General features: G+C 42.6%; 54 protein-coding genes (2 of these 54 only partly in view). 31 read left to right on the forward strand and 23 right to left on the reverse strand.

Features of this window, described 5'->3' with window-relative positions; genetic code table 11:
- From I595_RS13635 to recA, 3 genes are all read right to left on the reverse strand, one after another.
- A protein-coding gene (locus tag I595_RS13635) for an RNA polymerase sigma factor (RefSeq protein ID WP_054559985.1) crosses the window boundary here: on the reverse strand, positions 1–463 show its 5' portion. The gene continues 68 nt to the left of window position 1, outside the view; the window shows 463 of its 531 coding nt (coding positions 1–463); its start codon is at positions 461–463; its stop codon lies beyond the left edge, outside the window.
- A 33-nt stretch (positions 464–496) separates the two neighbouring features.
- Positions 497–922: a hypothetical protein gene (locus tag I595_RS13640; protein WP_054559986.1), complete on the reverse strand. Its 426-nt coding sequence runs from the start codon at positions 920–922 to the stop codon at positions 497–499.
- A 71-nt stretch (positions 923–993) separates the two neighbouring features.
- Complete coding sequence (recA, locus tag I595_RS13645) at positions 994–2,001, reverse strand: recombinase RecA (RefSeq protein ID WP_054559987.1); 1,008 nt, start codon at positions 1,999–2,001, stop codon at positions 994–996.
- A gap of 260 nt (positions 2,002–2,261) precedes the next feature.
- Between recA and trhO the strand changes: the two genes are divergently transcribed.
- The 6 genes from trhO to I595_RS13675 all read left to right on the forward strand — a co-directional run bounded on the left by trhO (position 2,262) and on the right by I595_RS13675 (position 8,740).
- Positions 2,262–3,293, forward strand: coding sequence for an oxygen-dependent tRNA uridine(34) hydroxylase TrhO (trhO, locus tag I595_RS13650; RefSeq protein ID WP_054559988.1), 1,032 nt, complete (start codon positions 2,262–2,264; stop codon positions 3,291–3,293).
- Between the two features lie 101 nt (positions 3,294–3,394).
- Entirely contained in the window at positions 3,395–4,564 is a 1,170-nt protein-coding gene (locus tag I595_RS13655; RefSeq protein ID WP_054559989.1) for a PSP1 domain-containing protein, read from the forward strand.
- Complete coding sequence (locus I595_RS13660) at positions 4,557–5,045, forward strand: gliding motility lipoprotein GldH (protein ID WP_054559990.1); 489 nt, start codon at positions 4,557–4,559, stop codon at positions 5,043–5,045. Before I595_RS13655 ends, I595_RS13660 begins: the two co-directional genes overlap by 8 nt.
- Positions 5,045–7,375 (forward strand): penicillin-binding protein 1A, encoded by a 2,331-nt coding sequence (locus I595_RS13665; protein WP_054559991.1) that lies wholly within the window; start codon positions 5,045–5,047, stop codon positions 7,373–7,375. Before I595_RS13660 ends, I595_RS13665 begins: the two co-directional genes overlap by 1 nt.
- A gap of 11 nt (positions 7,376–7,386) precedes the next feature.
- A complete protein-coding gene (locus I595_RS13670) occupies positions 7,387–8,094 on the forward strand; it encodes a CoA transferase subunit A (RefSeq protein WP_054559992.1) in 708 nt (235 codons plus the stop codon).
- Entirely contained in the window at positions 8,087–8,740 is a 654-nt protein-coding gene (locus I595_RS13675) for a 3-oxoacid CoA-transferase subunit B (protein WP_054559993.1), read from the forward strand. Before I595_RS13670 ends, I595_RS13675 begins: the two co-directional genes overlap by 8 nt.
- On the opposite strand, the gene I595_RS13680 is transcribed toward I595_RS13675, so the two are convergent.
- Positions 8,733–10,490 (reverse strand): PAS domain-containing hybrid sensor histidine kinase/response regulator, encoded by a 1,758-nt coding sequence (locus tag I595_RS13680; RefSeq protein WP_172675950.1) that lies wholly within the window; start codon positions 10,488–10,490, stop codon positions 8,733–8,735. The genes I595_RS13675 and I595_RS13680 overlap by 8 nt on opposite strands.
- 395 nt (positions 10,491–10,885) lie before the next feature.
- Here I595_RS13680 and I595_RS13685 point away from each other — a divergent pair, with 395 nt between their 5' ends.
- Together I595_RS13685 and I595_RS13690 are read left to right on the forward strand one after the other, a co-directional pair.
- On the forward strand, positions 10,886–11,410 hold the full coding sequence (locus I595_RS13685; RefSeq protein ID WP_054559995.1) for a GNAT family N-acetyltransferase: 525 nt from the start codon (positions 10,886–10,888) through the stop codon (positions 11,408–11,410).
- Position 11,411: 1 nt separating this feature from the next.
- The gene (locus I595_RS13690; protein ID WP_054559996.1) at positions 11,412–12,566 is read left to right on the forward strand and encodes a serine hydrolase domain-containing protein; all 1,155 of its coding nucleotides are present in this window, start codon (positions 11,412–11,414) and stop codon (positions 12,564–12,566) included.
- A gap of 87 nt (positions 12,567–12,653) precedes the next feature.
- Here the strand turns inward: I595_RS13690 and I595_RS13695 are convergent, their stop codons facing one another.
- From I595_RS13695 to I595_RS13720, 6 genes are all read right to left on the reverse strand, one after another.
- Positions 12,654–13,802: a methionine aminotransferase gene (locus I595_RS13695; protein ID WP_054559997.1), complete on the reverse strand. Its 1,149-nt coding sequence runs from the start codon at positions 13,800–13,802 to the stop codon at positions 12,654–12,656.
- On the reverse strand, positions 13,786–14,265 hold the full coding sequence (locus I595_RS13700) for a very short patch repair endonuclease (RefSeq protein ID WP_054559998.1): 480 nt from the start codon (positions 14,263–14,265) through the stop codon (positions 13,786–13,788). Before I595_RS13700 ends, I595_RS13695 begins: the two co-directional genes overlap by 17 nt.
- On the reverse strand, positions 14,258–14,923 hold the full coding sequence (locus I595_RS13705) for a hypothetical protein (protein WP_054559999.1): 666 nt from the start codon (positions 14,921–14,923) through the stop codon (positions 14,258–14,260). Before I595_RS13705 ends, I595_RS13700 begins: the two co-directional genes overlap by 8 nt.
- Positions 14,924–14,994: 71 nt before the next feature.
- Positions 14,995–15,741, reverse strand: a complete 747-nt coding sequence (locus tag I595_RS13710) for a succinate dehydrogenase/fumarate reductase iron-sulfur subunit (RefSeq protein ID WP_054560000.1) — start codon at positions 15,739–15,741, stop codon at positions 14,995–14,997.
- A gap of 10 nt (positions 15,742–15,751) precedes the next feature.
- Entirely contained in the window at positions 15,752–17,755 is a 2,004-nt protein-coding gene (locus tag I595_RS13715; protein ID WP_054560001.1) for a fumarate reductase/succinate dehydrogenase flavoprotein subunit, read from the reverse strand.
- A 2-nt stretch (positions 17,756–17,757) separates the two neighbouring features.
- Complete coding sequence (locus I595_RS13720; protein WP_054560002.1) at positions 17,758–18,426, reverse strand: succinate dehydrogenase cytochrome b subunit; 669 nt, start codon at positions 18,424–18,426, stop codon at positions 17,758–17,760.
- Between the two features lie 255 nt (positions 18,427–18,681).
- Here I595_RS13720 and I595_RS13725 point away from each other — a divergent pair, with 255 nt between their 5' ends.
- Entirely contained in the window at positions 18,682–19,575 is an 894-nt protein-coding gene (locus I595_RS13725) for a RimK family alpha-L-glutamate ligase (protein WP_054560003.1), read from the forward strand.
- Positions 19,550–20,518, forward strand: a complete 969-nt coding sequence (locus I595_RS13730; protein ID WP_054560091.1) for a succinylglutamate desuccinylase/aspartoacylase family protein — start codon at positions 19,550–19,552, stop codon at positions 20,516–20,518. Before I595_RS13725 ends, I595_RS13730 begins: the two co-directional genes overlap by 26 nt.
- 9 nt (positions 20,519–20,527) lie before the next feature.
- Here the strand turns inward: I595_RS13730 and I595_RS13735 are convergent, their stop codons facing one another.
- From I595_RS13735 to I595_RS13760, 6 genes are all read right to left on the reverse strand, one after another.
- Positions 20,528–20,968 carry a hypothetical protein gene (locus I595_RS13735; RefSeq protein WP_054560004.1) on the reverse strand — a complete coding sequence of 147 codons (441 nt, stop codon included), beginning with the start codon at positions 20,966–20,968 and terminating at the stop codon, positions 20,528–20,530.
- Positions 20,969–21,138: 170 nt separating this feature from the next.
- On the reverse strand, positions 21,139–22,473 hold the full coding sequence (locus I595_RS13740; protein ID WP_245628292.1) for an ankyrin repeat domain-containing protein: 1,335 nt from the start codon (positions 22,471–22,473) through the stop codon (positions 21,139–21,141).
- A 12-nt stretch (positions 22,474–22,485) separates the two neighbouring features.
- Positions 22,486–23,634 carry an ankyrin repeat domain-containing protein gene (locus I595_RS13745; RefSeq protein ID WP_054560006.1) on the reverse strand — a complete coding sequence of 383 codons (1,149 nt, stop codon included), beginning with the start codon at positions 23,632–23,634 and terminating at the stop codon, positions 22,486–22,488.
- 124 nt (positions 23,635–23,758) lie between these two features.
- On the reverse strand, positions 23,759–24,175 hold the full coding sequence (locus I595_RS13750) for a DUF2721 domain-containing protein (protein ID WP_054560007.1): 417 nt from the start codon (positions 24,173–24,175) through the stop codon (positions 23,759–23,761).
- A gap of 6 nt (positions 24,176–24,181) precedes the next feature.
- Positions 24,182–24,424 (reverse strand): hypothetical protein, encoded by a 243-nt coding sequence (locus I595_RS13755; protein ID WP_172675951.1) that lies wholly within the window; start codon positions 24,422–24,424, stop codon positions 24,182–24,184.
- Between the two features lie 2 nt (positions 24,425–24,426).
- Positions 24,427–27,294 carry a beta propeller repeat protein gene (locus I595_RS13760; protein WP_245628293.1) on the reverse strand — a complete coding sequence of 956 codons (2,868 nt, stop codon included), beginning with the start codon at positions 27,292–27,294 and terminating at the stop codon, positions 24,427–24,429.
- Between the two features lie 158 nt (positions 27,295–27,452).
- On the opposite strand from I595_RS13760, the gene I595_RS13765 reads away from it, so the two are divergent.
- Positions 27,453–27,734: a hypothetical protein gene (locus I595_RS13765; RefSeq protein ID WP_054560010.1), complete on the forward strand. Its 282-nt coding sequence runs from the start codon at positions 27,453–27,455 to the stop codon at positions 27,732–27,734.
- Positions 27,735–28,176: 442 nt separating this feature from the next.
- A complete protein-coding gene (locus tag I595_RS13770) occupies positions 28,177–29,499 on the forward strand; it encodes a GAF domain-containing sensor histidine kinase (RefSeq protein WP_316934167.1) in 1,323 nt (440 codons plus the stop codon).
- 177 nt (positions 29,500–29,676) lie between these two features.
- On the opposite strand, the gene I595_RS13775 is transcribed toward I595_RS13770, so the two are convergent.
- Together I595_RS13775 and I595_RS13780 are read right to left on the reverse strand one after the other, a co-directional pair.
- The gene (locus I595_RS13775; RefSeq protein WP_054560011.1) at positions 29,677–30,168 is read right to left on the reverse strand and encodes a hypothetical protein; all 492 of its coding nucleotides are present in this window, start codon (positions 30,166–30,168) and stop codon (positions 29,677–29,679) included.
- 286 nt (positions 30,169–30,454) lie between these two features.
- The gene (locus I595_RS13780) at positions 30,455–33,607 is read right to left on the reverse strand and encodes a VPS10 domain-containing protein (protein WP_054560012.1); all 3,153 of its coding nucleotides are present in this window, start codon (positions 33,605–33,607) and stop codon (positions 30,455–30,457) included.
- A gap of 245 nt (positions 33,608–33,852) precedes the next feature.
- Here I595_RS13780 and I595_RS13785 point away from each other — a divergent pair, with 245 nt between their 5' ends.
- Positions 33,853–35,145 carry an aminopeptidase P family protein gene (locus tag I595_RS13785; protein ID WP_054560013.1) on the forward strand — a complete coding sequence of 431 codons (1,293 nt, stop codon included), beginning with the start codon at positions 33,853–33,855 and terminating at the stop codon, positions 35,143–35,145.
- Positions 35,146–35,212: 67 nt separating this feature from the next.
- Entirely contained in the window at positions 35,213–35,395 is a 183-nt protein-coding gene (locus tag I595_RS13790) for a hypothetical protein (RefSeq protein WP_054560014.1), read from the forward strand.
- Between the two features lie 1,219 nt (positions 35,396–36,614).
- Here I595_RS13790 and I595_RS13795 read toward each other — a convergent pair.
- From I595_RS13795 to brnQ, 3 genes are all read right to left on the reverse strand, one after another.
- Positions 36,615–36,929: a GIY-YIG nuclease family protein gene (locus I595_RS13795; RefSeq protein WP_054560015.1), complete on the reverse strand. Its 315-nt coding sequence runs from the start codon at positions 36,927–36,929 to the stop codon at positions 36,615–36,617.
- Between the two features lie 575 nt (positions 36,930–37,504).
- Positions 37,505–38,767 (reverse strand): AbiH family protein, encoded by a 1,263-nt coding sequence (locus I595_RS17200; RefSeq protein ID WP_083467606.1) that lies wholly within the window; start codon positions 38,765–38,767, stop codon positions 37,505–37,507.
- 47 nt (positions 38,768–38,814) lie between these two features.
- Positions 38,815–40,089: a branched-chain amino acid transport system II carrier protein gene (brnQ, locus tag I595_RS13805; RefSeq protein WP_054560016.1), complete on the reverse strand. Its 1,275-nt coding sequence runs from the start codon at positions 40,087–40,089 to the stop codon at positions 38,815–38,817.
- A 260-nt stretch (positions 40,090–40,349) separates the two neighbouring features.
- On the opposite strand from brnQ, the gene I595_RS13810 reads away from it, so the two are divergent.
- Positions 40,350–40,619, forward strand: coding sequence for a hypothetical protein (locus tag I595_RS13810; RefSeq protein WP_054560017.1), 270 nt, complete (start codon positions 40,350–40,352; stop codon positions 40,617–40,619).
- On the opposite strand, the gene thiL is transcribed toward I595_RS13810, so the two are convergent.
- Complete coding sequence (gene thiL / locus I595_RS13815; protein ID WP_054560018.1) at positions 40,616–41,656, reverse strand: thiamine-phosphate kinase; 1,041 nt, start codon at positions 41,654–41,656, stop codon at positions 40,616–40,618. The two genes, I595_RS13810 and thiL, sit on opposite strands and share 4 nt — an antisense overlap.
- Before the next feature lie 100 nt (positions 41,657–41,756).
- Here thiL and I595_RS17800 point away from each other — a divergent pair, with 100 nt between their 5' ends.
- The 14 genes from I595_RS17800 (at position 41,757) to I595_RS13885 (ending at position 55,073) form a co-directional block, all read left to right on the forward strand.
- A complete protein-coding gene (locus I595_RS17800; RefSeq protein ID WP_054560019.1) occupies positions 41,757–43,685 on the forward strand; it encodes a choice-of-anchor B family protein in 1,929 nt (642 codons plus the stop codon).
- A 96-nt stretch (positions 43,686–43,781) separates the two neighbouring features.
- A complete protein-coding gene (locus I595_RS13825) occupies positions 43,782–45,134 on the forward strand; it encodes a hypothetical protein (protein ID WP_054560094.1) in 1,353 nt (450 codons plus the stop codon).
- Between the two features lie 226 nt (positions 45,135–45,360).
- Positions 45,361–45,690, forward strand: coding sequence for a HesB/IscA family protein (locus I595_RS13830; protein WP_054560020.1), 330 nt, complete (start codon positions 45,361–45,363; stop codon positions 45,688–45,690).
- 136 nt (positions 45,691–45,826) lie between these two features.
- A complete protein-coding gene (sufB, locus tag I595_RS13835; RefSeq protein ID WP_054560021.1) occupies positions 45,827–47,272 on the forward strand; it encodes a Fe-S cluster assembly protein SufB in 1,446 nt (481 codons plus the stop codon).
- A 34-nt stretch (positions 47,273–47,306) separates the two neighbouring features.
- Complete coding sequence (locus tag I595_RS13840; protein WP_054560022.1) at positions 47,307–48,185, forward strand: N-acyl homoserine lactonase family protein; 879 nt, start codon at positions 47,307–47,309, stop codon at positions 48,183–48,185.
- Positions 48,186–48,189: 4 nt separating this feature from the next.
- Positions 48,190–48,942, forward strand: coding sequence for a Fe-S cluster assembly ATPase SufC (sufC, locus tag I595_RS13845; protein ID WP_054560023.1), 753 nt, complete (start codon positions 48,190–48,192; stop codon positions 48,940–48,942).
- Positions 48,943–49,011: 69 nt separating this feature from the next.
- Positions 49,012–50,328, forward strand: a complete 1,317-nt coding sequence (gene sufD / locus I595_RS13850; RefSeq protein ID WP_054560024.1) for a Fe-S cluster assembly protein SufD — start codon at positions 49,012–49,014, stop codon at positions 50,326–50,328.
- Between the two features lies 1 nt (position 50,329).
- Positions 50,330–51,001, forward strand: a complete 672-nt coding sequence (locus I595_RS13855; RefSeq protein WP_054560025.1) for a porin family protein — start codon at positions 50,330–50,332, stop codon at positions 50,999–51,001.
- Positions 51,002–51,237: 236 nt separating this feature from the next.
- Positions 51,238–52,452 carry an aminotransferase class V-fold PLP-dependent enzyme gene (locus I595_RS13860; RefSeq protein WP_054560026.1) on the forward strand — a complete coding sequence of 405 codons (1,215 nt, stop codon included), beginning with the start codon at positions 51,238–51,240 and terminating at the stop codon, positions 52,450–52,452.
- Positions 52,453–52,590: 138 nt separating this feature from the next.
- Positions 52,591–53,013 (forward strand): SufE family protein, encoded by a 423-nt coding sequence (locus I595_RS13865; RefSeq protein WP_054560027.1) that lies wholly within the window; start codon positions 52,591–52,593, stop codon positions 53,011–53,013.
- Between the two features lies 1 nt (position 53,014).
- On the forward strand, positions 53,015–53,344 hold the full coding sequence (locus I595_RS13870) for an SUF system Fe-S cluster assembly protein (RefSeq protein ID WP_054560028.1): 330 nt from the start codon (positions 53,015–53,017) through the stop codon (positions 53,342–53,344).
- Positions 53,345–53,351: 7 nt separating this feature from the next.
- Complete coding sequence (locus I595_RS13875; protein ID WP_054560029.1) at positions 53,352–53,567, forward strand: PspC domain-containing protein; 216 nt, start codon at positions 53,352–53,354, stop codon at positions 53,565–53,567.
- A gap of 24 nt (positions 53,568–53,591) precedes the next feature.
- Positions 53,592–54,098: a DUF2480 family protein gene (locus tag I595_RS13880; protein WP_054560030.1), complete on the forward strand. Its 507-nt coding sequence runs from the start codon at positions 53,592–53,594 to the stop codon at positions 54,096–54,098.
- A 69-nt stretch (positions 54,099–54,167) separates the two neighbouring features.
- Positions 54,168–55,073, forward strand: coding sequence for a DUF3078 domain-containing protein (locus tag I595_RS13885; RefSeq protein ID WP_054560031.1), 906 nt, complete (start codon positions 54,168–54,170; stop codon positions 55,071–55,073).
- 207 nt (positions 55,074–55,280) lie between these two features.
- Here the strand turns inward: I595_RS13885 and hflX are convergent, their stop codons facing one another.
- Positions 55,281–56,492, reverse strand: a complete 1,212-nt coding sequence (gene hflX / locus I595_RS13890; protein ID WP_054560032.1) for a GTPase HflX — start codon at positions 56,490–56,492, stop codon at positions 55,281–55,283.
- Positions 56,493–56,570: 78 nt separating this feature from the next.
- On the opposite strand from hflX, the gene I595_RS13895 reads away from it, so the two are divergent.
- On the forward strand, positions 56,571–57,350 hold the full coding sequence (locus I595_RS13895) for a TMEM175 family protein (RefSeq protein ID WP_054560033.1): 780 nt from the start codon (positions 56,571–56,573) through the stop codon (positions 57,348–57,350).
- On the forward strand, positions 57,351–57,671 hold the 5' end (the start) of the coding sequence (locus tag I595_RS13900) for an endonuclease/exonuclease/phosphatase family protein (protein ID WP_054560034.1). Its footprint extends 630 nt past the window's final position; 321 of the gene's 951 nt are visible here — the first part of the coding sequence; the start codon lies at positions 57,351–57,353; the stop codon falls past the right edge of the window. It begins immediately after the preceding gene.

A 57,671-nucleotide genomic window follows, 5' to 3' on the forward strand; every position in this document is an offset into this window, starting at 1 on the left:
ACTTTGAGGTTCCCGTTGAGGTCCCTAATAGTTCACTGATTTCCTTATGGGAATACCCATCCAATACATAAAGATTAAAGGTCATGCGGTATTTAGTGGGTAGTTCTTGCACATAGCCCAAAAGGGTATTTAAATGGATGTCAATGGTATCGGATTCAATATCTGCACTATCCTCAATATTTTCTGAGACCACATCTAGATGGCGTTCTTTCCGATACTTTTGGAGAACGGTATTCACGGTAATACGCTTCATCCAGCCTTCAAAAGAACCTTTAAATGTAAACTGATCTATTTTACTAAAAATGGTCATAAAACTGTCATGTAGGTTGTCCTCGGCCTCTGTTTTGTTGCGCGAGTATTTAAGGCAGGTACCGAAAAGAATACCGGAGTATCTCCGGTACAATTCGGCCTGTGCCTTTCTATCCTGTTTTTTACAGTTGTTTATGAGCTCATCTAAACCCAAAATGCTGGTTAGCTTATATTTACACTTATTGGCTTAATCCTCTCTGTCGACTACGGGAACCTCATACACAATATATTCAGGTGAGCCATCTTCTCCCGATCCTGCATAAAAGCGTAAGGTATAGGTTCCATTAAAAACGGCATTAACGGTTAATACCGCTTGTACGCTATCTATTTGCTGGTTACACTCCCGGTCTGTCAACGTAGAGCCTATAGCTGCAATATTGCGCAAGCCGTTCTCTCCCTGTACAATATCAAAACCTTCAAAAAAGGTACAGTCGTCGGGCCTTAGGTAGGTCACGTTGATAGGATGAAGGCCGTTGAGCGTAAAATTATCCGGAACTTCAGCCTCCACCACTTCTAGGGCTACAAAATGGAAATTTTCTTCAGTCTCCAGTTCACAACCAAGGAAAGTTAAACCAAAAATTAGAGATGCAATTAAAACGATACCCTTTTTCATAACAACTTTAATCGACTAAAAGATGTCGTTTTTTGCGTTAGGTTGCGTCAACAGGAGTTTTTATGAATAATTTATGCTTTAATAGCGGTAATGGCCTCTTTTATTTTTTCCTCCAATTCTTCTGCCAACTCTGGATTGTCTGCCAAAAGCCCCTTTACGGCATCCCTACCTTGTCCTAGTTTGGTATCCCCATAACTAAACCAGGACCCACTTTTCTTTACAATTTCATAGGCAACGCCCAAATCCAATATTTCCCCTACCTTGGATACGCCTTCACCGTACATGATATCAAATTCTGCCGTTTTAAATGGAGGAGCCACTTTGTTCTTGACCACTTTTACACGGGTTTTGTTCCCTAGAACCTCGCCATCCGTGCTTTTGATCTGCGTAGACCGCCTAATGTCCAGGCGTACAGAGGCGTAAAACTTTAAAGCGTTACCACCGGTGGTAGTTTCTGGGTTTCCAAACATGACCCCAATTTTTTCACGTAATTGGTTAATGAAGACCACGGTGCAATGGGTTTTACTAATGGAACCTGTCAATTTCCGCAAAGCTTGGGACATTAAGCGGGCATGTAATCCCATTTTGGAGTCCCCCATCTCTCCCTCAATTTCACTTTTTGGGGTCAATGCAGCCACGGAATCCACAATGACAATATCAATAGCACCAGAACGGATAAGGTTATCCGCAATTTCTAGGGCCTGTTCCCCATTATCTGGTTGTGAGATAATCAGGTTGTCAATGTCCACGCCCAGTTTTTGGGCATAGAAACGATCAAAGGCATGTTCCGCATCAATAAAGGCAGCAATGCCACCATTCTTTTGGGCCTCCGCAATGGCGTGCAAGGTAAGGGTGGTTTTACCAGAGGATTCCGGACCGTAGATTTCAATGACCCGTCCCCTTGGATATCCGCCAACGCCCAATGCCAAATCCAGACCCAAAGATCCAGAGGGGATTACCTCCACATCTTCAATAACGCTGTCCCCCATTTTCATGACAGCACCTTTTCCGTAGGTTTTGTCCAATTTATCTAGGGTAAGTTTTAATGCTTTTAATTTTGCCTCTTTTTCGTTGCTCATGGTTCCTTTTTATTAGAGAACGAAAATAGCATTTCTTTGTCATTTTTGGATACCAACGCAACCTTTTCAACCAATCACATCTATAAAATGATTGTTTGCCCCAATAGTTTGATAATTGCACACGACCACTAGAAAGAACTTTTATCTATGAAAAAGAAACATAGTGGTCAAAAGGCACCCTAAATAAAGGGTGCCTTTTCATGTAATCCTTATTTTTGCCCAAAAGAACATATTTCGTTAACTTATCTTATTGGTATAGCATGCAACTGTACAATACACTAAGTGCGAAGGAAAGGGAACTTCTGATTGAAGAGGCGGGTAAAGAACGCCTAACCATCTCTTTCTACAAATACGCGCACATTAAGAACCCCCAACTTTTTAGGGACTATCTTTTTATACACTGGAACGCTTTGGACGTTTTGGGCAGAATATATGTTGCCAAGGAAGGCATTAACGCTCAATTATCCGTCCCGGCAGATAATTTTGAGGCCTTTAAGCAACACTTGGACAGTATTTCTTTCCTTGAACACGTTCGTTTGAATATTGCCATAGAACAGGACAATAAATCCTTTCTAAAACTCAAGGTGAAAGTACGTCATAAAATAGTGGCCGATGGCCTGGACGATGGCTCCTTTGATGTGACCAACAAAGGAATACACGTGGATGCCCAAAAGTTTAATGAGCTCATTGAAGACCCCGATACCGTTTTGGTGGATATGCGCAACCATTACGAAAGTGAAATAGGTCATTTTAAAAATGCCATTACCCCGGATGTGGATACGTTTCGTGATTCTTTGGATGTAATAGAGGAGGACCTAAAAGACCACAAAGAGGATAAAAAATTGGTGATGTACTGCACGGGCGGGATTCGTTGCGAAAAGGCCAGTGCCTATTATAAGCACAAGGGTTTTAAACAGGTGTACCAACTAGAAGGTGGCATAATTGAATATACCAGACAAGTAAAAAAGAAGAACCTGGAAAATAAGTTCCTGGGAAAAAACTTTGTTTTTGACCACAGGCGGGGCGAACGTATTTCTGATCATATCATTTCCAATTGCCACCAATGTGGACAACCCTGTGACACCCACGTTAACTGCGCCAATGAGGCCTGCCATTTGCTGTTCATCCAATGTGAGGCATGTGCCAAAGCCATGAACGAGTGTTGCTCGGATGCTTGTAAAACCATACATGCACTGCCTTTTGAAGAACAGAAAAAACTTCGTAAAGGGAAGCATGCCAGCAACAAAATCTTTAAAAAAGGACGCTCCGAAGTATTGAAATTTAAGAAGTAAGATTTAGCAACTGTTTAAATTATGCTATCTTTACTTTTGAGTTTAATATGAACCTTTTTTAGCATCACCCTTGGTGCGGATGCTAAATCAAGATATAAAATATGGGTTGTAGCAGTTGTTCAACTGGCAAAGATGGACAACCGCGTGGATGCAAGAACAATGGTACTTGTGGCACGGATGGTTGTAACAAGCTTACAGTTTTCGATTGGCTTTCCAATATGTCGCTTCCAAATGGGCAAAAGCCTTTTGATTGCGTGGAAGTCCGTTTCAAAAACAGTAGAAAAGAATTCTTCAGAAATTCAGAAAACCTTAGTCTTTCCATAGGAGATGTGGTAGCCACACAAGCAAAATCCGGACATGATGTGGGTATTGTTACCCTTACCGGCGAGTTGGTAAAGGTGCAAATGAAGAAAAAAAAGGTGTCTGCGGAAGACAATGGCCTTCCCAAAATTTACCGAAAAGCTTCCCAGCGAGATATTGATATTTGGCAGAAATGCAGGGATAAGGAAGCAGAAATCCAAAAACGGGCAAGGGAGATAGCCATTTCCCTAAAGTTGGAAATGAAAATAAGCGACGTTGAATTTCAGGGCGACGGTTCTAAGGCCACGTTTTATTATACCGCGGAAGACCGTGTGGATTTTAGGCAGCTCATCAAGGATATGGCCAAGGCTTTTAGCATTAGGATAGAGATGAGACAGATTGGCTACCGGCAAGAAGCACAAAGGCTTGGTGGTATTGGGTCCTGCGGGCGGGAGCTCTGTTGTTCTACCTGGCTTTCAGATTTTAGGTCTGTAAGCACTGCATCTGCACGTTACCAGCAGCTGGCATTGAATCCACAAAAACTGGCAGGACAATGTGGAAAGCTAAAGTGCTGCTTAAATTACGAGTTGGACATGTACCTGGATGCCTTAAAGGACTTTCCTTCACCGGATACCAAACTACAGACGGAAAAAGGCGTCGCTTTTTGTCAGAAAACGGATATTTTTAAAGAAACCCTTTGGTTCTCCTACAAAAACGAACCTGCCAACTGGCACGCCCTCAACAAAAAACAAGTCCAGGAAATCATAGGTTTGAACAAGGCCAAAAAGAAAGTGGCCAGTCTGGAGGCCTATGTTGTAGATATTCCCTTGGAAGAGAAGTTGGTTTTTGAAAACGTGGTTGGCCAGGATAGCCTAAATCGTTTTGATAAACCCAAAAGGCGGAACAATAAAAAACGTAGAAACAAGAAAAGACGGCCTAATAAAAACAAAGCAGCTTCTAAAAATGGTTAAAAAATATTTGGTGGTACTCGTTTGTTTGATGGTTGGCGCTTGTTCTTCAAATACGATATACTCAGAATATACCAGCCTAAACAATGGTCGTTGGAAGGCCAGCGACACTTTGCAATTTCAGTTTAAAAGCACGGACAGTCTTTATCCCAATCATGTGTATATCAATGTAAGGAACAATAATGAATTTGAGTTCAGCAATTTGTTTTTAATCACAAAACTGGAAACCCCACTTGGAGACACCACATTGGATACCTTAGAGTTTGAAATGGCTGCACCGGATGGGAGTTGGTTAGGAAATGGCCGTGGCAGTATCAAGGAAAGTAGGCTTTGGTACCGGGAAAACATCGTTTTTAAGGAATCTGGCGTATATACCTTTAACATAGTGCACGCCATGCGAAAAAATGGCGAGGTCAGAGGTATGGAAAGCCTAAAAGGCATTACCGATGTTGGTTTAGAAATTGAAAAAAGTAAGACTCCCTAATGGCAACAGCTAAGAAGAAGCAAAAAAATCGGTTTTTTAAGTTTATCAAATGGTTTTGGATACTGTTCTTTACCGGCATATGTGCGGGAGGACTCATCTTTTTATTGGCATCATGGGGCGTTTTTGGACCCATGCCAGAGTATGAATATTTGGAAAATCCTGAAACCAACCTGGCAACAGAATTTATTTCGGCGGATGGGGAGACCTTGGGCAAGCTGTATTTGGATGATAACAGAACACCGGTAGATTTCAAGGATTTACCAAAAAACCTAGTGGACGCCTTGGTTGCTACGGAAGATGCCCGTTTTTATGAACATGCCGGTATTGATGCCAGAGGCTTCTTAAGAGCTTTGTTCTATTTGGGAAAAAAAGGTGGTGCCAGTACCATTTCCCAACAGTTGGCCAGACAACTCTTTGTTGGGGTAAGGTCCAGAAATAAAGTAGAAGCAATTACCCAAAAAATAAAGGAATGGGTATTGGCAACCCGCTTGGAACGCCAGTATACCAAAGAGGAAATTATTGCCATGTATTTCAATATTTATGATTTTGGAAATAATGCCGATGGTATCCGTTCTGCGTCCCGTATTTATTTCGGGAAGGAACCCAAAGAACTTCGCGTAGAGGAGTCTGCCATGTTAGTGGGTATGTTCAAGAATTCTTCTTTGTACAATCCACGGCCTAGCCGTAATCCGGTAGGCACAAAGAATAGGCGCAATGTAGTTTTGGCCCAAATGGCAAAATACGGGTATATACAAGAACAGCTTAAAGATTCGTTGCAGAAACTTCCTTTAAAACTGAACTATAATCCAGAATCCCACCGTGAAGGTTTGGCGACCTACTTTAGGATGTATATGCAGCGCTGGTTAAACAACTGGGTAAAGGACAACCCAAAGCCAGATGGTACCAAATACAACATCTATCAAGATGGGCTTAAAATCTATACGACCATAGATTCCAGAATGCAGCAAAATGCAGAAGATGCAGTGACCGCTCATATGAAAAAACTGCAGGCGGAGTTTTTTGTGCAAAATACGCCAGAACGGAATAAAACGACCCCATTTCTGGATTTGGAGCCTTTTGAGATTGATAATATCATGGAACGTGCCATGAAAACCTCCCAAAGATGGCGTGCTTTAAAACGTCAAGGGGTTTCTGAGAATAAAATAAGAGCCTCTTTTAAGGAAAAAACCCCGATGACCGTATTTGACTGGAACAGCGATTCCTACGAGAAAGATACCGTAATGACCCCCTTGGATTCCATCCGGTATTACAAGACTTTTTTGCGTACTGCCATGATGTCCATGGAGCCACAGACAGGCCATGTAAAAGCTTGGGTTGGTGGCGTAGACTACAAACATTTTCAATATGATAATGTCATACAGGGTTCTAGGCAAGCGGGTTCTACCTTTAAACCATTTGTATATGCGGCTGCCATAGACCAGTTACGATTATCTCCCTGCGATTCATTACCGGACACGCAGTATTGCATAGAGCCATTAAAACATGGCAACATGGAGCAGTGGTGCCCAAAGAATTCTGATGGCAAGTATTCCATGAAAAAGCGCACCTTAAAAAATGCGTTGGCAAATTCCGTGAATACCATTACAGCACAACTTATAGATCAGGTTGGGCCAGGATCCGTAGCTACGATTGCAAATAATATGGGTATTTCTAGAGAGATTTTGCCTGTTCCAGCAATAGCATTGGGCGTACCCGAAGTCAATGTTTATGAAATGGTAGGCGCATACGGAACTTTTGCAAATCAAGGGGTATATGTAAAACCAGTTATGGTCACTCGAATTGAAGATAAGAATGGTACGGTTTTATATGAGTACGTGCCCGAAACCAAAGATGTGTTAAGTAAGGATGTCGCCTATGCCATGGTTGATTTGATGAAGGGGGTGACCCAAGGAGGCTCAGGAACTAGGCTGAGGCACTCTTACAATAAGAACAATACGGTGTATAAGGAAATTATAACAGGTTATCCTTATGAATTAACCAACCCTATTGCCGGTAAAACAGGTACCACACAGAACCAAAGTGACGGCTGGTTTATGGGCATGGTACCCAATTTGGTCACCGGGGTCTGGGTAGGTGGTGAAGAGCGGGCCACGCATTTTAAGTCCATTCTCTATGGCCAGGGTGCTTCCATGGCATTGCCCATTTGGGGGCTATATATGAAGGCGAATTATGAAAATGAGGAACTGGGCATATCAAAATCGGATTTTGAGAAGCCAGAAAACTTGTCCATCAATGTGGATTGTACCAAAGTCATTGAGGAGATGAAAAAAGAGGAAGTTAAAGACGATTTAGAAGAACTGGATTTTTAGAAAAACAAGCCATGATAAATAAAAAGGTGTCAAATGTGGCCAACGCCCTTGAGGGGGTCAAAAATGGGATGACCTTTATGTTGGGTGGTTTTGGTCTTTGTGGCATCCCAGAGAACGCCATTGCTGAATTGGTACGTCTGGGCATAAAGGACATCACTTGTATATCAAACAATGCAGGCGTAGATGATTTTGGCCTTGGATTGCTCTTGCAAGGACGCCAAATAAAAAAAATGATTTCTTCCTACGTAGGGGAAAATGACGAGTTTGAACGGCAAATGTTGAGCGGGGAATTGGAGGTAGAGCTTACCCCACAAGGCACCTTGGCCGAAAAATGTAGGGCTGCCCAAGGCGGTTTTCCTGCATTTTATACCCCAGCGGGATACGGCACGGAGGTTGCCCATGGAAAGGAAACACGAGAGTTCAATGGTAAAATGTATGTTTTGGAACATGCCTACAAGGCAGATTTTTCCTTTGTTAAAGCTTGGAAGGGTGATGAGGCAGGTAACTTAATCTTTAAGGGTACGGCAAGAAACTTTAATCCCTGCATGTGTGGCGCTGCCACCATAACCGTGGCTGAGGTGGAAGAACTCCATCCGGCAGGTAGCTTGGACCCCAATGAGATTCATATTCCGGGCATTTTTGTACAGCGCATCTTCAAAGGAGAACATTATGAGAAACGCATTGAGCAAAGAACCGTAAGAACAAAAAATCATGCTTGATAAAAACGGTATAGCAAAAAGAATAGCCAAAGAAGTGCAAGATGGCTTTTACGTTAACCTAGGCATTGGTATTCCCACCTTAGTGGCCAATTTTGTTCGGGAAGATATCAACGTAGAGTTTCAGAGTGAAAATGGGGTTTTGGGCATGGGTCCCTTTCCTTTTGAAGGCGAAGAGGATGCGGATATCATCAATGCTGGCAAACAAACCATTACCACCTTGCCCGGGGCATCATTTTTTGATTCTGCCACCAGCTTTGCCATGATTCGTGGCAAACATGTGGATTTAACCATCTTGGGAGCTATGGAAGTTGCTGACAACGGGGATATCGCCAATTGGAAGATTCCCGGTAAAATGGTAAAAGGGATGGGTGGTGCCATGGATTTGGTGGCATCGGCAGAAAACATCATTGTTGCCATGATGCATACCAACCGTGCCGGTGAATCCAAACTGCTAAAACAATGTTCCCTACCCCTGACAGGCGTGGGCTGTGTAAAGAAAATTGTGACGAATTTAGCGGTACTGGAGGTAGGCCCTAAAGGGTTTGTGCTACTAGAGAGGGCTCCCGGGGTTAGTGTGGAAGAAATTCAAAAAGCGACCCAAGGGAGGTTGATTGTTAAGGGCACTGTTCCAGAAATGGTTATATAAACCCTAATTGGTAAGGTAGATTTTCATTCTTTGCTTCGTAAAGGCCCTTCATCAATTCATATAAACTGTTTGGATTAAATGGCTTTCCTAAATGCGCATCAAAGCCACCCTCTTTATATTCTTCTGCCAAATGTGCCGCGGCAGAGGCAGATAATGCTACTATGGCCACCTCTTTATCAAAAGCTCTAATGGCTTTTGTAGCTTCAAACCCGTTCATGACCGGCATTAAAATATCCATCAGCACAATATCGTAAGTTTCTTCCTTGCATTTTTCTACGGCAAGCTTGCCATTTTCAACGATATCCGCCTCAATTTGCCATTTGCTCAGGAATTTTTTCAGCATAAGGATGTTTACCTTGTTATCCTCTGCCACGAGCACTCGTATGTCGCTTAAAACATCCATTGTGCTATTTTTTGGTTTCTGGCATAACTCGGAATCCTGGTTTGGGGCAATATCAAAGCTAAGTTCAAAGCTAAAGACGGAGCCAACGCCCAACTCACTTTTTACCTTTATATCACCCCCCATGAGGGAAATGAGTTTTTTACAAATACTTAGTCCTAATCCGGATCCGCCAAATTTTCTATTGATTGAGATATCTGCCTGGGTAAACGCCTCGAATATTTTGGGTTGCTGATCGTTGGAGATGCCTATTCCCGTGTCCACAATTTCGAAGGTTACAGTGGCCTTCGTATTTGTGCGTTTGCTTTGTAAAATATTTAGGGCAACCTCGCCTTGCTGTGTGAATTTTATGGCATTGCCGACCAAATTGGTGAGCACTTGCATGAGCCTTGTGGGATCCCCCAATAGGTGTTTAGGTATGCGTTTGTCCTTGTTTAAGTTAAAACCAATGCCGTTTTCAGCTGCCATTTTACTATACGTGGCGTAAAGGGCGTTTAGCCTATTATCCAAACTAAAAGGGGTCTTCTCTAAGGCCACCTTGCCGGTATCTATCTTACCAAAATCCAGAATATCGTTCACCAGCGACAGTAAATGTTCCGAGGCATGCTTTAAAACGTTGAGGTTTTCTAGCTGTCGCTCTTCTGGATTTTCCATTAAAAGCAAGTGCGTTGTGCCGATAACGGCATTTAATGGAGTTCGTATTTCGTGGGAAATAGTTGATAAAAATTCATCTTTTGCTTTGTTTGACAGGGTTTCACGGTCCTTATCGCGCATTAGCGTTATTTCCTTATTTTTTTGTTCCGTTATGTCACTAATGGTACCGATAAGCACTGTGGGTTTACCGTTTGGGGAGAAGAGCTTTTTTACGTTGACTTCATACCAAAATTGTTGTTTGCTATGATTTAAGTTCAACACTTGGCAACAAGCCTTTGAATCGCTCTGAAAAAAATCATCAAAAACACCGCAATTGGCTATTTTAAAGTATTCCAAATGTGTACGGTAAGGCTTTCCCAAACAGTCTATGACCTTTAAACCAGTGAGTTGTTCCCAGGCCGGATTCAGGTAAATCCAATTCCCGTTAAGGTCAATTTCAAAAACAACCTCTGTGATATTATTTACAATTTTTTCTGCCCTTCTTATAAAGTTCTCAATTTTAAGATCTGCGTGTTTTTTTTGCTTTTGTTGAATATCCAATAGCTGCTGCAACTGCTGTTCGGAAGTTTCGAACTTGGTGAAGACTTGACTAATTTCCTTAAAGATGGCCGTTAGATCAGAAGGGTTTAGTGTAGTATGCTGAAGACGGTCCAGTTGCGCCTTCAACAGCGGATGTATATCGCTGTTAGACTTCATAAATAGGTTAATTTGGGAAAAACAAAGAAAAAGGGAAAAACAGGCACCACCATATTTCATCGGTCTAAAACATAAATAATCGGTCAGCCGTGGTATACGTAAACCATAGTTTTACAAACAAAACAATAGTGTTCACAACAAAACTTTTTACTCTGTCAGGAATATGGACATCTTTATATTCCATTAGTAAACCAAATTAATCCCAAATAAGATTTATAATATGACATCAGAATTTAACCAAGGGACAATACATCAAGAAGTGCAGGTCTATAGAAATGATTTTTACAGTGGCATGGCCAGGTTGGTAAGAAAATTATTTATGTTGTAGGAACAAGCCTCATTAAAAAATGATAAGGCCGTGATTAAATCGTGGCCTTTTTTTATTTTAGTGCTGCATGAAACCAGCGGCACTCACTTTTGAAGAAGTTCAAAAAGACCAACTACACTTATTGACCCAAGTTGCCAAAAACACCTTTATAGCGGCGTTTGAAACTCAAAACAATCCAGAAGATTTTCATTCTTATATCTCCGAGGCGTTTGCTCCGGAAAGACTGCAAAGGGAATGGTCCAATAAGCACTCCACCTTTTATTTTTGTAAATTACAGAAAACCCTAATAGGTTATTTTAAAACCAATATTGCTAATGCGCAGACAGAATTTAGGGAAAAGATGGGCATGGAACTAGAACGTATTTACGTACTTTCCGATTATCAAAACCAAGGTTTTGGCAAACAAATCCTAGATTATGTGGTGCAATTGGCAAATGGCATGGGTAAATCTTATCTGTGGTTGGGCGTTTGGCAAGAAAACCCCCGTGCCCTCAGCTTCTACGAAGCCTATGGTTTTCAGAAAATTGGAACCCATCCCTATGATATAGGCAAGGATAGACAAACAGATTGGTTGTTAAGAAAAAATATTTGATATGAAGCGCAGTTTACCTTTTATGCTCTGGATATTGTTGATAACGCAAATTGCCAATGGGCAAGGCTATTATTTTCCGGACCGTAATGCAAAGTGGGCCCAAGGGGTTGGTGTAAGCCAAACGTTTAAACCAAAAGAACTGCGGGAGGCCATAAGATTTGCAGAGCAGAACGAATATTCCGGTTCCAGGGATTTACGCATTGCTATTTTAAAAGGCTTTGAACGCGAACCTTTCCATGAAATTTTAGGCCCTACAAAAAAACGGGGAGGTCCGGCTGGGATGATTTTAAAGAGCGGTTATAAGGTTGCTGCTTGGGGCGACACTAAAAGGGTGGATATGACCTTTAGCGTAACCAAAAGTTTTCTGAGTACCATGGCAGGTTTGGCCGCTGATCAAAAGCTGATCGCATCCATCAATGATACGGTGGCACAGTATATTTGGGATGGGACTTTTGAAGGAAACCACAATAGCAAGATAACTTGGGAGCACCTCTTGCAACAAAACTCCGCCTGGTCCGGTGAGCTATGGGGAGGTAAAGATTGGGCCGATAGGCCGCCAAGGGAGGGCGGTATTGACGATTGGAAGTTTAAAAAACCAGTGGAACCCGGAACCGTTATGGAATATAATGACGTTAGGGTTAATGTGCTGGCCTATGCCCTAACCCATGTTTGGAGAAAACCATTGCCCATGGTCTTAAAAGAAGAGTTAATGGACAAGATCGGGGCATCTACCACATGGAGGTGGCACGGTTATGAACATGCTTGGACGGAGATAGACGGCGTAAAAATGAAATCCGTTACCGGTGGAGGACACTCTGGGGGCGGAATATTTATTTCTGCCGAGGATATGGCAAGGTTTGGCCTATTGTTTTTAAATGACGGAAAATGGAAGCAAGACCAACTAATTTCAAAAGATTGGATAGCACAGGCGGTCACGCCCTCCGCCCCCAACCCCAATTATGGGTATATGTGGTGGTTGAACAAAAAGGGCGGCAGGCATTGGGAGGGCCTTTCAGAAAACATCTTCTACGCAGCGGGTTTTGGTGGTAATTTTATTATCGTGGACCCGGACCATGATTTAGTGGTGGTAACCCGTTGGTTAGAACCTAATAAGGTTGGTGAGTTTATGCGTTTGGTGAATGCAGCGCTCAGGTAGGCTCATCATGTTTTATTGCGTTCTGTAGCGTGCTGTTAGGGCCTTGCTAAACGGTCACAAATTCCTTTGTAGTTTCCAAATATCTAGTTAAATCTTATTTAAGATTTCAGCAGCCTTATCCAGAGTCTCCTCTGTCTTGGCAAAGCAAAACCGCAGTTGTTTGTTATCCTCATTATTAAGGTTAAAGACTGAAATGGGGATACTGGCAAGGCGGTATTCCTTGATCAACCGTTCTGCAAACGCAACATCAGGCTCATTGGTGATGTCAGGATAATCCAGTATTTGAAAATAGGTCCCCGAGCAGGGCTTGAATTTAAAACGGGAATTTTGTATGGCTGATAGGAAATAGTCCCTTTTTTGTTGGTAAAACTGGTGAAGACCAAGGTAGTGTTCCGGTGTTTTTAAATATTGGGCAACGCCGTGCTGCATAGGGTGGTTTACACAGAACACCACGTATTGGTGTATTTTCCTGAACTCTGCCATCAAGTTCTGGGGTGCTGCACAATAGCCCATTTTCCAGCCGGTGACATGAAAGGTTTTTCCAAATGATGCACAAAGGATGCTTCTGGCCGCCAAATCCTGGTATTTGGCCACGCTTTCATGGGCTTGGCCATCATAAACAAGGTGCTCATAGACTTCATCGCTCACCACTACAATATTGGTGTCTCTTAATATGGCCTGTAGTTGCAGCATGTCCGCTCCCGAAAGGATGGTACCCGTAGGATTATGGGGGGTATTGATGATGAGCATTTTTGTTCTGGGGCCTATGGCATTTTTTAAAGCTTGCCAATCCATTTTAAATTCTGTTCCCTCTAATTGTATGGGAACAACAATCCCACCACAAAGTTCCACTGCAGGCTCATAGCAGTCATAGGCGGGTTTAAATAGGATTACCTCGTCACGAGGTTCTACGAAAGCGGAGATTGCCGTAAAGATTCCCTGCGTTGCACTTGCCGTTATGGTAATTTCGCTTTCTGGGTGATAGCTATGACCATATAAGCTTTGGATTTTTTCAGCAATAATTTCCCTAAGTGAATAGAGGCCCTGCATGGGCGCATATTGGTTATGCCCATCTGAAATAGCTTCTTGAACCAACGCCAGTAATGTAGGGTCTGCATTAAAATCCGGGAAACCTTGTGAAAGGTTTACGGCATTGTGCTCCTTTGCCATTTTGCCAATGGTGGTAAAGATAGTGGTGCCTACCTTGGGTAATTTTGAGTTAATCTTTTGTTTCATAGGCCTTGAGATGCGTTATCACTGAATTTAGGCATTCTTCAAGATTTTTATTGATTTGTTTTTCCCAAAAACGAAATACGGTATAGCCAAGTTCTCTTAAGGAGGTGTTCACTTCCTGATCACGCTGGATGTTGCGTTCTATTTTGGGAATCCAAAAATCTCGGTTGGTCTTTATTTTTTGTTTTCGGGTTTCCCAGTTATGTCCGTGCCAGAATTCTCCATCAATGAAAATAGCCGTACGGTATTTTTTAAGGACAATGTCTGGTTTGCCAATAAGCTTTTTATAGTCTATACGGTAACGGTAGCCCGCAGCCCAGAGGGCTTTTCTAAAAGCAAGTTCTGGCTTGGTGTTTTTTCCCTTGATGCTAGCCATGATTTTAGAGCGTTGGGGTGTGGTATAAAACCCCGATTCTTCATTGAATCTGGGCACTCTAATGCGTTCTTCTGGATAGCTTTTAGTCATAAGCGTGGTAAATGACAACTACATTATCGGCAAGGTTGTCAACGTTTATGGTAAAACCATCAACGTTAAATGAAGTAACGCTAGCGGTTGTAAGTCCCAATAAATCCCCATTTTGGTTGCCATAGCGTATCCCAATGCAATGGCTACTTGAGGCAAACCTAGAAATATCGTTGATAGAATTGCCCGAGGAGCCTATAAAAATAGACTGCTGAACTATTGTCCCACCATCATTTCTAGCAAAACCATTGGTGCTTCCAAATGAGTTGGGCAGACCGGTTTCGTTGTTGCGTGTACCATTGTCGGAGTTAAGGTTGAAGGTTTCAACATTGGCATGGCCTACAAAACTAATTTGGGTGGGCTGAAAAGGTAGGCCCGAAATGGTCTGGGTGCCCGTAGATGATATAATAAATGCACCAAGGTGTACACTAGGGTTATTGTTGTTCGCAATTTCTTCCCAGCTAGTTCCATTGAACTTGTAAACTTTATCTGTATCGCTCGCATAGGCCAAGGACCCTTCTTGCGCGGTGGTGATAGCCGTTATTTCCGCAAGGCTTGCAAATGGCAAGCCAAATACAGAGCCAGCATCAATTTGGGCCTGACCTACAAAAACAGTGAAGCAAACAACGCTTAAAACATAGAACAAACGATTCATAAACATAGAATTGCTTTTAAAAATAAAAAACCCATCGCTTATAAGGATGGGTTTTTTCAACTATTCCATACGTAGTTTTATCCCTTTACACTGGCCGCTAAATATTCACGGTTCATCCTTGCAATATTTTCCAAAGAAATTCCTTTTGGGCATTCTACCTCGCATGCACCGGTATTGGTGCAGTTGCCAAAGCCTTCCAAATCCATTTGCCGTACCATGTTCAATACACGGTCTGCAGCTTCAACCTGGCCTTGTGGCAATAAGGCAAACTGGGAAACCTTTGCTGAGGTAAACAGCATGGCGCTTGCATTTTTACAAGCGGCAACACAGGCACCACAACCAATGCAGGTAGCTGCATTAAAAGAAGCGTCAGCGGCGTCTTTTTCAATAGGAATGGCGTTCGCGTCCACAGGACGGCCAGAAGTGTTTACAGAGATGTATCCGCCAGCCTGTTGAATGCGGTCAAAAGCCGTTCTATCAACAATCAAATCTTTTATCACGGGAAAGGCTTTTGCCCTCCAAGGTTCAATAACAATGGTATCACCATCGTTAAAGCTCCGCATATGCAACTGGCATACGGTAATGCGGGAATCTGGTCCATGGGGCCTACCGTTGATCATTAAAGAGCAGGTGCCACAAATACCCTCACGGCAATCATGGTCAAATTCAACAGGCTCTTCGCCCCTAGCAATTAAATCTTCGTTTAAGACATCCAGCATTTCTAAAAAGGACATATCACTTTCAATACCCTCCAGGGTATATTCCATCATTTTGCCTTTGGTGCTGGCGTTTTTTTGTCTCCAAATCTTTAAAAATAATTTCATAGCAATTGTATTATTTGTAAGAACGAGTTTTTACTTCAATATTTTCATAGACCAGTTCCTCTTTGTGAAGTTTGGCCTTTCTGGGATCTCCTTTATATTCCCATGCAGAGACGAAAGTGAAATTTTTATCGTCACGCAGTGCTTCCCCCTCAGGAGTTTGGTATTCTTCCCTAAAGTGGCCACCACAGGATTCGTTTCGCTCAAGGGCATCCATGGCAAATAATTCTCCCAATTCAAGGAAATCTGCTACACGGCCCGCTTTTTCAAGCTCTTGGTTTTTACCATCTGCTACTCCGGTTACCTTTACGTTAGCCCAAAAATCCTTTCTAAGTTCCGCAATCTCATCCATGGCCTCCTGTAGTTCTTTGGCATTACGCGCCATCCCACATTTGTTCCACATGATCTTGCCCAGCTTTTTGTGGTAATAATCCACGGAATGTTCTCCTTTGGCAGACATTAATTTTTGGATTCTTTCCCTAACATTGTTTTCAGCCTCCTCAAATTCTGGAGTTTCCGTTGGGATAGGACCTGTTCTAATATCATCGGACAGATAGTCGCCAATGGTGTAAGGCAATACAAAATAGCCATCTGCCAAACCTTGCATAAGGGCAGAAGCACCCAAACGGTTGGCACCATGGTCACTAAAATTAGCTTCGCCCGCAGCATAACAACCAGGGATAGTGGTCATTAGGTTGTAATCTACCCAAAGACCGCCCATGGTGTAATGCACCGCCGGATAGATCATCATAGGGGTTTTGTACGGATTTTGGTCCACAATCTTTTCGTACATCTGAAAAAGGTTGCCATATTTTGCTTCCACTACTTCTTCACCCAGTTTACGAACGGTTTTGTCGTCTGGGTTTTTCATCCCGGAGGTCAACGCTTTTTCCCTACCATAGCGCATAATGGCCGCATCAAAATCCAGATAGACGGCTTCCCCGGTTTTATTGACACCGTAACCTGCGTCACAACGTTCTTTTGCCGCCCTGGAGGCAACGTCCCTGGGGACAAGGTTGCCAAAGGCGGGATACCTGCGTTCCAAGTAGTAGTCCCTATCCTCTTCGGCCAAATCGGTGGGTTTTAGTTTGCCTTCCCTTATGGCTTTTGCATCTTCTAATTTTTTGGGTACCCAAATACGCCCATCGTTCCGTAAGGATTCTGACATTAGCGTGAGTTTGGATTGATGGTCTCCAGATACGGGAATACAGGTTGGGTGAATTTGTGTAAAACAAGGGTTTGCAAAGAAAGCGCCCCTTTTGTGTGCTTTCCAAGCGGCCATAACATTGGCTCCCATGCAGTAGGTGGATAAAAAGAACAAATTGCCGTATCCCCCGCTTGCGATAACTACCGCGTGTGCGGAGTGTCTCTCAATTTCTCCGGTAACAAGGTTTCTTGCAATAATCCCCCTAGCCTTACCGTCTACCAAGACCAAATCCAACATTTCATGACGGGTGTATGATTTGATTTTTCCCCGTTGTATCTGTCGGTTCATAGCGGCGTAGGCACCAAGTAAAAGTTGCTGTCCGGTTTGGCCTTTTGCGTAAAACGTTCTTGAGACCAAAACCCCACCAAAAGAGCGGTTATCCAATAATCCGCCATATTCACGGGCAAAAGGAACTCCTTGCGCCACGCACTGGTCAATAATATTGGTGGAAACCTCTGCCAGGCGATGCACGTTGGCCTCCCTTGAACGGTAATCACCCCCTTTTACCGTATCGTAAAAAAGTCGGTAAACGCTATCACCATCACCCTGATAATTTTTAGCGGCGTTTACACCACCCTGGGCCGCAATGGAGTGGGCTCGCCGGGGTGAGTCTTGGTAACAAAATGTTTTTACATTATAGCCCAGTTCCGCCATGGTAGCGGCAGCGGAGCCGCCGGCCAATCCCGTGCCCACCACGATAACGTCTATGTTCCGTTTGTTGGCTGGGTTTACCAATTCAATTTCATTTTTATGTTTTGTCCATTTATCGGCCAATGGCCCGGATGGAACTTTAGAATCCAATACTCCCATAATTAGTGTGTTATTGGGTTAAGGTGATGGTAAACGGCGATAAATGCAAATGCCAATGGTACCAACACTGCAAATAATTTTGTAAACGTTTTTATTCCCGAAGTGTATTTGTTGTTTACGCCCATACTTTGAAAGGACGATTGAAAACCATGCCATAAATGAAGGCTTAGAAGAACAAAGGACACTACATAAAGAACGGTCCTCCAAAAAGGTGCAAATTTCTCCACGGTTTCTGCATAATATCGGGTTGGGTCCTCTGGTTTGGCCTCCACATATTTGTACACCATTTCATGTACCCAAAAATCATAAAAATGGAGTCCTAAGAAAGCAAGCACCACAAGTCCTGAATAAATCATGTTTCTTGAGACCCAAGGCGCATTTGCACTTCCTTGATACTTGGCATAGCTCACGCCCCTGGCGGCACGGTTTTGATACTCTAGCACAAATCCCATTACAAAGTGCACAATGACCCCGAGAATCAATATAGGCTGCATGGCATATTGTACTATAGGGTTATAGCCCATAAAATGCGAAGCCTCATTAAAAAACTCCGGGGAGATGACAGAGGCCAAGTTAATGGTAACATGTAAGACCAGAAAAATGACAAGAAAAAGACCGGATAGGGCCATTACAAATTTTCGGGCCAAAGAAGATGAAATAACTCCACTCATTACTAGTTGGTTTTATCTTCAAAGTTACGGCAGAACCTAGGTTTTAACAAACTTTCAATATTGCAATCAATCTTATTTAGAACCATTTTGATCAAGCTAAAAAAACGTTTCATAAACTGTGTTAAAAACCCGCTGTAAAACCCGTAAACACTCAACAAAAAAATGCTGTAGAGGTAATAAATTTAGTTTGGTTCTGCCTTAAAATCCTTTTTTTAAGCGATATTGAACCTTTAAAATCTGTTAGAAACCCAAATTATGGATATTGCCCTACTCTCTGTGAGTTTAAACGTGCATTCTACTCGAAGGATTGCGGAGGAAGCGGAAAAAGCAGGGCATTATGTGGAGTTGATAGACCATACCAAATGTTCCGTAAAACTGGGGGATGGCACGCCAAAAATATTTTTGGGAGAAGAAGATGTTACTAATGAGTTTGATGCCATCATCCCAAGAATTGGAACCAAAGTAACGCGGCATGGGGCGGCCATTGTTAAGCAATTTGAAATGAACGGCGTTTTCAGTACCGCACGGTCCTTGGGTATCACCCGCGCTAGAAACAAGGTGAGGACCTTGCAGATTATGGCCAGAAAGGGCATTGCCATCCCGCAGACCCTTTTTTCCATAAACCCAGATAATATTGGGGAGCAAATTAGGCTTTTGGGCGGTCCGCCGGTAATCATAAAAATTCAGGAAGGTACACAAGGCATCGGGGTTATCCTGGCCGAAAGCAAACAGTCTGCGAAATCTATTATAGATACGTTTTATAAGATGGACACCAGTATTCTCTTACAAGAATACGTGAAGGAGGCCAATGGGGAAGATATTAGGATAATCGTGGTAGGAAATAAAATAGTGGCCAGTATGAAACGCAGTAGTGAGTTGGGGGAATTCCGATCCAACGTGCACCGAGGAGGACGGACCTCTGCAATAGAAATTACCGCGAATGAGCGAAAAATGGCCTTGCACGCCACCAAGTACCTAGGCCTTGGTGTGGCCGGGGTAGACCTCATGCGTTCCAAAAAAGGCCCTGTGCTTTTGGAGGTAAACGCATCACCGGGACTCAAAGGAATTGAGGGAGCGACTGGCGTAAATGTTGCCAAACACATTGTAGCTTATGTTGAAAAAAATGTTGGAAAAAAACGAAGAAAATAAGATACTGCACATCGGTGGAAAGGAGATAGCTCCAGGGGAGCAAAAATTGGTGAGTATAGAAATATCCAGATTGCCCACTGGCACCTTAATTGATATTCCGGTTCATGTGTTTAATGGGAAAGCCGCAGGACCTACCGTTTTGGTCCAAGCAGGGCTTCATGGAGATGAGATAAATGGTGTGGAAACCTTGAGAAGGATGTTGGAACAACGGTTGTTCCAAATCAATAGTGGGGCCGTAATCGTGGTGCCCATTTTAAATGTTTTTGGATTTATCCATTTTTCTAGGGATGTCCCTGATGGTAAAGACGTGAACCGAAGTTTTCCAGGCAACAAAAATGGCTCTTTGGCCAGCAGGATGGCCTATCACTACCTGCATGAAATTTTACCCCAGATAGACGTTGGGATCGATTTGCACACCGGAGGTGGACAACGACATAATTACCCGCAGGTGCGCTTCACTGCGGAAGATGCCATGAGCAAAGAACTGGCCGAAGTTTTTGCGGCACCCTTATTTTTCGCTTCAACATTGATTAGGGGCTCCTTTAGGAAAGCCGCCTTTGATATGGGCAAGCCCATCATAGTGTATGAGGCCGGAGAGAGCATGCGTTTTGATGAATTTGCCATAGCCATTGCCATGGAAGGTGTCGGTAGGGTTTTACAATATTTAAACATGCTTCCGGAGACCAAGCCAGTAGCGCCCAAAAGCGCTATCTTATTGGAAAAAAGACGTTGGGTACGTGCGTCACGGGCCGGGATGTTTATTCCTAAAGTGGACAATGGCAGCGCAATTAAAAAAGGGCAACTAATGGGTTGGGTCACAGATACTTTTGCAAAACGAAGTAAAAAAATAAATGCTCCCATGGACGGTTATGTGTTTTGCGTAAACCATCAGGCCGTGGTCAATCAGGGCGATGCCCTATTTCATGTAGGACAGATTGTTTAGCACATTGGCTTAGTGTTTGGGGCCCTTTGTTTTTTCTCCGTGGTCCTTCAACTGCTCAAGACTCCAGCTTATCGCTTCTTCCAAGTCTGTAAATTGTTTGATGGATTTTTTAAAAAACATACGCTCCATTACTAGACTGGCAAAACTTCCTGTAGTATGGCCCACAACGGAGTAAAAATTTAGCTGATTACGATTGGCATAAAACTTGGCCCAGTCTGCAGGCACTACGTGATATTCATTAACACGGTTTGAAATGTAGGCAATGGGCATATCCTTTCCAAACACATCCTGCGCCGCCTCAATGGCCCTTTTCGCCATTTCCCAACCAAAGGTTGCCCCTGCATTGATTTCTGCAATCACTAGGCCATCAAAAAAATAAAAGGCACCAAATTGGTATTCCCGTATTTCTTTTATGTTTTTAAAGAAAGGGATATCCTTAACCCTTTTCATGATTGTGGTTCGTTAGTTTCATCTGGGAATATAAGCATAAATTCCTAGCAACCAAGGCTATTAAGCCCATAAGGTACGTCAACTAAAAACCGACCAACGTTCAACCTGTTAATCATACTTAAGACAATTTGGTTTTGTATAGGAACGCTATTTCCGTGCTATCTGGCCGGCTATCCCTTTAAAATCTTTGCTTTTTCAGTATTAAACTCCTCCTTGGTAAGGATATCGGCATCCAACAATTCCTTTAAATCCAATAATGCCTGTTTTTTGCTTAACGGAGCAGCCTTTTTTTCAACATCCTTAGTATGGGTTTTAGCCCGAGAAGTGGGAGGTTTTGCGCCTTTGGATTCTAGGATAAGTGCCGTTATTTCATTAAATCCTTTGATGTTGGAGTAGTCTATGGCCAATTGTTCCTTGGCATTGATCTGGTTGACATCCGCACCTTGTTTCAATAAATAGGCAACTACGTCTTTTTTGCCATTGGCAGCGGCATAGTGCAATGGTGTATTGCCGCTTTCGTCTTGTATGTCTATATTGGCGCCACGGTCCAACAGCAGTTGTACCATACTTAAATGCCCACTCTTGGTGGCTACATGTAATAGGCTTTCACCGCCAAGGGTATTGGATACGTTTAGACTATAACCAGCTGTCACGGAAATATCGTTGGCAGTTTCCACCCAATCCAAATAGGAACCCATGCTGCTTTCGTTGCCATTAGCTGGTTTGCCATAATTGACATCTACACCGTTGTCCAAGAACAAGGTGACAATGTTTTTTTGATTGGCACTACAGGCATACCAAATAGGGGATAATCCATTTTGTCCAGATATGAGCATGTCGGCACCGCGATCGGCCAATAATTTAATGAGCATACGGTGGCCGGCTTGGCAAGCCAATAACAAAGGGCTTTGCTCTGCATGGTTAACCCCATTGATATCGGCACCTTTATCCAATAATAAGGTGACAATGGGAATATTCTTAGTGTTTATGGCAAGTAATAACGGAGTGTTCCCATTTTTATCCGTAGCCGTAAGATTCGCACCATGCTCCAAAAGCAGCGCTACCAAGGTTTTGCTTCTACCAGCGGCTGCAAGTAAAAGCGGGGTTTGCGCCTCGTTATTTTCAATGTCCACGGGCATGCCCTTCTCCAATAAGGCCCTTGCTACCTCTGTCTGTCCGTTTCTCGCCAAAAGGTGTAACAAGCTGTTGCCCTTGTAGTCCTTAATGTCAAAATTTGCCCCATTTTCCAGTAAGAAAAGAGCCGTTTGCTTTTGCTTTTGTAAACAGGCAAAATAGAAAGGGGTTTCCCCGGAATGGTCTTCATAATCCAGTTCCGCACCTTGCTCCACAAGAATTTTGCAAAGGTCTAAGTAGCCACGGTGTGCCGCATAGTGTAGGGCAGTTCTTCCTTTTTCATCCGTATAACCAACCTCTACCTCATTATTTTTTAACAGGATTTCGGCTATTTTTCTCTTTCCACCTTCACAGGCAGTTATAAATGACATTGACATAGGTTTTTATTTTTTATGGGACAGTAGAAGCTCCACAGTCTTTGTTTTTAGATTATCCTTAGCGGCCAGCATCATGGCAGTTTCCTCATTATCATTGGTAATATCAACATCGGCCCCGGCTGCTATCAATAGCTTTACTATTTTATAGATTTCTTTTGCCCGTTTTTCTTCATTTATGGTTTGTCTGGCGCATACTTTATGCAAAAGGGTATTCCCATGGTCGTCCTGTCTATTGACCTCAAATTGATCACAAGCTATTGCAATTTCAACAAATTCAGGAGCGTTTGTAGCAAGTGTATCCAACTTGGATAAGGTTTTGCCATAAGTGTCTTTAGAGGTTTGGTACAAATCTGCACCATCTTCTAAAAGCAGCTTAAGATGGTTTAGGTCCGCGGCGTAAAAGAGGGTTTCTCCGCGCGTATTTACGTGGCTAAAATCTGGAGTATTAAACTGCCGCATCAACTCATATTTTTCCGTACCACCGCCTTGGCTGGTAGCTATGAAAATGGGAGATTCACCTTGTTTGTTTTGCAGGTTGGCGTTGGCTCCGTTTTCCATAAGCCATTGTATGTAGGGAATTCTATGCTCACGCACTGCAATGTGCAATGGCGTGTCCATTACCACATTGGGTTTATCCACATCCACACCTTCCTGATATAAAAATTGCAGGTAACGCAGCCCATTGTCAAACTTACGGGTGTATTTTTTTACAATTTGATGGATTAAGTTGTTATCCGAACGGTCAATGGTATGAGTATCGCAACCATGCTCCACAAGCACTTGGATAAGTTCCAAGGCAATCTCATTCTCCAATGCGAAACTGAGTAATGTTTTTCCTTCCAGCTCGTCATTCAGGCTATCCAATCTTGAGATAAAACTACCTAAAAATTCCTGGGAGGCTTCATCATTGGGGAGATACCTTACAATACTCTGGAAAATAGTGTTGTTAAAACTATCATATTCATAAACATCGGTTGCAATGGTTCCATCATCCATAAAAAGAAAAATCAGTGCGAATTCTTGATGCTGAACCAGACCATCTAAAATGGAAGTAAACTGATGGCTTTTTAGATCGGCGGGTAATTTTTCACCAGCTTCCAATAGTTCTTTTGAAGTAGCGTAATCTCTTTTTTGCAGCGTTTTATGTAGCGTCATGATTCCTGTGGTGTATGTACCTAACGTTTATAATTATGTGGTATTGCAATAGCTTCAAGGAACAAAAGTAGCTACTGGGGCTTCCTTGTGAATCACGGTAAACAGGGGTTTGCTGTCCGGTGGGCTAACTAGAGGTGTTGGTATCGTCTTTTGAAGAGGACATACTTTTTAACTGAATCCCAAGCGCTTTGGTGGACAGCTGCACTTCAATCAAAGAAAGTACCAAGCTCACCATTAGAAAAACCAAACTGATGCCAAAGATAATATTGGCCCAAAGGGAGAGCTCCACGTACACCAAGAACATGCTCACTGCGGCCAAAAGAAAACTAACAATAGCGGTGGCCTGCATATTTTTTATGATTTCCAGGCGCTTTCGTAGCGAGCCAATTTGTCTCTTAAGTGGCGTCGCTTCTGTTTCTTGAAACTGTTTGTGAAGTTGACGAATGAGTCCGGCGATGGCCAAATAGCGCGCATTGTAGGCTAACATGGTCAAAGAAATGGCGGGAAAGAGTAGGGCGGGAATACTGAGGGTCAATTGCATGTTGCGCTATTTTTTCTGATGGTTTTGCCAAAGTTCCTGATGGTTGGCAACGCTAAAAGTAGTATGCCCACAAGAACCGCAGACCGTTGCTTTAAGTTGGTGTTTTGTGGTTCCTTTAAAAAGCAGGGCATCTGGATTTTTATAGGATTCAATGGCTAATGCATATTTTGTGTTGCTCTCGCCTTTGTCCACGATACTAAGATTTTTCATTATTCGGTTAGAACCACAAGCAATACAAGTATCGTTCATTATTATTTAATTTTAAATGCAACAGTTGCAATTTTTCCATCATTACGTACCCCAACTTCATAGACCCCTTTGGGCAAATAAGTTTTTCCGTTTTTGGCAGCGGTGAGCTTCATCTTGTTTTTCCTTAAAAACGCATGGAGTCCCTTTTTACTAAAACTAAGATTGTAGGGGACACGGTTTAGGCCAATCTCAGACCTTAGCTGCATGGTATTTACAAGGGTGCCATCTGTAGCTTTTATGGCAATATCCAGGGTGCTGGCTCTGGCCGTGTATATGGTGATTGGCTGTTCTGGCGTATTGGATTCCATCCATTGGCTCCAACGATTGCCCCAATTAGGGCTATGTTTAATGTCTTCCAAAGCAAAAACGTGCACTTCCTTCTTCAGTAGTTCAGCATCCATTTGTTGGAGTGCCGCAATAGCTACCTTGTAAATACTACGGCCGTGGGTACCCACGATCAAATGTTTCGCTTTTGGTTGGATCACTAGATCATGCACGGCAACATTGGGCATGCCGTTTTGCATGACCTCCCAAGATGCTCCGCGGTTTAAGGAAACGTACAAGCCGTTGTCCGTACCCACAAAAAGCAGGCTTTGGTTTAAGGGGTCTTCTATGATAACGTTTACGGGCGCGTTGGGCATATTGGACGCAATAGGCTGCCACGTTTGTCCGTAATTTTCACTGGTGTGCAAATAGGTGGTAAAATCATCATTGCGGTAGCCACTGAGTGCCACATAGATGCGTTCTTTTTTGTGGCTCGAAGCCAAAACCGTACTCACCCATAGGTTTTTGGGTAGGCCATCGGTGATATTCAGCCAGCTTCCACCTCCATTTTTTGACAACTGCACCAGCCCATCATCGCTCCCGGTATACAAAAGCCCAAATTGCAAGGGCGATTCGGAAATTGTGGTCAAGGTACCGTAGGGTACGTTTCCTTTTTTTCCGCCCGCGGTCAAATCTGGCGAAATGGGGGTCCAATCATTGCCTTGGTTCATGGACCGCATTAATTTATTGGTGCCAAAATAGAGGATGTCTTGATTATGGGTCGATAAAAGTATGGGCGATTCCCAATTGAACCGATACGGGGATTCGCCAAGCTGGTGCTTTGGCCGGATAAAAGTGCGCTCATCATTTTCCAGGTCTATTCTGGAATAGTACCCAAACTGGGAACCAGTATAAATGATATGTGGATTTCGGCTGTCTATCTGAATCTGCATACCGTCCCCGCCGGCGATTCCTTTCCAAGGGTGATGACCGGTTTGTTGCCAGCGCCTATCCATTTCAGCATCGTGCGGCCCCATCCATACTCCATTGTCTTGTAATCCCCCATAAACGTTATAGGGTTCTTGATCGTCTACATTAATGGCGAAAAAGGTACCCACCGATTCGGAATTATTCTTGATCCAGGTTTCACCATCATCATAAGAGATATTTACGCCACCATCATTGCCATTGATCAAGTGCCCCGGCGTATTCGGGTTTACCCAAAGTGAATGGTGGTCCACGTGCACATTTTCTTTTTGGATAGAGGTATAGGTTTTGCCCCCGTCATCGGATTTGATGATGGGCACGCCCAAGAGGTAAATTTTATTCTTGTTGTTGGCATCTACCCGCACCTGTGCAAAAACATAGCCATAACTATAAAAAAGATCGTCTATATAATCCTTATTTCGTCTTGTCCATGTAGTTCCGCCATCATCGCTGCGGTAAACCTCGGCGCCCACTACTTCCGTGTCATAGCTTGTTGCATTTGGGTTGGTAAGATAACGGTATATGTCCTCAGGCTCAATGACACCTTGGCTTATCATTTGCTTCACCTTTTCCGCGGTATATTGCTTGGGAAACCGATTACTTTTTAAAAAAGCGTTGAGCTGTTTATTGGACAAGGCCTTAACATCCGCTTTGGACATGGTTTTAAAATCCGTCTTTTGTAGGGCTGTGGCATCTGTGTTTTCTCTGGGTGTGGCAGGTCTTCGAAATTGGCTATCATGGACCGCGTACACCGTACGATCATCATAAACGGCCAATCCAATCCGTCCTACCGCTTGGCCCGTGGGAAGACCACTTTCTGGAGTGGACAGTTTTTTCCATGTTAAGCCCGCATCCGTACTTTTATAAATACCAGATGCGTTTCCATTCCCGGTAAAATCCCAAGCTTTACGATCTTTTTGCCAAGCTGCCGCATAAAGGGTATTGAAATTACTGGGAGTGGCGGCTACATCGATGATTCCCGTGGTCTCATTTATGAAAAGGGTTTGTTGCCAGGTGGTGCCGCCATCAGTGGTTTTGTATATGCCCCGTTCCAAATTTGGGGTATATAAATGCCCGGTCACGCCAACCACTATATGATCAGCATTGTTGGGGTCAATTAAAATTCTGCCAAAATGATGGGCATCTGTCAAACCCATATTTTGCCATGTTTTACCACCATCGGCAGATTTTAAAAGTCCCGTCCCCGCATAAGAGGAACGGGAGGAAATGTTTTCTCCGGTACCCACCCAGATAGTCCCAAGGTTCCAGTCAACTGCAATATCCCCAATGTTTATAGTTTCCGCATTATCCATAATTGGGGTGAAGGAGGTGCCGTTGTTTTTGGTATGCCAAAGTCCCCCAGAAGCGTAGCCTACATAAAATTCGGTTGGATTATCTGGATTTACCTCTATGTCCGCCACCCTACCGCTCATGATGTTAGGTCCAATATTTTTTAATGGGAGGTTTTTTACCAAGGAAGTAGCAGCGAGCTGTTGTTTTTTGCGGAGATCAGCCTGTACATTACTTGCAGGAGTGGCCCTTTGTTGGGTAAATCCCATACCGCTCAATAAAAGGCAGCATAGTATGCCAAAACATCTTAAGTGTGCGCTTGTTTTCATAGAGGGAAAGGTAGGAATAAGAGCGGATAGCCGCAAGCCCTAATAATAAGGCTAAAAAGCACAAATATTTGACAATAAGATAATTAATTGGCAAAAAAATTGAAAAAACAATAATAATATTGTTTATTTATTGCTTAGTAACCATTAAAACTAAAATTATGGAAGAGTATTTACCATTGATCATTCAGTTGGTATCTGGTGCTGCCGGCGGAAACGTAGCAGGTAAATTGTTGCCAAAATTAAACTTGGGAACTTTAGGTAACTCTATAGCCGGGATTTTAGGTGGCGGCTTGGGCGGTACCCTTTTGGGTATGCTTGGGCTAGGCACCGACGGCGGTATGGACCTATCCGGTATTTTGGGCAGCGTTGCAGGTGGTGGTGTTGGCGGTGGTGTGATTATGGCCATTATAGGCGCCATAAAAAGCGCTATGTCCAAATAAAAGAATCACCAATTGTAAACTTTAAGGGCGCAAGTAAGCGCCCTTTTTAATAATAACAATTTTTCCAAATCAGGACGTATTTGTACTTCCAGCTATTTTGATAAGTTAACCCGTTATGCATTTTGGATGCTTTTTAGATTTAAACCCGTCAGTTCGAGTTTTTTCTGGAAGAAAAAGTATCGAGAACACGGTTTCAATGCTAAAATTCTGATTCTCGATACTATTTTCCGATACTTCGGATCAAAAAATCACTCGAATTGACGAATTTTCGTCAAGATGCACAATGGGTTAAGTTAGTATGATAAACGGTCTGGGTAAAGTATCTCATCCGTAGATGGTCCATATCATTATATATAAATATTCTTACATATACACTAATGTAATTCTTACAACGTTTTATAGTACTTATTATCTCTTTTTTAAACTGTAAAAATTATGTTTTGTGGGTCAAGCAACAGATGATAAAGCAATGGCTGCCAGGGATAACATGGCTCAGCTAGAAAAAGATGCCATTATCAAAAGGCAATTACGTTTCCAGGAACTCTTGATTCAGATATCTACCAAATATATCAATTCAGATTTGGTGGATATAGACAAACTGATCAACGATTCTTTAAAACAGATAGGGGTGTTTGTAGAAGCGGATAGAAGCTATATTTTTTCTTACGATTTTAGCACCAATACTACTTCTAACACCTATGAATGGTGTGCAGATGGTGTTACCCCAGAAATAGGGAACTTACAAAATGTTCCAATAGATTTTATCCCACAATGGTTGGAAGCGCACCAAAAGGGCCTCCCCTTTTATGTAGAGAATGTGGGTAGCTTGCCACTAGACGGGGAGCATGGTCTCAGGGCTATTTTAGAGCCACAGGGCGTAAAGAGCTTAATTACCATTCCAAAAATAAAGAACAACCAACTTATTGGTTTTATTGGGTTTGATTCGGTTCAAAAACTAAACACCTACACAGAGCACGAGAAAGATATCCTGTTTGTGTATGCTAGTATGTTGATCAATGTGATCCAGCGAAAAGAAAACGAAGAACGCTTACAAGAACAGGAAAGAAAAAAAGAAGAACTATTGGCTCATTTATCCAAACAAAATGAGGAGCTTAATGAGTATGCCCATGTGGTTTCGCATGATTTAAAATCGCCCCTTACCAACGTACATACCTTAGTGAATTGGTATATGGAAGAGCGAAAGGATAGCCTTACCCAAGAAGATAGAGAATCATTGGACCTTGTGCTATTCAATGTGGAAAAAATGGATTTGCTGATCAAGGGAATTTTGGAATATTCTACCATTGATAGGTTAGAGGAGGCCAATCATCAGATAGACCTTAACGTTTTGCTTATGGAGCTTTGGCAAACCATATCTATCCCAGACCATATGACCATTACCGTTCAGGAATCCTTACCAAGCATTTACGGGAATCCATGGCGATTTAAACAACTTTTTCAAAACCTCATCGTAAATGCCATTGTTTACAATGATAAAGAACAGGGTTTGGTAGAGGTAGGGTATATGGAGAAGGAGCAATACTATGTGTTTTTTGTGAAGGACAATGGTAAGGGAATTAAGAAATCCTATCACGACCGGATTTTTAAAGTCTTTGGAAAACTGGAGAGTACCAGTTCTTCCAGTGGCGTGGGCCTTTCTATCGTAAGAAAAATAGTCCGGTATTACCAAGGGGATATTTGGTTGGAAAGCCAAGAAGGCGTGGGCACCACTTTTTATTTTACGCTTCCAAAACAGCAGGCGTAATTTTTGATGTTCACCAAATTATTAGGCCTTTCCAATAGCGTGTATTTTCTATTAATCCGTATTTAAAAGGGATAAACGCGCATAAAGAAAGCAACTAAGCTTGTTTTTGGTTCACGCGATACTTAAAGTAAATCGTTATTTCATGATTTCCGTTAGCAGAAACTAGATTGCGAATGTTCATTCGCAATCTAGTTTTCCTTCGTTATCCTTCAGTCCATTCCAAGAAAGGGATTCTAAGTATTTGTAGTCTGCTATTTTTGGCTCAGGCAAATCCTTATAATACGTATCGTAGTTTTTAGTTGCAACCTTGGTAGGATTTTCATATCCATAATTTTGCAGGTATTGTTGTAATACCCTGATGGATTGAACAGCACCATAATGTTCAACCACAGAAAGGAAAAAGGTTTCAACTCTGTTGGGGGGCACGGCCAACTGTATTGCAAATTCTGAGATTCTATCATTTTGAATAGTTACTCCAGTTTCAAGAACCGGCTCCTCTAGAAACATATAAGAGTTGGATTTAACAAACTCATGCATGTAAAAGGTCTTAAAAATCATAAAACCGGGAGAACCATAATCAATTTGGGGACTTTTAACGACAATTTCGTCTTTGGCTCCTCCAACAAAATTTTCATTGATAGTAAACATTATTTGCTGTTTTATCTCCATTAGAGACATTTTCAAAATAAAAATGATAGTTATAATTAATCTAACAAGCATCCTTCAATCTTTCCATCATATCTTTGATTGTAAAGATTTCACAGTCCAAAAATCAGCGTAATAATTTTATGATTTTGAAACTCTAAGCGGCTGGTAAAATTTTAATAACGTTTGAGTTCAAGTAAGAGCTAAACCCGCGGCCATATTTTTTATCTTAGTCTTTATGGTTTTACAATTATCGATTACTATAAACTTTCTAAATCCGGAAAATACCCAAAATCTTATCTATTCTGATTCAAGACTTTATCTTTTTCCCAAACTCCAGTTGAAGTTCACTCTTTTTTAGTTGCTCGTTAAGACGTTCCACTTCCACTGCAATAAAGGATCTAAATTTTTTCTCGGCATTTTTTAGTCGCGTATTCAACACTTCATAAACGTCCCGCTGCTGGTCGGTGGGTTTAAAATCGACGCCAAAACCACCAATGTCGCTGGCCAAGGCACTTAAGCGACCGTATAATTTCATGGGCGAACGGAACGCATCTTCCCTAGCACCCGTTAAATGGATATCATACAGGGCAGCGGCAATGTTCTTTGATTTTTTAATGAGGTCATCGGCAGTTTTACTGTCTTTTCTTGATCTGAGCTGTGGCTTAACTTCTTCCAGTTCTGCCCTGATTTCTTCAATATCATTGATCATGGTGACCGCAAGGTTCATCGCATCGCGCAGCGCTAAGGAAAAGGCCACTTGTTCTTCAATATCTTCTACAGTGCCGGTGGTGCTGGAGTCTTTGAGCACGGTAAAATCCCTTACAAATTCTTGTTCCCCAATGACCAATTTGGCCTTGTAATTGCCCGGCACCACACGGGGGCCATATTGTCCGCGCCAAAGGTCTAGATCCCAGGTTACCAATGGTCGCCAACCTTCCCCATTGAGCTGTACCCAGGGCCTGCCCGGTGGGGTGGTCTGTAAACGGGGCTTGTAGGTGGGTTCATAACGTAAGTCCCAAATGGTACGATGCACCCCCGCTGAGGTTTCTCCTTTTAAGGTACGCACCAATTCATTGGATGCCGTTAGTATGTGTACCTCCACTTTCTGGTCCGTACTATCTTTTAAGTAGTAATTGACATACGCCCCATAAGCCGGATTTTGGCCGGAGTTCATGCTAGGACCATCGGTTTTAATGGCTTGTTGGTCTTGGAATCGGTAAGCCTCCCTTATACTAAAGAGGTGGGCCTTTTTGCCTTTTGCTTCGTCATATTCGCGTAGGGCAGAAATATCATCCAAAATGTAATAGCCCCTCCCATAGGTGCCTACCACCAAATCATCAAAGCGTTCTTGGACTTCTAGCCAGTAAACGGGCGCAGGGGGTAGATTGTTACGCAAACGCATCCAATGTTCCCCATCGTTATAGGTGATGTACAGTCCATTATCTACCCCTAGGTATAACATGCCCTTCCGTTTGGGGTCCTCTTTAATGACATGCGCAAAACTGTGTACTGATTTTGGAACAGAGGCACTGATCAATTTCCAAGATTGCCCATAGTCTTCTGTTTTGTATACGTAAGGGTCAAAATTGCCCATTTGGTGCAAATCTACCGTGATATAGACTGTTCCTTTTTTATATCGGGAAGGCTCAATATTGGCGATGGTACCCCATTTGGGCAAATTGGGAATATTACCGGTTACATTGGTCCAGTTTTCTCCGCCGTTTCTGGTCAATTGCACCTGACCATCGTTACTTCCCGTCCAAATAACTCCCGGTTCCAAGATTGATTCTTCGATACTGAATAGCGTAGCGCCATCAAAGGTCATTAAATTATCAATGGCAATGCCCCCGGAATTCTGTTGGTGGGTCTTATCGTTCAAGGTCAGGTCTGGACTGATCACCTGCCAACTCTGTCCGTTGTCATCGCTTTTATGCACAAACTGGCTGCCCACATAAACGCGGTGCTTGGTATGGGGCGAAAAGGATAAGGGAAAGTTCCAATGCCAACGGTATTTTAATTTTCCAGGTTCCCAGCCGTATCCAGCTTCTGGCCAAACACGTACATCACGGGCATGGCCGGTCCTGGCATCATAACGTTGCAAGCCACCATCATAACAGCCAGACCAAACAATGTTGTTGTCCAAGGGGTCAGGTTGGGCAAAACCACTTTCGCAACCGCCCACACCTTTCCATAAGCCCAATGGGATATAGCCCTGCCTGCTGTTGCTCGGACCTTTATAAGAATAGCCATCTTGCCTATTGCCATAAACATTATAAGGTACTTGGTCATCTACCGAAACGTGGTACATCTGTGCAATGGGCAATACAATACGTTGGTAGGTTTTACCGCGGTTTAGACTAATACTGGCGCCACCATCGTGTGCCACCATGATACGGTTGGCATTGGTGGGATCTACCCAAATATCATGGTTGTCCCCTCCTGCACTGTAGCCCGATTTGTAGGTTTTGCCCCCATCTTTGGAAATACTATATTTAACGGATGCAACGTAAATTTCGTCTGGATTATCTGTGGAAACCGCCATACGGGTATAATAGGGCGCACGCTCATTAATGTCATGGTTTCTGGTCTGGAGCGTCCAAGTTTCACCAAAATCTTCCGAGCGATACAGGGCGGGACTATCAATTTCGAACAAGGCGTACACAATATTTGGGTTGGAATGTGAGATGCCAACTCCGGTTTTCCCTACAGGATTGTCCTTTCCTCCTGGCAAGCCGTTTTCATTCAAATTTTTCCAACTTTTACCACCATCCATGGAACGATAGATGCCGCCACCCGGTCCCCCGCTACGCAAGCCCCAGGTATTGATATGGATGGACCACATGCCCACCAACAATTGTTCTGGGTTTTGGGGGTTTAAAGCAATGTCCGCTGCGCCTGTATGTTCATCAACAAAAAGGATACGTTCCCAACTGTTGCCCCCATCAACGGTTTTGTACACTCCTCGGTCTTGCTGGGGGCCATAGGTATGCCCAAGGGCAGCAACGTAGACAATATCCGGATTGGTGGGGTGTACCACAATTCTGCCAATGCGCCCCGTTTTCTCCAAGCCCATGTTTTTCCAGGTCATTCCGGCATCCTCTGACTTGTAGATGCCGTCGCCCATGGCATGGGCAGGGCGAATGATAAAAGTTTCCCCAGTACCCGCCCATACGATATCTGAATCTGTAGGGGTGATGGCCACTGAACCAATGGAAGAAGCCTCTTGGTCGTCAAAAATGGATTTCCATGTGACGCCGCCATCCGTGGTTTTCCATAGTCCACCAGATGCTGCACCGATATACGTGATCATAGGGTCTCCCGCTACGCCAGCAATGGCTATGGTGCGGTTTCCCTCTGGACCAATAAACCGAAAGTTAAAATCTTTGAAATCAGATAAGTGGTCTTGACCCAACAGCGAGAAGGTCATTACCAAAAACAGAATGAGCAGCCTTAATTTCATGGGTGATATGCTTTGGTTGATTATAGTTCTTAAATTTACGCAACCTAAAACTTTTTTCCAGAAAAGCTAGGTGATATGTTAATTAGAGTGATTTTTAATTGATTGAGCTAGTCAGAAATCTACCAAAGATTTTATCAAAAATCTTTTGGAAATAGATGCTTCTCGATACAAATTTTCGCATTCGTCGAAAATCGACTCGAAGTGACTACATTTAGCTAGTAAATAAAAATGAAATAGCAACCTCCATGAAATACGATGTATTACCAAATACCTTATTTGTTAAGAACCGCAAAAAGTTTACCACCCAAATGCGTCCTAAAAGTATTGCGGTGTTCAATTCCAATGATATTTATCCCATAAGTGCAGATAGTACAATGCCCTTTGAGCAACACAGTGATATCTTTTATTTAAGCGGTGCGGACCAAGAAGAGACCATTTTAGTTTTGTTTCCGGATGCGATGGACACCAAGCACAAAGAAATCCTTTTTGTGCGTGAGACCAATGACCATATTGCGGTTTGGGAAGGAGCAAAGTTGACCAAAGCACAAGCTACTAAAGTATCCGGCATAGAAACCATTTATTGGCTTTCTGATTTTGATAAGGTATTTTTTGATTTGATGACGGAGGCCGATACTATTTATTTTAACACCAATGAACATTACAGACAGGCCGTAGAGACAGAAACCCGGGAAGACCGTTTTATAAAGAAGTGCAAGCAGGATTTTCCGGCGCACCAATGGGCAAAAAGCAATCCTATCCTCCAACGGATACGTGGGGTAAAAGAACCTGAGGAACTAGAGCTAATGCAGATGGCCTGTAATATTACGGAGAAGGGGTTTAGACGATTGTTGGGTTTTGTGAAACCCGGCGTTTGGGAATATGAAATTGAGGCAGAGCTTTTGCACGAATTTGTAAGGAACCGCTCAAAAGGATTTGCCTATACCCCCATAATTGCTTCAGGCAACAACGCCAATGTGCTCCATTATATAGAAAATAACCAGCAGTGTAAGGATGGGGATTTAATTTTGATGGATGTGGCCGCAGAGTACGCCAATTACTCCAGTGATTTAACCCGCACCATACCCGTTAATGGAAAATTTAACAAGCGCCAAAAAGAGGTGTACAATGCCGTGTTGCGCGTAAAAGATGAAGCAACCAAATTATTGGTGCCAGGCACTCTTTGGGCAGAATATCATAAGGAATGTGGAAAATTAATGACCTCAGAATTATTGGGATTGGGGCTTTTGGATAAGGCAGATGTCCAAAATGAGAACCCCGATTGGCCTGCGTATAAAAGATATTTTATGCATGGTACCAGTCATCATATAGGTTTGGATACCCATGACTACGGCGAATTAAAAACTCCGATGAAAGCCAATATGGTCTTTACCGTGGAACCAGGTATTTACATCCCTGATGAAGGTTTTGGGATACGATTGGAAGATGATGTGGTGATTCAAGAAAGCGGAGAGCCATTTAATTTGATGGCAAACATTCCGATTGAAGCGGAGGAGATTGAGGAGTTGATGAACAGTTGAAATTTGAAATTAAACAGACATTTGGAACTGTCATATCCAGCGCAGTTGAGATAAAAGTGAGAAACCTATGTTTAATAAAATGCTTTTATTGTTTTTACAACAACCCGATATCGAAAAAAAGATGGAGGAAGCCCCCAATAGTGCTTATGAAACTGGGGTGTTGATTGGCACGTATTTGCCCTTTGTGGTCTTGGTGATTATTGCTTATGCTATTTATTACTATTCAAAGAGGCGAAGGGAAACCAAATAACTTCATGTCCTGCTGAGGCACGAAGCATCCCTCGTTTGAGTGAGCAGGTGGCCGTGAGCAAGTGACCGTGGGATTCTTCCCGATGGTCAGAATGACAATATCATTGAACCAAAATACAAATGTCCTGCTGAGGCACGAAGCAACCCACGTTTGATTGACCAAGTGTTCCGTGAGCGAGTGACCGTGGGATTCTTCCCTATGGTCAGCATGACAAAATGCTGTTACTTTGTCCTGCTGAGGCACGAAGCATCCCACGTGTGAGTGAGCAGGCGGCCGTGAGCAAGTTGGTGTGGGATTCTTCCCGATGGTCAGAATGACAAACCGCTGTTCCTTTGTCCTGCTGAGGCACGAAGCATCCCTCGTTTGAGTGAGCAGGTGGCCATGAGCGAGTGACCGTGGGATTCTTCCTGATGGTCAGCATGACAAACCGCTGTTCCTTTGTCCTGCTGAGGCACGAAGCATCCCCTCGTTTGAGTGAGTAGGTGGCCGTGAGCGAGTGAACGTGGGATTCTTCCCTATGGTCAGAATGGCAGTATCGTCGGAACAAAACATTCATGTCCTGCTGAGGCACGAAGCATCCCTCGTTTGAGAAAGCAGGTGGCCGTGAGCAGCTGATGGTGGGTTTCTTCCCGATGGTCAGAATGACAAAATGCTGTTACTTTGTACTGCTGAGGCACGAAGCATCCCTCGTTTGAGTGGCTAAGGGTTTCGTGAGCAGCAGGTAGTGGGATTCTTCCCAATGGTCAGAATGGCAAACCGCTGTTCCTTTGTCCTGCTGAGGCACGAAGCATCCCTCGTTTGAGAAAGCAGGTGGCCGTGAGCAAATGACCGTGGGATTCTTCCCGATGGTCAGCATGACAAACCGCTGTTCCTTTGTCCTGCTGAGGCACGAAGCATCCCTCGTTTGAGAAAGCAGGTGGCCGTGAGCAAGTGACCGTGGGATTCTTCCCGATGGTCAGAATGACAAACCGCTGTTCCTTTGTCCTGCTGGGTCACGAAGCAACCCTCGTTTGAGTGAGCAGACGGCCGTGAGCAAGTGACCGTGGGATTCTTCCCGATGGTCAGCATGACAAACCGCTGTTCCTTTGTCCTGCTGAGGTACGAAGCATCCCTCGTTTGAGTGAGCAGGTGGCCGTGAGCAAGTGACCGTGGGATTCTTCACTTCGCTGCGCTACATTCAGAATGACAAAAAGAACTTTCCGACTATTGAAAATGTGAATCACTGAAGAAATGAACCTTCTAAAAATTCTAAATTAGGATTGGTTGATTTGATTAAATCTACTTTTTTTACTCGAAGCCAACCCTTGATTTCCTTCTCACGGCTTATAGCCTCTTGAACCCAACTATACCTTTCATAATATAATAGGTGTTTACATTTATACTTAGCAACAAAACTTTTTGAATTTAAGCTAATCGCATTTTGATGTTCTCTTAATCGTCTATGCAAATTGTTAGTCATGCCTGTATATATGACCGTTCGATTTTTATTGGTCAAAATATAAACGTAATAATTGTGCCAACCTTCTTTAGACATAAATTTAAGATACTAAAAGATTCTTAATCTAATCACACATTGCCTCTCCCTTTTTTAGGCGATGTGAAGACAACAAGTATCCTAAGAGTGAATGATTTTAGGTGGCGAGTAGGGTTTTCTGGACTATGATGTTAATTAGGTTGTGAGGAGTTTCTTGTCTGCCAAAAGGCAGGCGGGTTCCTTTAGTTTAGTTGGACAAAACGTATGATTTTGTCCTGCTGAGGCACGAAGCATCCCGCGTATGAGTGGCCCAGGGTTCCGTGAGCAGCAGGTGGTGGGATTCTTCCCGATGGTCAGAATGACAAACCGCTGTTCCTTTGTCCTGCTGAGGCACGAAGCAACCCTCGTTTGAGTGAGTAGGTGGCCGTGAGCAAGTGAACATGGGATTCTTCCCGATGGTCAGAATGACAATATCGTTGGACCAATTAACTTCATGTCCTGCTGAGGCACGAAGCATCCCTCGTTTGAGTGGGCAGGTGGCCGTGAGCAAGTTAGTGTGGGATTCTCTACTTCGCTGTGCTACATTCAGAATGACAAAACAAAACTATGGGCACTCAAGATAGAAGTGAGAAATCTCAATTATCTTTTTTCTGAAAACGAATATTTTGAGGTAAGGGTTGACAAAGTGATTTATTGACCACCTTGGCACGCATCATTTTTTTGTCATTAAAATGGCGAGACATATTTTGGATGATTTCGGTAAAATTATCCGTGCCATCTTCTCTCTGATAATAAAATACTTTTATAGAACGACAATTATCATGTTCAAAAATTGTATTAAGTAATGTTCGATCAGAAAGGCCACAAGAATGCCCCATGACATACACTTGAAATTTATCAGAATCTATATAATCGAGAAGGTTTTTGTAATTGGAATTTTGAGAATATTTAAAGGATTTAAAGTTTTTTAGGTATTCATTATCATTGAGGTTTTCAATTGATTTATAATCCCCATCCATTTCATCTCCAAAACCAAAATTTACAGGGTTGTTCATCTTATTTGATAAAATACCATGAATGTTGTTTTGTAAACTTTGATATTCTTGTTTATCTATCTCAAATAAATATTGACTGGTAGTCAAAGTGTAATTGAAATTTAGAACATAGGTTCTTGTAAGATGTCGTTCACCTTTTTTCTCTTTTTCAAGGAGAGCGTCGATATCTGTTTTGTCTTCTTTAGCATTAAATTCATCAAGTAATTTTGATTGATTATTCAAAAGTGAAATTGGTTTTAAAAACTCGTACATTTTAATCCATTCTCTATTAGCGAATTTGTTGAAATAATATTTATCAGAAACATTTGTTATTAGATAATCTTCAAATAAGTCTCTAATCTCTGCAAATTCAGAATTTAGCCTTTCAATGCTTTTTTTGTTTTTCTCTATCTGATTTTGTTCAAAATCTTCTTTTGTTCCGGAATAGTGTGAATCTTTTCTTTTTGAAATTCTTTTGAGCTCTTGATAATATTCATTTTCAATGTCTACCCAATTATTTGTGCATATTACATTTAGCCTTTTGAAAAATTGATTTTTGAATTCAAATACAGTAATTGTATCTCCCCTTTCATTTTGAGTCTCAATAATGACTAATTCTTTATTATATCGATATTTAAAACGCTTAGATTGAGATTCAAAATTTTCTTTTAGGGTTTTGAAATCTTTATGTCCTTGATTAATTAATCCGATGTGTTTGGGACTTATGTAGACTAACTTATTTGTTAATACATCTTGATATGAATTTATAAGATTGACCCAAAAGTGATTTATGAAATGGGAGTATGATGTTGGTAATCCATGCGCCAAATCAAAGCCGTTGCCTAGTATTATAAGTTTGTTCATGACTTAAAGTTAACTGAAAAGAAACAGATTTCTCAGCCTCCATATAGCTATTGGGATTTCGTCGAAAGGATATTTGTAATCAAAAAAACCAAAAGCGCAGGCAGCACCCAACCCATTTGAAATTCACTTAAGGGTATCCATTTTACAAAATCTTGGGTAGCTTCACCAAGACCTATACTTCCTAAAAAATCAGGAACACTAAAAATGATTGTTGTTACCACTACCCATTGAAATACTTTTTTTGAGGCATACTTTTCCGGCAATACATTCAGAAGAATCAACACAATGGTAATTGGGTAAATAAACATAAGTGCTGGTAATGCAACGGCAATGATATACCCCACGTTAAACTGTCCCATGACCACTCCCAAAACGCAACCAATCACAGCTGTGATCAGGTATGCCCTTTTAGTATTTTGGAATTGTGCCTTCACAAAATCGGCAGTTCCAGTAACAATGCCCACCGCAGTGGTAAAACAAGCTAAACCCACTAAAATGCTCAAGAACAGGTTTGCCGTATTCCCCAATGTCTTTAGGCTTATGCCGCTAAGCAGGGCAGTCCTGGAAATCCCATCGTCAAACTGCCCATGGAATAAGGCACCGGTAAGCACCAGCCCCGTGTAGATAAAGAACAGTCCAAGACCGGAAAATAGGCCTGCTTTGGAAATTGCCCTCTTCTTGTCCCGATATGGAATTTGGTCATTTTTTAGGTTAATGGAAATAATAATTACCCCTCCCACCACAACGGCACCAATGGCATCAAAGGTTTGATAACCCTCTAAAATACCGCTGCTAAACGGATTTTCTAACTGGTTTTTACCAAAATCGAATTCATATCCAAACAGGGCCCGGAATATCATGCAAACTAGAATTAGAATGATGGCCGGCGTCAGCACCTTTCCCAAAGCATCTAAAATTTTGGATCTATTGATGACAAAAAGAAAGACAAGGCCAAAATAGATAACACTCGTTAAAAGGGATGAAGTTTCAAAAAAAGGGGCTATTCCCATTTCATGGGTAACCGAAGCCGTTCTTGGTGAGGGCAAACCAATAGAGATGGCATACACCAAATAACAATAGATCAAACTAAAGGTAGGGGACACTTTTTTTCCAAAGTCAAAAAGGGTTCCCTGCAATTTGGCGTGGGCAACAATCCCCAAAATAGGAATGAAGACGGCAGAAAGACAAAAACCCAAGGTCACCAACCACCAAAAATCCCCAGACCTAAAACCAAGTTGTGGCGGTAGAATAAGATTCCCAGCTCCAAAAAACAAGGAAAAAAGTGCGAATGAGACTACAAGAAGATTCTTTTTTGTAATCATAAACTAAAAATCTTTGGAAAGATAGGTCAAATCTGTATATTAGACATCAATGCGTTTCGTCGTTTTTTTGTAGCATTACGTCGATAATATGTAGTTTATCGAATAATTGAAAAAAAAAGTGTGTCTAAAGAAATAAACAAAACATTTGCGGCGTTGCCTTTTAAACAAAGCTTGCAGTATCTAATTCGTTTTCAGATAGTAAGCGGCGAACCATTAAAAATCAACCCCAAGTTGAACTTAAATGACCAAAACCTTAACGTATGAGCAAAACAATTACCCCCGACGGCAACAAACTTACCGGTCTTTTTTGTAACTTTTTTGGACATCATTTTGTGGTTTCCAAACGCGTTACGGAACACATTAACGAGTACCGTTGCATTCATTGCCAAAAACAGGTTTCTACGGACGAGAGAGGAAAGTTATCTACCTTAACTCCCCAAATCCAAGAAATAAACAATACCCTGGAAGACATGTACCAAAAGCGAAATCGTAGATCGGTGCGGAAGACAGTGCCTAAATCTGTTGCTTAAAAAGAATTCCAGCCCCGTGCCTTTATAGCAATCTTGGTATTGTCCCTTGTCACTAAATGCTCTCCTTCAGTAGCGGCGGTCATATGGCCAATTACCGTTAAGTTGGGATTGCCCTTAATTTTTGGAAAATCTGTTTGGGCAATGGTAAAGAGCAATTCATAATCTTCCCCACCGCTAAGCGCAATCATGGTGCTATCTATTTTAAACTCTTCTGCCGTGGAAATTACGGTTGGATCCAAAGGTATCTTATCTTCATAAAGGTTACAACCTACACCGCTTTGCTTACATAGGTGCAACACCTCGGAGGAAAGCCCATCGCTAACGTCTATCATTGAGGTTGGTCTTACCTCCAAATTATGCAATAATGAGATAATATCTTTTCTGGCTTCTGGTTTTAGTTGTCGTTCCACAATGTAACTGTAAGGTTCCAAATCTGGCTGGTTTTGTGGGTTTACCTTAAATACTTCTTTTTCACGCTCCAACACTTGTAGGCCTAAATAGGCTCCGCCAATATCACCTGTAAGCACCAAAAGGTCGTGTTCTTTAGCTCCTGAACGGTATACTACCTTATCATTGTCCACAACGCCCAATGCCGTAATACTTATCAACATCCCTTTGTTGGAAGAAGTGGTATCCCCACCAATTAAATCAACCCCATATACCTTGCAGGCCATGGCCACACCGTCATAAAAGTCCTGCAATGCTTCCAGTGGAAATCTATTGGAAACGGCAATGGAGACCGTAATCTGTGTAGCTTCTGCATTCATCGCGTAAATATCAGAGAGATTTACGATCACTGCTTTGTATCCCAAGTGTTTTAAGGGCATGTAACTTAAATCAAAATGCACTCCTTCAATCAACAAATCGGTAGAAACCACCGTTTTTTTTGTTCCAAAGTCCAACACCGCAGCATCATCACCAATACCTTTTACGGTAGATTTTTGATGAACCCCAAAGTTCTTTGTCAAGGTTTCAATGAGCCCAAACTCACCTAAATCGCTTAAAGCGGTACGGGCTTGATTTTTATCTTCTATCATATGGCAAAAATAAGCCGATTACTTTAAAAACGTATCTTTACTGCATAATCAAGCTAAAAAGTTACCGCCCAATAGGCTTGATGTAAAACCGCTAATGTTGATGCCCATGGTACTCCGTTTTTTTGCAGTGATTTCAGTATTCTTATTGCTTTCCTGTGGTGGCGATGATGAACCGGAAAATCAAATGACCACAAGCGTAACCGTGGCTTTTTTAGCACAGGAAACCACGGGCAGTGAAGCCTTGGGTAACAATCTACCTTCCGTATCGGTGCGCGGAACCGTGGCAAGCGAAGTTTCCGTTTCGGTTTTGCTTACAAATACGGGAACGGCTACCCTTGGGGAAGACTTTTCCTTTGCCTCCCCAACGGTTATTTCCATTCCCATTGGAAATTATGATGGTACCGCGCTCACTGCTATCCCACTTCCAGGGCTTTCTATTTTGGATGATACGGTCCAAGAAGGTTTTGAGACTATTATTTTTAGCTTAGATAATCCAACGGAAGGGGTTAATCTGGGAGACGTGGCTACAACTACGTACACCATAAATGATGATGAGACCGTACAGGTGGGGTTTTCGCAGGCCATGGCTTCGGACAGGGAAAATGTGGGCGGCAACCTCCCCACACTATTTGTGACCGGCACCCTATCTGAGGATAAAACAATAACGCTTACGGCAGTTGATAGTGGCGATGCCACCTTGGGACAAGATTACAATGTGGCCTCACCTCTTGTGGTGACCATCCCCGCGGGCACTTATGATGGTACTACAGCAACTGCATTGACCATCCCTGCTTTGGCAATTATTGATGATACTGTGCCAGAGGAATCCGAAAGTTTTGAATTGACCTTGAGCGACCCGTCCAATGGGTTATTGCTCAATGAATTGGACAGGACCATGTATACCATAGAGGGTGTGGCACCCTGTGAAAATGGCAGAGCCAACGGTTTTCCCTGTAATGGCTTTGATTTGCTTGCTCGCATGGAACACAGCACCTTCTCCAGCACCCAAGGAAATGATATTTGGGGTTGGACGGACACGGCAACAGGGCATGAATATGCGTTAGTGGCTTTAAACAATGGCACTGCCTTTGTGGATATCACCGCAGATGACCCGGTTTACCTTGGTAAACTGCCCTCGGCAACGGGATCAAGTGTTTGGCGTGATGTAAAAATTTATGGAAATCACGCCTATATTGTTTCAGAGGCATCGGGCCATGGGATGCAGGTATTTGATCTTACGCGGCTTAGAAATGTCGCCAATCCACCTACGGACTTTACCCAAGACGCTAGGTATACAGATATTGGTAACGCACATAATGTAGTTATTAATGAGCAAAACGGTTTTGCCTATCCCGTAGGTACGGCAAGAAATGACACTTTTAACGGAGGGGTGCATTTCGTTGACATTCAAAACCCCACAAGCCCTACCGCGGCGGGGGGTTATGGAGACAACGGGTATACCCATGACGCGCAAGTAGTGAATTATGAAGGTCCAGATGCCGACTATACCGGCCGTGAGATTTTCATTGGCGCCAATGAAGACCAGATTGCCATTGTGGATATCACGGACAAGGCCAACCCTACGGAAATAGCCACGATTACCTATGGCAACCTTGGATACACCCACCAAGGCTGGTTTACGGAAGACCAACGTTTTTTCCTTTTGGGCGATGAGTTAGACGAAATTGATTTTGGATTCAACTCCAGGACCCTGGTGTTTGACCTCCAAGATTTGGACAACCCAGTGCTGCACACCACCTATTTAGGGCCTACCGCTGCCATTGACCATAATGGTTATGTACATGGAGATGAATTCTTTTTGGCGAATTATACGGCCGGGGTCCGTGTATTGGACCTGTCTGATATTGAAGGGGGAAACCTGACGGAAATTGGATTTTTTGACACCTTTCCTGATAATGATGTGGCCAGTTTTAATGGGGTATGGAGCGTTTATCCCTATTTTGAAAGTGGAAAAATTATCGTGAACGATTCAGATACCGGGTTTTTTATCATCCAGAAATCCCAGTAAATTCCCTAAGGCAGGTCCGTTAGGGATTTTATGGCAACAACAACGTATTTTAGTGCAGGTCCTGTGTCTATTAAATCCAAGGTATCCTCTAAAAAAATGAAAAAGACCGTTTTGTTTTTAGTGTGCATATGCCTTTTCTCCTGTTCTACGGAGGATGGCAATGGTACAAGCAGCAATAGTACCGTAGACCAAGTAACAACAGCCAAAGAAATCACCTGGATCAAAAACTTTGGCGGTTCAGGGGATGATTCGCCACGTTCCATTGTCCCAACGCAAGATGGTGGTTTTGCCGTTTTTGGCTTTACCAATAGCATTGATGGGGATTTGGCTGGCAAAAGCCTTAACGTAAATGATTATTGGTTGCTAAAGTTTGATGCTTTAGGGAACCTAGAATGGAATACAACCTATGGGGGCAGCAAGGATGATAGGGGCCAAAAGGCCATCCAAACCGCAGATGGTGGCTATGCCATTACAGGCTATGCCATGAGTGATGACGGTGACGGTTCCAATAATGAGGGGTTTCATGATAATTGGGTACTCCGTTTAGATGCCAATGGCGAGATACTATGGGAAAAAAGTTTTGGATTTTCTGGTCATGACCATTCCTATGACATTATTGAAACGGTAGACGGCGGTTTTTTCTTCTCAGGATTTTTGGATGTCACCTCATCCAATGGTGAAGGGAGCACCAACAAAGGAAGTGGACATACCGCCCATGGTGTAGGGGAGTTTTGGGGCACCCGGTTGGATGCGGATGGCAACATGTTGTGGAGAAGGTATTTTGGGGGAACCAATAACGACCGTGCTTTTGGGGTAGTCCAAGCCAATGATGGGGGTTTTATCTTATCTGGCTCCTCGGAGAGTACGGATTTTGATGTTTCCAATCCAAAGGGGAGCTATGATTATTGGGTGGTTAAAGTGGACAAAACCGGGAATTTAGAATGGGAAAAATCATTTGGTGGCACAGGGATAGACCAATCCCAAGATATTGCCAAAACACCCGATGGCGCTTATGTCATTGTGGGCAATACCTTTAGTACGGATATTCAGGTGAGCCGTAATTATGGACAATCCGATGTTTGGTTGGTGAAGTTTAACGATAACGGTGACCTGCTTTGGGAAAAGAATTTTGGCGGCCCTGCCTTTGATGCGGCACACAGCGTAACAGTGACCCAAGATGGTGGATTTTTAATTTCTGCAAACTCTAAAAGTTATGGTAACGACCTGACGGCCAATTTTGGAGAAAACGACCTTTGGTTAATCAAAACTAACTCAGAGGGCAACATCCAGTGGCAAAAGGCCCTTGGCGGCACAGGGTTGGATTTTGGGTTTGATGCCATAGAAAGCCCAAACGGGTCCATCTACTTTATAGGAGATACGGCCAGCAGGGATTTTCCGGATATTGAACCTAAAGGTGGGCTGGATCTGGTGTTGATAAAATTAAAATAATCGCTTTTATCAATGTTGCGGTTGGTTTTTCACATTCAACAGCTACGATGGTCAAGGTAATCATCACATTACCTATAAATTTCCAGCTTTTTAGACACCATAAAAACTGTTTAACCTTTCTATAGAAAAAGTTTATCAAAACATACGTTATAAAAATGTTAGAGACCATGCTCTAAACAGCTTAAAACCTATATTTGTATGCTATTTAGATTAAATCTTGGTAATCATGATAAAAGTATCTGATACTGCTAAACAAAAGGTGGTCACATTAATGACCGAGTCCGGCTTTAATGCGGAGACCGATTACGTCCGTGTAGGCGTCAAAAGTGGCGGTTGTAGCGGCTTGTCCTACGAACTGGATTTTGATAAAAATATTGGGGAGACCGATAAGGTTTTTGAGGATAATACTGTACGTATCATTGTGGACAAAAAAAGCTTCCTTTACCTAGTGGGCACTACTTTGGAATATTCCGGTGGCCTCAATGGCAAAGGCTTTGTGTTTAATAATCCCAATGCGCAGCGCACCTGTGGGTGTGGAGAAAGTTTTTCTTTATGACGTAATTATCGTCCAAAGGGAATTTTATCCTTTTTAGGCCAAAAAACAGGAATGGCAGCAACATAGAAGGGTTGGCCAAGAAAATAAAAGAACAGTAAGATTATCAATTCTCCCACCGGGGGATAAAAGGAGACTTATGGCATATACTGAAGAAGAATTAAAGAAAGAACTCGAAACCAAAGAATACGAATACGGGTTTTATACAGAATTAGACGCGGACACTTTTCCAAAAGGGTTAAGTGCAGATATCGTAAGGGCGATCTCCAAAAAGAAGAATGAGCCAGAATGGATGACGGAGTGGCGTTTGGATGCTTTCCGTATTTGGGAAAGTATGAGCGAGCCAGAGTGGGCCAACGTACGTTACAAAAAACCGGAGTTCCAAGATATCAGTTACTACTCTGCTCCCAAAAAAGCAGACCCCACTAAATCTTTGGACGATGTAGATCCAGATTTGCTGGAAATGTACCGCAAGTTGGGGATTTCTGTAGATGAACAAAAGCGGCTGCAAAACGTAGCTGTGGACATTGTGGTAGATTCTGTCTCCGTGGCCACCACGTTCCAAAAGACTTTGGAAGAAAAAGGAATTCTGTTCATGCCCATTTCGGAGGCCATACATAAGCATCCGGATTTAGTGAAAAAATATATGGGTACCGTGGTGCCCAAAAAGGATAATTTCTATGCTGCGCTAAATTCTGCGGTATTTACGGACGGCTCTTTTTGCTACATTCCCAAGGGCGTAAAATGCCCTATGGAACTTTCTACCTATTTTAGGATCAATGAAGGCGGAACAGGCCAGTTTGAGCGTACCTTGGTCATTGCCGACGAGAGCAGTTACGTAAGCTACTTGGAGGGCTGTACCGCGCCCTCAAGGGATGAGAACCAATTGCATGCCGCGGTGGTGGAGCTTATAGCATTGGATGATGCAGAGATCAAATACTCTACAGTACAAAACTGGTTTCCCGGAGACAGTGAGGGCAAAGGTGGGGTCTACAATTTTGTGACCAAACGTGGCCTTTGTGAAAAAAACGCCAAAATATCCTGGACGCAGGTAGAGACGGGTTCCGCCATAACCTGGAAGTATCCTTCCTGTATTCTTAAAGGCAATAATTCCGTTGGGGAGTTTTATTCCATCGCGGTTACCAATAACCATCAGCAAGCGGACACGGGCACCAAAATGGTACATTTGGGGAAGAATACCAAAAGCACCATCATTTCCAAGGGAATATCGGCAGGGAAATCACAAAATAGCTATCGAGGCCTTGTGCAAATCAATTCCCGAGCAGAAAATGCACGAAATTTTTCACAGTGCGATTCCCTCCTAATGGGCAATGAATGTGGCGCTCACACCTTTCCCTACATAGAAGCCAAAAACAAATCCGCACAGGTAGAACACGAGGCCACCACCAGTAAAATTGGTGAGGACCAAATCTTCTATTGCAACCAAAGAGGAATTGATACGGAAAAAGCCATTGCTTTGATCGTAAACGGCTTTAGCAAGGAAGTGCTCAATAAACTGCCCATGGAATTTGCCGTGGAGGCGCAAAAATTATTGGAAATCAGTTTGGAAGGTTCCGTAGGGTAATTTGCAATTCAGAAAAGGCAATAACAACGTAAAAATGAAACACGCAGGTCTCTTTTTTGTTCTGATGGCAATGCTATTTTCTTGCAAAGAGGCAAAGAAGGAAGCTTCCCAGGCAATTGTACTAGCTGAAAAAGAACAGGATGTAAAAGTTAAACTCTATACGTTCGATGGTGGCACGGTACAGGTGAATCAATTAGAACTGTTTTCCCAGGACACTACCTATACCGGGCAGACCAAAGTATTTTCCGATGCCTTTTACGTTATTGAACACCCTAAAGGGACTCTTATGTGGGATGCTGGCCTCCCAGAAATGCTGGTAGGCATGCCAGAACCCTATACAGACCCTAGTGGAGCTTTTACGGTTTCGCGCAAAGATTCTGTGGAGGCACAGTTGGCCACCATTAACATGACCCTTGATGACATTGATTATTTGGCCCTTTCGCATACCCATTTTGATCATAGCGGCCATGCAGAAAAATTGACCAAGGCCTTATGGCTGGTCCAAGAAGCGGAGTATGATTTTGTAATGAGTGAAGAAGTACGGAAAAACAATGCGGATGTCCATAATGCCGTAAACGACCTTACCAATGTTAAAAAATTAAATGGCGACCATGATGTTTTTGGAGATGGTACCGTGGTCATTAAATCCATGCCGGGGCATACGCCCGGGCACCAAGTACTTTATTTGGAACTGGATGAACACGGACCCTTATTGTTAACGGGAGATTTATACCACTTTTATGAAAATAGGGAATACAAGCGCGTTCCCATTTTTAACCATGATGTAAAACAGACCATGGAAAGTATGGCAGCCTTTGAGGCATTCGCCGTGGAGAAAGGAGCAAAAGTATATTTACAACACGCCAAGGGTGATTTTGACAAGTTGCCCAAGGCACCAAACTACTTAAAATAGAACGATGTTAGAGATTAAAAATTTACACGCCAGTGTTGAGGACAAAGAAATACTTAGGGGAATCAACCTAGTTGTGAACCCAGGAGAGGTACATGCCATTATGGGACCCAACGGCTCAGGTAAAAGTACCTTGGCATCCGTAATTGCAGGGAAAGAGGAATTTGAGGTAACCCAAGGTTCCGTGTCACTGGATGGGGAAGATTTGGAAGATGTTGCACCGGAAGAAAGGGCGCACAAAGGCGTTTTTCTTTCCTTTCAGTACCCTGTGGAGATACCTGGGGTATCGGTGACCAATTTTATGAAAACGGCGATCAATGAATCTAGAAAAGGACGGGGCTTGGAAGACATGCCAGCCAACGAAATGCTGAAGTTGATCCGTGAAAAATCAGAATTGTTGGAAATTGATCGCAAGTTCTTGTCCCGTTCCTTGAACGAAGGGTTTTCCGGAGGTGAGAAAAAGCGTAATGAGATTTTCCAAATGGCCATGTTAGCGCCTAAAGTGGCCATTTTGGACGAAACGGATTCTGGTCTGGATATCGATGCCCTTAGGATTGTGGCCAATGGCGTCAACAAATTAAAGAGTAAGGACAATGCAGTTATCGTAATCACCCATTACCAAAGGTTGCTGGATTACATTGTCCCAGATTTTGTACACGTATTGCACAATGGAAAAATCGTAAAGTCTGGCTGCAAGGAGCTGGCCATGGAACTAGAGGAAAAAGGATACGATTGGATCAAACAAGAAGCTGCGGTTTAAAAAATAAGTACACAGTTGCGGCAAGCCGATGCTGTAAACCGAGAACTGTTTACTGAAAATGATAAAAACATGAGTTTAAAAGAGAAATTAATTTCTTCCTTCATGGCTTTTGAGAACAATGTGGATGTTGACCATCCTGTACATGATGTTCGGACAGAGGCCATCAAGAATTTTGAAGCCAAAGGTTTTCCCACAAAAAAAGAGGAAGCTTGGAAATACACCTCGCTTAACAGCCTACAAAAAGTGGATTTCAGCATTTTTCCAAAGCAACAGAATGCTTTGGAGTATAAGGATGTTAAAAAGTATTTTTTACATGAGATCGACAGTTATAAAATTGTATTTATTGATGGCATTTACAGTTCTTTTCTCTCAGAAACTACCCATGACGGGGTAGATATCTGTTTGATGAGCTCTGCGCTCACCAAGCCCATGTACAAGCAAATCATTGATGTATACTTTAACAAGGTAGCTTCCAAGGACGAATCATTGACCACACTGAACACGGCTTTTAGTAGGGAAGGTGCCTATATCTACATCCCAAAGAACAAAATGCCCAAAAAACCTGTGGAAATCGTGCATTTTGCAACCGGGAACGAGGCCGCTTTGATGTTACAGCCCCGCAACCTTATCATCGTTGAGGAAAATGCAGAGGTGCAGATTATAGAACGTCATCAAAGCCTTACCAGCAATGAGGTCTTAACCAACAGTGTTACCGAGATTTTTGCCGCAGAAAGTGCCATTGTTGATTACTACAAGATTCAAAATGACAATGCTACGGCCTCGTTGATTGATAATACCTACATCAACCAAAAAGGGAAAAGCAACGTAAATGTACATACGTTCTCGTTTGGTGGTAAATTAACGCGGAACAACCTCAACTTTTTCCAGAATGGGGAGTATATGGATTCTACGATGAAGGGAATCACTATTTTAGGAGAAAAACAGCACGTTGATCACCACACCTTGGTACATCATATTGAACCCAATTGTGAAAGTCATCAGGATTATAAAGGTATCTATGGGGAAAATTCCACTGGGGTGTTCAATGGTAAAATCATCGTGGATAAAATCGCACAGAAAACCAATGCCTTTCAGCAAAACAATAATATTCTAATTAGTGACAAAGCAACAATAAACACCAAGCCACAACTGGAGATTTTTGCAGATGACGTAAAATGTTCCCATGGCTGTACCATTGGCCAGTTGGACGAGGATGCGATGTTTTACTTGCAATCCAGGGGCATCCCAAGAAGAGAGGCCCAAGCACTGTTAATGTATGCCTTTGCCAATAATGTCTTGGAAAGTGTTAGAATCCCTGAACTAAAGACTAGAATCAACAAGCTCATCGCCAAAAAACTTGGTGTTAACCTCGGATTTGACTTGTAGCATGGACAAAAAGCCGTGGCACCCTAGAAAGCTTGTTTATAGCGGTGTGCTGCTTTTTGTGCTGCTGTTCCAGTGGAACGTTTCTGCGCAGCTAACCCGCGTTGGCATTAAGGGGGGACCTAATTATTCTTCCATTGTTGGAGACCTGACAGAAGGGTTAAAATTCCGCTTTTCCGGTCATGTCGGAGTATTTGCTGAAGTTGATTTGTCTTATACATTAAAGTTCCAGCCAGAGCTTCTGTATTCATCCCAAGGATTTCAATTCAGTACGGATTTAGCTTCAATTGAAAATGGAGGAGGTTCCGTTGCTGGTGAAAATGATTTCAGAAACAACGTTCAGCTGAATTATTTAACGGTTCCCTTGATTATGAAGTTTGCCCTAAATGAAAAAGTTGATGTGGAGTTTGGTCCCCAATTCGGGTTTTTGCTCAATCAAGTAAATATCATTAAAAACTTGGATGAAATTGATGGAACGGATTTGGCACGGCGTACCTCCATTTCAGGCGATTTTCAGTTAGATTATGGAGCAGCTCTGGGCCTTGGTTTTATCCTGACGCAGAACATTTCCATTTCCCCAAGGGCCTATATTGGTCTTCGGAACCGATTAAACGCCCTAGGCGGCGCACAAAACTATAATGTCGCTTTACAATTGTCCTTGAACTATCTTTTTTAATAAAGATGTGGCATAACTCTGTTTGAAATCACCAGTACCAGTTGTTTTTTCCCGTTTTGTCCTCTCCAATACGGATCATACGGTATTTGCTTTTGCATCCAAGGTGTCTGTACAATTTTAAATGATAATTTCGGAAGAACTAAGACCAATCTTGACTGCTTGTTTTCGGTTTTAATGGAACATGGCTAGCTAATACTTTAGGATAGTAAGTATCTTTGTAATTCAACTGAATTGCTATGTTCAACGTTTCAAAAATAAGAGCCGATTTTCCCATACTGAATCGTGAGGTTAACGGGAAACCGCTGGTTTACCTAGATAATGCAGCAACATCCCAAACCCCGAAGCAAGTAATTGACGTCATCGTGGATTACTACCAAAGGCTCAATGCCAATATCCACCGTGGAGTGCACACCTTGTCCCAAGAAGCCACGGACGCCTATGAACAGGCGAGGCTTAAAATTCAAGCACACTTTAATATTGCCAAATCCCATGAGGTTATTTTCACTTCAGGAACTACCCATAGCATCAATTTAGTGGCCAATGGATTCACCTCACTGCTTAACAAAGGGGATGAACTTTTGGTCTCTGCGATGGAGCACCACAGTAATATTGTGCCATGGCAAATGTTATGCGAACGCACTGGAGCGGTGCTGAAGGTCATCCCCATGAACGAGAACGGTGAATTGTTGATGGCGAAATTTGATGGGTTACTGTCCCATAAAACCAAACTCGTTTTTTGTAACCACGTCTCCAATGCATTGGGGACGATTAACCCTATACAAGAAATCATCCAAAAAGCACATGCCGTAGGGGCGGCAGTATTGATTGATGGTGCGCAGGCATCGCCACATATTAAAGCGGATGTTCAAGAGTTGGATGTTGATTTTTATATCATCTCAGCGCATAAAGTATGCGGGCCAACCGGAGTTGGAATGCTCTATGGTAAAGAATCTTGGCTGAAAAAACTACCTCCTTACCAAGGAGGTGGTGAGATGATAGCAGAAGTCACCTTTGAAGAAACCACTTATGCAGATCTACCCCATAAATTTGAGGCAGGCACGCCCAATATCTGTGGAGGGATTGCTTTTGGGGCGGCTTTGGATTATATGAACGCCATTGGTTTTGATGCCATTGCTTCCTATGAAAATGAGTTGCTCGATTATGCGACTCAAGAATTGCTTAAGATTCAGGGACTCAAAATCTATGGGACGGCAGCAAACAAGACATCAGTGATCTCCTTTAATATACAAGGCATCCATCCCTACGATATCGGAACTATACTGGATAAATTGGGCATTGCCGTGCGCACTGGCCACCATTGTGCACAGCCTATTATGGACTTCTATAAAATCCCCGGTACGGTACGGGCAAGTTTTAGTTTTTATAACACTAAAGAAGAGGTGGATGTATTGGTGGAGGGAGTAAACCGCGCCAAGGCGATGTTGCTCTAATGATGACCACTTTTAAGTTGGTGCACAAGGACAACCTCACCCAGAATCATAGTTGCCTATTTTTTTATCCTTGTTATCCTTTTCTTAAAGCATTGAAATACAATTAACGTTATCGTATTTTTGCCATAAACCTATGGCATGACCATTACCGAAATACAACAAGAAATTATTGATGAGTTTAGCATGTTTGACGACTGGATGCAACGCTACGAATATATGATTGAACTGGGCAAATCGCTGCCTTTGATAGCGGAACAGTACAAAACTGATGATAACATCATAAAAGGTTGCCAAAGCAAAGTGTGGGTGCATGCAGAATTGGAAGAGGACAAGCTGCTGTTTACCGCAGACAGTGATGCCATTATTACCAAGGGTATCATTGCCATTTTAATCCGCAGCTTTAGCAATCAAAAACCACAGGACATCATTGATGCCAATACGGATTTTATAGATAAGATTGGATTAAAAGAACATTTATCGCCCACACGGGCAAACGGTTTGGTAAGTATGGTAAAACAAATAAAATTGTATGCCATTGCCTACCAAACACAATTGAACTAACATGAGCGAAGAAACTACTATTGACACTGCGGAACTGGGCGATAAAATCGTGAGGGTGTTAAAGACCATTTATGACCCTGAGATTCCCGTGGACATTTATGAGCTTGGATTGATATACGATGTATTTGTCAATGAGGATAATGATGTAAAGATTTTAATGACCTTAACCTCCCCCAACTGTCCCGTGGCAGAATCCTTGCCCGTAGAGGTAGAAGAAAAGGTAAAATCCTTGGATGCGGTAAAGGATGCGGAGGTGGAGATTACTTTTGATCCTCCATGGACGCAAGACCTGATGAGCGAAGAGGCAAAACTGGAATTGGGCATGTTATAACCTGCATATGGAAAAACAACAACTTACCAAGTCCAACGACCGCGTTCTTTTGGGCGTTTGCGGAGGAATAGCAGAGTTTATTGGTTGGCCAAAACTAACGGTAAGGGTGTTATGGGTGCTATTTACTTTTATGTTCTTAGGTATTTTTGCCTATCCCATCTTAGCTTTTATTATGCCATCAGCCCCCAAAAAATTTAATTTGGATGAATTCCGTAAAGAATAATAGTACCTGTAATGCTTGTGATTCATGGAAAAGGAAATTGTAAATAAGGTCGCAAAAAGCAAATTAATCACCTTTGATTTAGAAGAGCTTTATCCGGAAGGGGAGCGTAAGGTGCTGGACATCAAAGACTGGCTTTATGAAGGGGTTATTCTCAAGGAAAAAGAATTTCGGGCTTTTGTCCAAGCACATGACTGGGCACAATATCAAGACAAGTATGTAGCCTTATGCTGTAGTTCCGAGGCCATTATCCCTGGTTGGGCCTTTATGCTGGTGGCCTCAAGAGTATGTCCTTATGCCAAAAAAGTGGTTCAAGGCAACTTGGAACAACTGGAATCCGCTATTTATCAGCCTATCTTGGAGAAGTTGGATGTTTCCCAATTTCAGGACAGGCCGGTCATTATCAAAGGCTGCGCGCACAAACCCGTGCCCCAAAATGCATATTTACAGGCCATGGCAAAAATACAGACCGTAGCTAAAAGTGTAATGTACGGGGAAGCCTGCTCCTCAGTCCCATTATTCAAGAGAAAGTAATATTTTATTCTTGCAAAAGGTGACAATTACTACATTTGCGGGTCTTATACACTAAACATTAAAACACAAATGAGAAAAATCGTATTTGCTTTAGCATTCCTGTTCACTGCTGTAACGCTTACGGCACAAACAGAAGAAGAATTGAAAGCCACTTTGGCCACCAAAAAAGACTCTATTTCTGCAATTCAAGGAAGAGCCGATGCCATACAGGCTCAAATAGATGCCCTGCCAGGTTGGAAAAAAGGTGCTTTTGGAACCATTGGAGGCTCACTTTCCAACTTTAATAACTGGTTTGCCCAGGGCGCACCAAACAACAGCTCAGGTAATATTACCATTACAGGTAACGCCTTTGCCAATCTTAAAAGGGAAAAGTATTTCTGGAACAATTCCCTGAACCTTAACCTAGGTTGGGTAAAATTGGACAATAAGGACATTGCAACGGATTCAGAGGACTTTGAAGCCTTAACGGATGTCTTCCAAATCACATCTTTGTATGGTTGGAGACTGTCCGATAAGTTTGCCATTTCTGCCCTTGGAGAGTACAGAACCACCTTGTTGAATAATTTTAATGACCCAGGATATCTAGATTTAGGGGTTGGTGGTACATGGACACCTATTGATAATATGGTAGTGGTGATCCACCCTTTGAACTACAATTTTGTCTTTGCGGAAAACGATGCCGTTTTCGCAAGTTCTTTAGGTGCTAAAATCGTGGCCGATTACACAAGACAAATCGGCGCCGTTGCGTTTAAGTCCAATCTTTCCGCATTTATGAGTTATGAAGGTAGTGAACTGAGCAACTGGACCTGGACCAATAACTTTTCCTATACCCTTTGGAAGGGTATTGGTGTTGGTTTTGACTTTGGTCTAAGAAATAGCCAGCAAGAGGCCGCCAATTTTCAAGGTGTTGCCCTTGAGGATGCGGACAATTCATTACAATCCTTTTATACGGTGGGCTTGAGCTATAATTTCTAAGCTGTTGCATAACCGCAATAAAAAAGCCCTTGATGACAGCATCAGGGGCTTTTTTTATCGTTAAGTTCTTTAGGTAACAAGAGCCTTGGGGAAAGCCATTGTTTTCTGACGTAAATATAAAAGTGGGTTTTGGTTTTTCTATTTTTTTGATGTCAAACTGGTAAAAGCTGTTGGGAGCGGGCAACCTCTGTTTTTCTGACAGAAACGTTAATATTCGTCCAAATGCTCAGGATAAAGAAAGTTGTTGTAGGGAAAGCGGGTCACGTGGATGTCACGGACTTCGTTATAGACACGCTTTCTAAAGTCGTCAAGGTTTTCTTTGTTCAAGGCCGATATGAACAGGGCGCGGTCTCCTAGTTTATGGTACCAGGTCTGGCGCCATTCCTCCAAGGTAAAATGGATTTTGGTTTTTTGGGTTACCAAGTCGTCTTCATCGATGGTCTCGGGATGGTACATGTCTATCTTATTAAAGACCATGATGGTACTTTTATCCGCGCTTTCTATTTCGTCCAAAATTTTGTTGACCGATGCGATATGCTCTTCAAATTGTGGATGGGAAATATCAACCACATGCAGAAGAAGATCTGCTTCACGAACCTCATCCAAGGTGCTTTTAAAGCTTTCCACCAATTGTGTGGGCAGCTTTCGGATAAAACCTACGGTATCACTTAACAAAAATGGGAGGTTGCCCAAGACCACTTTCCTCACGGTAGTGTCCAACGTGGCAAACAATTTGTTCTCCGCAAAAACCTCGCTTTTGCTGATAACGTTCATTAAGGTAGATTTTCCCACATTGGTGTAGCCCACAAGGGCAACCCGGACCAAGGCCCCACGGTTACCTCTTTGGGTTTCCATTTGGCGATCGATCTTGGTCAATTTCTTTTTGAGCAACGAGATACGGTCACGTACTATACGCCTATCCGTTTCAATCTCGGTCTCCCCGGGCCCACGCATTCCAATTCCCCCTTTTTGTCTTTCTAGGTGGGTCCATAGCCCCGTCAACCTGGGCAGCAGGTATTGGTATTGCGCTAATTCTACTTGGGTTCTTGCATAACTTGTTTGGGCGCGTTGCGCAAAAATATCTAGGATAAGACTCGTTCTATCAATAATCTTGCAGCGTAATAATTTCTCTATATTTCTTTGTTGTGCTGGGCTTAGCTCATCATCAAAAATGGCAGAGCCTATATCATTTTCCTTTACGTAGGCAGCAACCTCCTCAATTTTTCCACTACCTAACAGCGTTTTTGGGTTGGGCACGTCCATGCGTTGCACAAAACGTTTTAGCACTTCCCCACCGGCCGTATAGGTCAAGAATTCCAATTCATCCAGATATTCCTCCACCTTGGTCTTGTCCTGCTCTTGGTTAATGATACCTATTAGAACCGATTTTTCGTATTCCGTTGTTTTCTTTTCTAGCATAAAAAGATTTAAAAGACAAAGTTACACATTGTTTGCTCGTCCTTTTTTGTATTTTTCAAATCCGATAAAGGAAAAAGTATGGCTAAAAAGTTCTTTGCAAAAAGGCATGAAGTTTCCCCAGATGGATTTAGATATCGGGGTTTGACAAGTTCCCGATTGGAAAATTTAACAGACGCTATTTTTGGCTTTGCCATCACCTTATTGGTCATTGCCTCGCAGGTACCAACCACCTATGTGGAATTACAAGTTTCCATGCATGGCTTTTTGGGCTTTATCTTCTGTATAATGTTACTCCTTGGCCTTTGGAACAATCATAGTAACTTCTTTCTGCATTATGGTTTGCAGGACAAGGCAACTAAGGTGCTCAATTTTCTTTTCTTATTTGTACTGCTTTTTTATGTGTACCCTTTAAAGTATCTATTTTCATTTTTGGGTACATCCATTTATAGCATAATCAAATATAAAATGGGAGACCGTTCGGAAGCATTAATGCAAGTGATGAATGAGGTAGGTAAAGCAGATTTGAGTGGCGACCAATGGGTAGATATCATGATTAGGTTTGGCCTCGGTTTATTTTTTATGTACTTGTTTTTACTGCTGATGCACCTCAATGCCTATAGGAAAAGAGCTGTTTTAGAACTCTCTTCCAAGGAAGTGTACCTTACCAAAAGTTTTATACAGTCCTATACTATCTTATTGGCCGTATGTATGCTATCTATGTCAATTGTGTTGGTTTTTGGAGGCAGAAGTGCTGCAATATCAGGAATGGTCTACATTTTTATTGCGTTTTTACTTCCTTTGAACCGTAGACGTAGAAATAAAAAAATGAAAATTAGGTTTAACGGCGAAACGGAATAAATGGCGGAGGAACAAGAATATACCATAGCCTTTTACAATCTTGAAAATTACTTTGATACCACGAATGACAATCACGTTCTGGACGATGATTTTACCTCTAGGGGATTTAAAAAATGGGACCATAAACGTTTTGAATGGAAAACCAAGAAACTGGCCAAGGCCATAAGCGCCATTGGTGAAGAAGACCAACAGTTGCCCCCAGTACTTTTGGGTATTGCAGAGGTAGAAAATGCCAAGGTCATAGAAAAGCTATTGGCGGCAAAGAACCTGCGGGACATCAATTACGGTTATGTGCATTTTGATTCCCCCGACGAACGCGGT

This window comes from Croceitalea dokdonensis DOKDO 023, from assembly GCF_001306415.1.
Taxonomy (GTDB): Bacteria; Bacteroidota; Bacteroidia; order Flavobacteriales; family Flavobacteriaceae; genus Croceitalea; species Croceitalea dokdonensis.

Excerpts from the sequence above, each read along its gene's own strand:
- I595_RS13640 (WP_054559986.1), bottom strand. The coding sequence starts at position 922 with ATGAAAAAGGGTATCGTTTTAATTGCATCTCTAATTTTTGGTTTAACT.
- recA (WP_054559987.1), bottom strand. The coding sequence starts at position 2,001 with ATGAGCAACGAAAAAGAGGCAAAATTAAAAGCATTAAAACTTACCCTA.
- trhO (WP_054559988.1), top strand. The coding sequence starts at position 2,262 with ATGCAACTGTACAATACACTAAGTGCGAAGGAAAGGGAACTTCTGATT.
- I595_RS13655 (WP_054559989.1), top strand. The coding sequence starts at position 3,395 with ATGGGTTGTAGCAGTTGTTCAACTGGCAAAGATGGACAACCGCGTGGA.
- I595_RS13660 (WP_054559990.1), top strand. The coding sequence starts at position 4,557 with ATGGTTAAAAAATATTTGGTGGTACTCGTTTGTTTGATGGTTGGCGCT.
- I595_RS13665 (WP_054559991.1), top strand. The coding sequence starts at position 5,045 with ATGGCAACAGCTAAGAAGAAGCAAAAAAATCGGTTTTTTAAGTTTATC.
- I595_RS13670 (WP_054559992.1), top strand. The coding sequence starts at position 7,387 with ATGATAAATAAAAAGGTGTCAAATGTGGCCAACGCCCTTGAGGGGGTC.
- I595_RS13675 (WP_054559993.1), top strand. The coding sequence starts at position 8,087 with ATGCTTGATAAAAACGGTATAGCAAAAAGAATAGCCAAAGAAGTGCAA.
- I595_RS13680 (WP_172675950.1), bottom strand. The coding sequence starts at position 10,490 with ATGAAGTCTAACAGCGATATACATCCGCTGTTGAAGGCGCAACTGGAC.
- I595_RS13685 (WP_054559995.1), top strand. The coding sequence starts at position 10,886 with ATGAAACCAGCGGCACTCACTTTTGAAGAAGTTCAAAAAGACCAACTA.
- I595_RS13690 (WP_054559996.1), top strand. The coding sequence starts at position 11,412 with ATGAAGCGCAGTTTACCTTTTATGCTCTGGATATTGTTGATAACGCAA.
- I595_RS13695 (WP_054559997.1), bottom strand. The coding sequence starts at position 13,802 with ATGAAACAAAAGATTAACTCAAAATTACCCAAGGTAGGCACCACTATC.
- I595_RS13700 (WP_054559998.1), bottom strand. The coding sequence starts at position 14,265 with ATGACTAAAAGCTATCCAGAAGAACGCATTAGAGTGCCCAGATTCAAT.
- I595_RS13705 (WP_054559999.1), bottom strand. The coding sequence starts at position 14,923 with ATGTTTATGAATCGTTTGTTCTATGTTTTAAGCGTTGTTTGCTTCACT.
- I595_RS13710 (WP_054560000.1), bottom strand. The coding sequence starts at position 15,741 with ATGAAATTATTTTTAAAGATTTGGAGACAAAAAAACGCCAGCACCAAA.
- I595_RS13715 (WP_054560001.1), bottom strand. The coding sequence starts at position 17,755 with ATGGGAGTATTGGATTCTAAAGTTCCATCCGGGCCATTGGCCGATAAA.
- I595_RS13720 (WP_054560002.1), bottom strand. The coding sequence starts at position 18,426 with ATGAGTGGAGTTATTTCATCTTCTTTGGCCCGAAAATTTGTAATGGCC.
- I595_RS13725 (WP_054560003.1), top strand. The coding sequence starts at position 18,682 with ATGGATATTGCCCTACTCTCTGTGAGTTTAAACGTGCATTCTACTCGA.
- I595_RS13730 (WP_054560091.1), top strand. The coding sequence starts at position 19,550 with ATGTTGGAAAAAAACGAAGAAAATAAGATACTGCACATCGGTGGAAAG.
- I595_RS13735 (WP_054560004.1), bottom strand. The coding sequence starts at position 20,968 with ATGAAAAGGGTTAAGGATATCCCTTTCTTTAAAAACATAAAAGAAATA.
- I595_RS13740 (WP_245628292.1), bottom strand. The coding sequence starts at position 22,473 with ATGTCATTTATAACTGCCTGTGAAGGTGGAAAGAGAAAAATAGCCGAA.
- I595_RS13745 (WP_054560006.1), bottom strand. The coding sequence starts at position 23,634 with ATGACGCTACATAAAACGCTGCAAAAAAGAGATTACGCTACTTCAAAA.
- I595_RS13750 (WP_054560007.1), bottom strand. The coding sequence starts at position 24,175 with ATGCAATTGACCCTCAGTATTCCCGCCCTACTCTTTCCCGCCATTTCT.
- I595_RS13755 (WP_172675951.1), bottom strand. The coding sequence starts at position 24,424 with ATGAACGATACTTGTATTGCTTGTGGTTCTAACCGAATAATGAAAAAT.
- I595_RS13760 (WP_245628293.1), bottom strand. The coding sequence starts at position 27,294 with ATGAAAACAAGCGCACACTTAAGATGTTTTGGCATACTATGCTGCCTT.
- I595_RS13765 (WP_054560010.1), top strand. The coding sequence starts at position 27,453 with ATGGAAGAGTATTTACCATTGATCATTCAGTTGGTATCTGGTGCTGCC.
- I595_RS13775 (WP_054560011.1), bottom strand. The coding sequence starts at position 30,168 with ATGGAGATAAAACAGCAAATAATGTTTACTATCAATGAAAATTTTGTT.
- I595_RS13780 (WP_054560012.1), bottom strand. The coding sequence starts at position 33,607 with ATGAAATTAAGGCTGCTCATTCTGTTTTTGGTAATGACCTTCTCGCTG.
- I595_RS13785 (WP_054560013.1), top strand. The coding sequence starts at position 33,853 with ATGAAATACGATGTATTACCAAATACCTTATTTGTTAAGAACCGCAAA.
- I595_RS13790 (WP_054560014.1), top strand. The coding sequence starts at position 35,213 with ATGTTTAATAAAATGCTTTTATTGTTTTTACAACAACCCGATATCGAA.
- I595_RS13795 (WP_054560015.1), bottom strand. The coding sequence starts at position 36,929 with ATGTCTAAAGAAGGTTGGCACAATTATTACGTTTATATTTTGACCAAT.
- I595_RS17200 (WP_083467606.1), bottom strand. The coding sequence starts at position 38,767 with ATGAACAAACTTATAATACTAGGCAACGGCTTTGATTTGGCGCATGGA.
- brnQ (WP_054560016.1), bottom strand. The coding sequence starts at position 40,089 with ATGATTACAAAAAAGAATCTTCTTGTAGTCTCATTCGCACTTTTTTCC.
- I595_RS13810 (WP_054560017.1), top strand. The coding sequence starts at position 40,350 with ATGAGCAAAACAATTACCCCCGACGGCAACAAACTTACCGGTCTTTTT.
- thiL (WP_054560018.1), bottom strand. The coding sequence starts at position 41,656 with ATGATAGAAGATAAAAATCAAGCCCGTACCGCTTTAAGCGATTTAGGT.
- I595_RS17800 (WP_054560019.1), top strand. The coding sequence starts at position 41,757 with ATGCCCATGGTACTCCGTTTTTTTGCAGTGATTTCAGTATTCTTATTG.
- I595_RS13825 (WP_054560094.1), top strand. The coding sequence starts at position 43,782 with ATGAAAAAGACCGTTTTGTTTTTAGTGTGCATATGCCTTTTCTCCTGT.
- I595_RS13830 (WP_054560020.1), top strand. The coding sequence starts at position 45,361 with ATGATAAAAGTATCTGATACTGCTAAACAAAAGGTGGTCACATTAATG.
- sufB (WP_054560021.1), top strand. The coding sequence starts at position 45,827 with ATGGCATATACTGAAGAAGAATTAAAGAAAGAACTCGAAACCAAAGAA.
- I595_RS13840 (WP_054560022.1), top strand. The coding sequence starts at position 47,307 with ATGAAACACGCAGGTCTCTTTTTTGTTCTGATGGCAATGCTATTTTCT.
- sufC (WP_054560023.1), top strand. The coding sequence starts at position 48,190 with ATGTTAGAGATTAAAAATTTACACGCCAGTGTTGAGGACAAAGAAATA.
- sufD (WP_054560024.1), top strand. The coding sequence starts at position 49,012 with ATGAGTTTAAAAGAGAAATTAATTTCTTCCTTCATGGCTTTTGAGAAC.
- I595_RS13855 (WP_054560025.1), top strand. The coding sequence starts at position 50,330 with ATGGACAAAAAGCCGTGGCACCCTAGAAAGCTTGTTTATAGCGGTGTG.
- I595_RS13860 (WP_054560026.1), top strand. The coding sequence starts at position 51,238 with ATGTTCAACGTTTCAAAAATAAGAGCCGATTTTCCCATACTGAATCGT.
- I595_RS13865 (WP_054560027.1), top strand. The coding sequence starts at position 52,591 with ATGACCATTACCGAAATACAACAAGAAATTATTGATGAGTTTAGCATG.
- I595_RS13870 (WP_054560028.1), top strand. The coding sequence starts at position 53,015 with ATGAGCGAAGAAACTACTATTGACACTGCGGAACTGGGCGATAAAATC.
- I595_RS13875 (WP_054560029.1), top strand. The coding sequence starts at position 53,352 with ATGGAAAAACAACAACTTACCAAGTCCAACGACCGCGTTCTTTTGGGC.
- I595_RS13880 (WP_054560030.1), top strand. The coding sequence starts at position 53,592 with ATGGAAAAGGAAATTGTAAATAAGGTCGCAAAAAGCAAATTAATCACC.
- I595_RS13885 (WP_054560031.1), top strand. The coding sequence starts at position 54,168 with ATGAGAAAAATCGTATTTGCTTTAGCATTCCTGTTCACTGCTGTAACG.
- hflX (WP_054560032.1), bottom strand. The coding sequence starts at position 56,492 with ATGCTAGAAAAGAAAACAACGGAATACGAAAAATCGGTTCTAATAGGT.
- I595_RS13895 (WP_054560033.1), top strand. The coding sequence starts at position 56,571 with ATGGCTAAAAAGTTCTTTGCAAAAAGGCATGAAGTTTCCCCAGATGGA.